The sequence below is a fragment of the Microbacterium marinilacus genome (assembly GCF_019753765.1).
GTDB lineage: Bacteria > Actinomycetota > Actinomycetes > Actinomycetales > Microbacteriaceae > Microbacterium > Microbacterium marinilacus.
In genome coordinates, this window is record NZ_JAIJZW010000008.1 from 1 (window position 1) to 57,671 (window position 57,671).

General features: G+C 72.1%; 47 protein-coding genes, 3 tRNA genes and 2 pseudogenes. 31 read left to right on the forward strand and 21 right to left on the reverse strand.

The genetic code is table 11. The features are described from left to right. From K5S26_RS13205 to K5S26_RS13260, 12 genes are all read left to right on the forward strand, one after another. On the forward strand, positions 1 to 1,415 hold a 1,415-nt coding region (locus tag K5S26_RS13205; protein ID WP_504739584.1), incomplete at its 5' end, for an LAVTG motif-containing sortase-dependent surface protein. Positions 1,416 to 1,512: 97 nt separating this feature from the next. Then, complete coding sequence (locus tag K5S26_RS13210; RefSeq protein ID WP_246604017.1) at positions 1,513 to 2,259, forward strand: DUF5819 family protein; 747 nt, start codon at positions 1,513 to 1,515, stop codon at positions 2,257 to 2,259. After that, positions 2,256 to 3,515 (forward strand): HTTM domain-containing protein, encoded by a 1,260-nt coding sequence (locus tag K5S26_RS13215; RefSeq protein ID WP_221858971.1) that lies wholly within the window; start codon positions 2,256 to 2,258, stop codon positions 3,513 to 3,515. The genes K5S26_RS13210 and K5S26_RS13215 overlap by 4 nt, the downstream gene beginning before the upstream one ends. A gap of 176 nt (positions 3,516 to 3,691) precedes the next feature. Beyond that, complete coding sequence (locus K5S26_RS13220) at positions 3,692 to 5,764, forward strand: acyl-CoA dehydrogenase family protein (RefSeq protein WP_221858972.1); 2,073 nt, start codon at positions 3,692 to 3,694, stop codon at positions 5,762 to 5,764. 114 nt (positions 5,765 to 5,878) lie between these two features. Then, positions 5,879 to 12,049, forward strand: a complete 6,171-nt coding sequence (locus K5S26_RS13225) for an Ig-like domain-containing protein (RefSeq protein ID WP_246604018.1) — start codon at positions 5,879 to 5,881, stop codon at positions 12,047 to 12,049. A gap of 73 nt (positions 12,050 to 12,122) precedes the next feature. After that, positions 12,123 to 13,094, forward strand: coding sequence for an AAA family ATPase (locus K5S26_RS13230; RefSeq protein ID WP_221858976.1), 972 nt, complete (start codon positions 12,123 to 12,125; stop codon positions 13,092 to 13,094). Positions 13,095 to 13,116: 22 nt separating this feature from the next. Continuing rightward, positions 13,117 to 14,403 (forward strand): DUF58 domain-containing protein, encoded by a 1,287-nt coding sequence (locus tag K5S26_RS13235; RefSeq protein ID WP_221858978.1) that lies wholly within the window; start codon positions 13,117 to 13,119, stop codon positions 14,401 to 14,403. After that, a complete protein-coding gene (locus tag K5S26_RS13240) occupies positions 14,400 to 16,814 on the forward strand; it encodes a transglutaminase-like domain-containing protein (protein ID WP_221858980.1) in 2,415 nt (804 codons plus the stop codon). Before K5S26_RS13235 ends, K5S26_RS13240 begins: the two co-directional genes overlap by 4 nt. A gap of 1 nt (position 16,815) precedes the next feature. Continuing rightward, positions 16,816 to 18,258 carry an RDD family protein gene (locus K5S26_RS13245; protein WP_221858982.1) on the forward strand — a complete coding sequence of 481 codons (1,443 nt, stop codon included), beginning with the start codon at positions 16,816 to 16,818 and terminating at the stop codon, positions 18,256 to 18,258. After that, positions 18,258 to 19,088 (forward strand): PP2C family protein-serine/threonine phosphatase, encoded by an 831-nt coding sequence (locus K5S26_RS13250; RefSeq protein ID WP_221858984.1) that lies wholly within the window; start codon positions 18,258 to 18,260, stop codon positions 19,086 to 19,088. The genes K5S26_RS13245 and K5S26_RS13250 overlap by 1 nt, the downstream gene beginning before the upstream one ends. Continuing rightward, positions 19,088 to 20,458 carry an FHA domain-containing protein gene (locus tag K5S26_RS13255; protein WP_221858986.1) on the forward strand — a complete coding sequence of 457 codons (1,371 nt, stop codon included), beginning with the start codon at positions 19,088 to 19,090 and terminating at the stop codon, positions 20,456 to 20,458. Before K5S26_RS13250 ends, K5S26_RS13255 begins: the two co-directional genes overlap by 1 nt. Further along, on the forward strand, positions 20,455 to 22,020 hold the full coding sequence (locus K5S26_RS13260; protein WP_221858987.1) for a serine/threonine-protein kinase: 1,566 nt from the start codon (positions 20,455 to 20,457) through the stop codon (positions 22,018 to 22,020). The genes K5S26_RS13255 and K5S26_RS13260 overlap by 4 nt, the downstream gene beginning before the upstream one ends. Positions 22,021 to 22,049: 29 nt before the next feature. Here K5S26_RS13260 and K5S26_RS13265 read toward each other — a convergent pair whose 3' ends face one another. Further along, positions 22,050 to 22,511: a recombinase family protein gene (locus K5S26_RS13265; protein WP_221858989.1), complete on the reverse strand. Its 462-nt coding sequence runs from the start codon at positions 22,509 to 22,511 to the stop codon at positions 22,050 to 22,052. A gap of 67 nt (positions 22,512 to 22,578) precedes the next feature. Further along, positions 22,579 to 23,826 (reverse strand): DUF2510 domain-containing protein, encoded by a 1,248-nt coding sequence (locus K5S26_RS13270; RefSeq protein ID WP_221858991.1) that lies wholly within the window; start codon positions 23,824 to 23,826, stop codon positions 22,579 to 22,581. Positions 23,827 to 24,017: 191 nt separating this feature from the next. Here K5S26_RS13270 and K5S26_RS13275 point away from each other — a divergent pair, with 191 nt between their 5' ends. The 3 genes from K5S26_RS13275 to K5S26_RS13285 all read left to right on the forward strand — a co-directional run bounded on the left by K5S26_RS13275 (position 24,018) and on the right by K5S26_RS13285 (position 27,377). Further along, entirely contained in the window at positions 24,018 to 25,358 is a 1,341-nt protein-coding gene (locus tag K5S26_RS13275; protein WP_221858993.1) for a S8 family serine peptidase, read from the forward strand. A gap of 105 nt (positions 25,359 to 25,463) precedes the next feature. Further along, positions 25,464 to 25,895: a type VII secretion target gene (locus K5S26_RS13280; protein WP_221858996.1), complete on the forward strand. Its 432-nt coding sequence runs from the start codon at positions 25,464 to 25,466 to the stop codon at positions 25,893 to 25,895. A gap of 45 nt (positions 25,896 to 25,940) precedes the next feature. Then, positions 25,941 to 27,377, forward strand: a complete 1,437-nt coding sequence (locus tag K5S26_RS13285) for a hypothetical protein (protein ID WP_221858997.1) — start codon at positions 25,941 to 25,943, stop codon at positions 27,375 to 27,377. 168 nt (positions 27,378 to 27,545) lie between these two features. On the opposite strand, the gene K5S26_RS13290 is transcribed toward K5S26_RS13285, so the two are convergent. The 6 genes from K5S26_RS13290 to eccD form a co-directional block, all read right to left on the reverse strand. After that, entirely contained in the window at positions 27,546 to 28,472 is a 927-nt protein-coding gene (locus tag K5S26_RS13290; protein ID WP_221859000.1) for a hypothetical protein, read from the reverse strand. A 23-nt stretch (positions 28,473 to 28,495) separates the two neighbouring features. After that, complete coding sequence (locus tag K5S26_RS13295; RefSeq protein ID WP_221859002.1) at positions 28,496 to 30,076, reverse strand: ICP22 family protein; 1,581 nt, start codon at positions 30,074 to 30,076, stop codon at positions 28,496 to 28,498. 17 nt (positions 30,077 to 30,093) lie between these two features. Beyond that, a complete protein-coding gene (locus tag K5S26_RS13300) occupies positions 30,094 to 30,837 on the reverse strand; it encodes a hypothetical protein (protein WP_221859004.1) in 744 nt (247 codons plus the stop codon). A gap of 144 nt (positions 30,838 to 30,981) precedes the next feature. Further along, the gene (locus K5S26_RS13305; protein WP_221859006.1) at positions 30,982 to 32,253 is read right to left on the reverse strand and encodes a S8 family serine peptidase; all 1,272 of its coding nucleotides are present in this window, start codon (positions 32,251 to 32,253) and stop codon (positions 30,982 to 30,984) included. Further along, positions 32,250 to 33,587, reverse strand: coding sequence for a type VII secretion protein EccB (locus tag K5S26_RS13310; RefSeq protein WP_221859008.1), 1,338 nt, complete (start codon positions 33,585 to 33,587; stop codon positions 32,250 to 32,252). Before K5S26_RS13310 ends, K5S26_RS13305 begins: the two co-directional genes overlap by 4 nt. A gap of 4 nt (positions 33,588 to 33,591) precedes the next feature. Further along, on the reverse strand, positions 33,592 to 34,950 hold the full coding sequence (eccD, locus tag K5S26_RS13315) for a type VII secretion integral membrane protein EccD (RefSeq protein WP_221859010.1): 1,359 nt from the start codon (positions 34,948 to 34,950) through the stop codon (positions 33,592 to 33,594). A 253-nt stretch (positions 34,951 to 35,203) separates the two neighbouring features. Between eccD and K5S26_RS13320 the strand changes: the two genes are divergently transcribed. Together K5S26_RS13320 and K5S26_RS13325 are read left to right on the forward strand one after the other, a co-directional pair. After that, complete coding sequence (locus tag K5S26_RS13320) at positions 35,204 to 35,524, forward strand: WXG100 family type VII secretion target (RefSeq protein ID WP_308122974.1); 321 nt, start codon at positions 35,204 to 35,206, stop codon at positions 35,522 to 35,524. A 14-nt stretch (positions 35,525 to 35,538) separates the two neighbouring features. Beyond that, positions 35,539 to 35,823: a WXG100 family type VII secretion target gene (locus tag K5S26_RS13325; protein WP_246604019.1), complete on the forward strand. Its 285-nt coding sequence runs from the start codon at positions 35,539 to 35,541 to the stop codon at positions 35,821 to 35,823. Positions 35,824 to 35,885: 62 nt separating this feature from the next. On the opposite strand, the gene K5S26_RS19315 is transcribed toward K5S26_RS13325, so the two are convergent. Further along, on the reverse strand, positions 35,886 to 36,152 hold the full coding sequence (locus K5S26_RS19315; protein ID WP_372454410.1) for an EamA family transporter: 267 nt from the start codon (positions 36,150 to 36,152) through the stop codon (positions 35,886 to 35,888). A 247-nt stretch (positions 36,153 to 36,399) separates the two neighbouring features. Continuing rightward, positions 36,400 to 36,867, reverse strand: a pseudogene (locus K5S26_RS19320) (EamA family transporter); the annotation flags it as partial. Here K5S26_RS19320 and K5S26_RS13335 point away from each other — a divergent pair. Then, positions 36,866 to 37,447, forward strand: coding sequence for a TetR/AcrR family transcriptional regulator (locus K5S26_RS13335; RefSeq protein WP_221859014.1), 582 nt, complete (start codon positions 36,866 to 36,868; stop codon positions 37,445 to 37,447). The pseudogene K5S26_RS19320 and the gene K5S26_RS13335 overlap by 2 nt on opposite strands. Positions 37,448 to 37,457: 10 nt before the next feature. Here K5S26_RS13335 and K5S26_RS13340 read toward each other — a convergent pair whose 3' ends face one another. Beyond that, the gene (locus K5S26_RS13340; protein ID WP_221859015.1) at positions 37,458 to 38,537 is read right to left on the reverse strand and encodes an FHA domain-containing protein; all 1,080 of its coding nucleotides are present in this window, start codon (positions 38,535 to 38,537) and stop codon (positions 37,458 to 37,460) included. After that, positions 38,534 to 39,871, reverse strand: coding sequence for a hypothetical protein (locus K5S26_RS13345; protein ID WP_221859017.1), 1,338 nt, complete (start codon positions 39,869 to 39,871; stop codon positions 38,534 to 38,536). The genes K5S26_RS13340 and K5S26_RS13345 overlap by 4 nt, the downstream gene beginning before the upstream one ends. Before the next feature lie 130 nt (positions 39,872 to 40,001). Here K5S26_RS13345 and eccCa point away from each other — a divergent pair, with 130 nt between their 5' ends. The 7 genes from eccCa (at position 40,002) to ypfJ (ending at position 47,837) form a co-directional block, all read left to right on the forward strand. After that, positions 40,002 to 43,994 (forward strand): type VII secretion protein EccCa, encoded by a 3,993-nt coding sequence (gene eccCa / locus K5S26_RS13350; protein ID WP_221859019.1) that lies wholly within the window; start codon positions 40,002 to 40,004, stop codon positions 43,992 to 43,994. A gap of 150 nt (positions 43,995 to 44,144) precedes the next feature. After that, positions 44,145 to 44,522 carry a hypothetical protein gene (locus tag K5S26_RS13355; RefSeq protein WP_221859021.1) on the forward strand — a complete coding sequence of 126 codons (378 nt, stop codon included), beginning with the start codon at positions 44,145 to 44,147 and terminating at the stop codon, positions 44,520 to 44,522. Then, positions 44,519 to 44,884, forward strand: a complete 366-nt coding sequence (locus K5S26_RS13360) for a type VII secretion target (RefSeq protein WP_221859023.1) — start codon at positions 44,519 to 44,521, stop codon at positions 44,882 to 44,884. Before K5S26_RS13355 ends, K5S26_RS13360 begins: the two co-directional genes overlap by 4 nt. Further along, positions 44,877 to 45,707, forward strand: coding sequence for a WXG100 family type VII secretion target (locus tag K5S26_RS13365; RefSeq protein WP_221859025.1), 831 nt, complete (start codon positions 44,877 to 44,879; stop codon positions 45,705 to 45,707). Before K5S26_RS13360 ends, K5S26_RS13365 begins: the two co-directional genes overlap by 8 nt. After that, the gene (locus tag K5S26_RS13370; protein WP_221859027.1) at positions 45,704 to 46,168 is read left to right on the forward strand and encodes a YbaB/EbfC family nucleoid-associated protein; all 465 of its coding nucleotides are present in this window, start codon (positions 45,704 to 45,706) and stop codon (positions 46,166 to 46,168) included. The genes K5S26_RS13365 and K5S26_RS13370 overlap by 4 nt, the downstream gene beginning before the upstream one ends. An 8-nt stretch (positions 46,169 to 46,176) precedes the next feature. Then, positions 46,177 to 46,953 carry a hypothetical protein gene (locus tag K5S26_RS13375; RefSeq protein WP_221859029.1) on the forward strand — a complete coding sequence of 259 codons (777 nt, stop codon included), beginning with the start codon at positions 46,177 to 46,179 and terminating at the stop codon, positions 46,951 to 46,953. Then, positions 46,950 to 47,837, forward strand: coding sequence for a KPN_02809 family neutral zinc metallopeptidase (ypfJ, locus tag K5S26_RS13380; RefSeq protein WP_221859031.1), 888 nt, complete (start codon positions 46,950 to 46,952; stop codon positions 47,835 to 47,837). The genes K5S26_RS13375 and ypfJ overlap by 4 nt, the downstream gene beginning before the upstream one ends. Positions 47,838 to 47,874: 37 nt before the next feature. On the opposite strand, the gene K5S26_RS13385 is transcribed toward ypfJ, so the two are convergent. Continuing rightward, positions 47,875 to 48,138 (reverse strand): glutaredoxin family protein, encoded by a 264-nt coding sequence (locus tag K5S26_RS13385; protein ID WP_221859033.1) that lies wholly within the window; start codon positions 48,136 to 48,138, stop codon positions 47,875 to 47,877. Between the two features lie 100 nt (positions 48,139 to 48,238). Between K5S26_RS13385 and K5S26_RS13390 the strand changes: the two genes are divergently transcribed. Further along, positions 48,239 to 49,396, forward strand: coding sequence for a glycosyltransferase (locus K5S26_RS13390; RefSeq protein WP_308122976.1), 1,158 nt, complete (start codon positions 48,239 to 48,241; stop codon positions 49,394 to 49,396). Between the two features lie 27 nt (positions 49,397 to 49,423). Here K5S26_RS13390 and K5S26_RS13395 read toward each other — a convergent pair whose 3' ends face one another. From K5S26_RS13395 to K5S26_RS13405, 3 genes are all read right to left on the reverse strand, one after another. Further along, the gene (locus K5S26_RS13395) at positions 49,424 to 49,612 is read right to left on the reverse strand and encodes a hypothetical protein (protein WP_221859037.1); all 189 of its coding nucleotides are present in this window, start codon (positions 49,610 to 49,612) and stop codon (positions 49,424 to 49,426) included. 305 nt (positions 49,613 to 49,917) lie between these two features. Then, on the reverse strand, positions 49,918 to 50,658 hold the full coding sequence (locus K5S26_RS13400; protein WP_221859039.1) for a hypothetical protein: 741 nt from the start codon (positions 50,656 to 50,658) through the stop codon (positions 49,918 to 49,920). Next, a complete protein-coding gene (locus tag K5S26_RS13405) occupies positions 50,655 to 51,332 on the reverse strand; it encodes a hypothetical protein (RefSeq protein WP_221859041.1) in 678 nt (225 codons plus the stop codon). Before K5S26_RS13405 ends, K5S26_RS13400 begins: the two co-directional genes overlap by 4 nt. A gap of 376 nt (positions 51,333 to 51,708) precedes the next feature. On the opposite strand from K5S26_RS13405, the gene K5S26_RS13410 reads away from it, so the two are divergent. Continuing rightward, a complete protein-coding gene (locus tag K5S26_RS13410; RefSeq protein WP_221859043.1) occupies positions 51,709 to 52,149 on the forward strand; it encodes a hypothetical protein in 441 nt (146 codons plus the stop codon). Between the two features lie 30 nt (positions 52,150 to 52,179). Here the strand turns inward: K5S26_RS13410 and K5S26_RS13415 are convergent, their stop codons facing one another. Next, on the reverse strand, positions 52,180 to 53,259 hold the full coding sequence (locus tag K5S26_RS13415; RefSeq protein WP_246604020.1) for a YihY/virulence factor BrkB family protein: 1,080 nt from the start codon (positions 53,257 to 53,259) through the stop codon (positions 52,180 to 52,182). Between the two features lie 238 nt (positions 53,260 to 53,497). On the opposite strand from K5S26_RS13415, the gene K5S26_RS13420 reads away from it, so the two are divergent. Together K5S26_RS13420 and K5S26_RS13425 are read left to right on the forward strand one after the other, a co-directional pair. Next, a complete protein-coding gene (locus K5S26_RS13420) occupies positions 53,498 to 53,692 on the forward strand; it encodes a hypothetical protein (RefSeq protein WP_221859045.1) in 195 nt (64 codons plus the stop codon). 236 nt (positions 53,693 to 53,928) lie between these two features. Next, positions 53,929 to 54,603, forward strand: coding sequence for a GntR family transcriptional regulator (locus K5S26_RS13425; RefSeq protein WP_221859046.1), 675 nt, complete (start codon positions 53,929 to 53,931; stop codon positions 54,601 to 54,603). Between the two features lie 21 nt (positions 54,604 to 54,624). Here the strand turns inward: K5S26_RS13425 and K5S26_RS13430 are convergent, their stop codons facing one another. After that, positions 54,625 to 55,338 (reverse strand): tyrosine-protein phosphatase, encoded by a 714-nt coding sequence (locus K5S26_RS13430; protein WP_221859049.1) that lies wholly within the window; start codon positions 55,336 to 55,338, stop codon positions 54,625 to 54,627. A 202-nt stretch (positions 55,339 to 55,540) separates the two neighbouring features. Between K5S26_RS13430 and K5S26_RS13435 the strand changes: the two genes are divergently transcribed. Together K5S26_RS13435 and K5S26_RS19325 are read left to right on the forward strand one after the other, a co-directional pair. Beyond that, a complete protein-coding gene (locus tag K5S26_RS13435; protein WP_221859051.1) occupies positions 55,541 to 56,350 on the forward strand; it encodes a DUF2268 domain-containing putative Zn-dependent protease in 810 nt (269 codons plus the stop codon). A gap of 35 nt (positions 56,351 to 56,385) precedes the next feature. Beyond that, positions 56,386 to 57,024, forward strand: a pseudogene (locus K5S26_RS19325) (MerR family transcriptional regulator); the annotation flags it as partial. Positions 57,025 to 57,229: 205 nt separating this feature from the next. Here the strand turns inward: K5S26_RS19325 and K5S26_RS13445 are convergent. The 3 genes from K5S26_RS13445 to K5S26_RS13455 form a co-directional block, all read right to left on the reverse strand. Further along, positions 57,230 to 57,305 (reverse strand) — tRNA-Phe (locus K5S26_RS13445). A gap of 67 nt (positions 57,306 to 57,372) precedes the next feature. Continuing rightward, positions 57,373 to 57,446, reverse strand: a tRNA-Asp gene (locus K5S26_RS13450). A 26-nt stretch (positions 57,447 to 57,472) separates the two neighbouring features. Beyond that, positions 57,473 to 57,545 (reverse strand) — tRNA-Glu (locus K5S26_RS13455). Positions 57,546 to 57,671 lie beyond the last annotated feature (126 nt).

The window sequence follows — 57,671 nt, forward strand, 5'->3', positions numbered from 1 at the left end:
CGGATGCCGATGGCAACGTGAACGCGGCGGCTTCGGCGTCGGCGTCGGCGAACGCCGATGACGACTCGAACGCCTCGGCTCAGGCGGCTGCTCAGGCGGCGGCGGACGCGGATGCGAATACGGCGGCCTCGGCTGCTGCGGACGCGGATGCGACGTCGGCTGCTGCGGCGGCGGCGAACGCCGATGCGTCCAGCGACGCGTCGACGGACGTCTCGAGCGAGGCGAACGCGTCGGCTCAGGCGGCTGCGGCCGCTGCGGGCAACGCGGACGCGTCGTCGACGTCGGCGGCTGACGCCTCGGCGGCGGCCAACGGCAACGCGTCGGCGGCCTCGGCCGCGGCGGCGAACGCGGATGCGTCCAGCGACGCCTCCTCGAACGCGGCAGCGGACGCGGACGGCAACGAGGACAGCGAGACCGACTCGGCCGCGGCGGCGGATGCCGATGGCAACGTGAACGCGGCGGCTTCGGCGTCGGCGTCGGCGAACGCCGATGACGACTCGAACGCCTCGGCTCAGGCGGCTGCTCAGGCGGCGGCGGACGCGGATGCGAATACGGCGGCCTCGGCTGCTGCGGACGCGGATGCGACGTCGGCTGCTGCGGCGGCGGCGAACGCCGATGCGTCCAGCGACGCGTCGACGGACGTCTCGAGCGAGGCGAACGCGTCGGCTCAGGCGGCTGCGGCCGCTGCGGGCAACGCGGACGCGTCGTCGACGTCGGCGGCTGACGCCTCGGCGGCGGCCAACGGCAACGCGTCGGCGGCCTCGGCCGCGGCGGCGAACGCGGATGCGTCCAGCGACGCCTCCTCGAACGCGGCAGCGGACGCGGACGGCAACGAGGACAGCGAGACCGACAGCACCAGCTCGTCGGACAGCTCGGCTTCGTCCGACAGCTCGGCGTCTTCCGACAGCTCGGCGACTTCGGACAGCTCGGCGTCTTCGGACAGCTCGGCGTCTTCGGACAGCTCGGCTTCGTCCGACAGCTCGGCCTCGTCCGACAGTTCGACGTCGTCTGACGGCGACGCCGACGGCTCGGGCATCCTCGCCACGCTCGACCACCCGGTGCGCTACCACGGCGACTCGCAGACGGCCCGAGGCTTCGGCTTCGAGCCCGGCGAGACGGTCGAGGCGACCGTGTACTCGACGCCGACGGCGCTGGGCTCGCAGGTTGCGAACGAGGACGGCGAGGTGGTCTTCACCTGGACGATCCCTGCGGACGAGGAGGTCGGCCAGCACGAGGTCGAGCTCGTCGGCGAGACCTCCGGCGCCGAGTCGGAGACCTTCCGGGTGCTCGCGCGGTCGTCGCTCGCGGCGACGGGCGGTGACCTCGCGCTGCCGATCGGCGGGCTCGCGGTCCTGCTCATCCTCGCCGGCACCGCGATCTGGGCCACCCAGCGTCGCCGCAACGCGGATGTCTGATCCGACGATCCGCTAGACGGGTCGGGTGTGCCCCGGTGACGACCTCACCGGGGCACACCCGACTCCCAGCCCGTGGAGGGGGGGGGAGACGGATGCGTTGACCGAGAAGCTCGTCCGGCGGAGGCCTGTCACGCGTGTCGTGATGCTCGTCGCCGTCGCCTTCACCGCATGGCACGTGCTCGCCACGTTCCTCTGGATCGCCCCCGTCTCGCCTTTGCGAGAGGTGGTGGGCCAGAAGGTGCTCGCCGCCTACATGCTGCCCGTGCTCGGGCAGTCGTGGAGCGTCTTCGCCCCCGAGCCGATCAACGGCGACTACCGCTTCGAGGTGCGCGCGCTCGTCGACGGCCAGGAGACCGAGTGGGTCAGCGCCACCGACGTGGAGGTCTCGATGATCCGGTACAACCTCTTCACCCCCCGCGCGGGGATCCAGGCGATGGACGTCTCCAGTCAGTTCAAGGGCGCCTGGGGCAAGCTCGACGACGCCGGCAAGGAGATCGTCGAGCTCAACTACTTCAAGCCCGAGTGGGAGGAGCGGATGGCCGGGTCTCTCGCGGAGACATCGTCCGAGGGCACCGTCGACAGCTACCTCGAACAGGAGCACCGGGCCACCGCGTATGCGACCCAGGTGGCGCTCGCGGTGTGGGGCGACGACGTCGAGCGGGTGCAGTTCCGGGCGACCCGGCAGAACGTCATCCCGTTCGCCGAGCGACACGATCCGGAGGCCGAGCGTCCCGCCGTGCAGTACTCGCCGACCGGCTGGCGCGGCCTCGTGGTGGAGGACGGACAGTCGTCGGAGCGCTTCGCCGACGTCTTCCGTGAGCAGTACGAGCGGATGAGCCGATGAGCCCGCGCGGCGAGACGGCCGGTGACGCCGGGGCGGCCCGCGCCCTCTCCATCCTGCTGCGGGCGCCCCGCGCTGCGGCACGGCTGATCGGCGCGGGGTGGCGCGCGCTGCTGGCGACCGCGTCGCACGTCTTCCTCTGGACCGAGTCGTGGCTGCTCGACTCGAAGAAGTCGCTGTACGGGCTCGCCGTCACCCGGATCGTGCTCGGCCTGACCGGTGCGGGCCTGCTGCTGACGAACTTCTCGACCCGGTTCTACACCTTCGGCTCGGGATCGGCGTGGAACGGGGAGGCCGCGCAGCCCCAGAGCGACTTCACCGGCATCTGGCTGTTCAGCCTGTTCCACAACGTGCGGCTGGACGACGGAGTGCTCACCGCTCTGTATGTGGTGCTGCTGGTGCTGGCGGTCGTCTTCGCACTCGGCTGGCGCTTCAAGGTCGTGCTGCCGGTCTACTTCGTCCTGTGGGTCAGCTTCATCGAGATGAACGACGCCGTCGGCGACCAGGGCGACAACATGTACCGCATCGTGCTGCTGGTGCTGTTCTTCGCGGACCCGGCCGCGCGCTGGTCGCTCGACGCGCGGCGGCGTGCACGCGCCGGAGACCGCACGATCCTGCCGCGCGAGATCAGCAGCCTCCTGCACAACCTCGCGCTGGTCGCGCTCACCGCCCAGGTCTGCTTCGTCTACGCCTCCGGCGGCCTGTACAAGGCGGGCGGAGAGCCCTGGTCCGGCGGATACGCCGTGTATGCGCCGCTCATGACCGAGCGGTTCGGCACCTGGCCCGTCCTCAGCGACCTCGTGACCGCGTGGGGTCCCGCCGTCGCCGCGATCAGCTGGGGGTCGGTGATCCTGCAGGTCGCCTTCCCGCTCATGCTGCTGACGCGACCGACGCGCATCGTCGCCCTCATCGGCATCATGTCGTTCCACATCGGCATCGGCGTGCTCATGGGGCTGCCGTGGTTCTCCTTGGCGATGATCGGCATCGACTTCATCTTCATCCGCGATCGCACGTGGCTGCGGCTGTCCCGCGCCGTGCGCGAGAGCTTCGAGCGGGACGACGCACGCGCGGCGGACGGAGGTCGCAACGACGACGGCCTGCGAGACGGGGACACGGCCCGGGTGGAGGACGACAAGCGCTCGCCGGACGTCGCGCCACGCCGCCCCGGCGGCGAGAGGCCCGAGCCGGTGGAGGAGCCCGAGCCGGTCGAGGAGGAGGGGCGCGAGCCGGTCCGTGCCGAGGCCGGCGCGCGCGGCTGAGCCGGGCTGCCGCGACGGTGCGGGCGAGGGGGACGCCCGCGCCGCTGTGGCGCCCGCACAAGCCACCCACGTCCCGGGACGAGCGCTGACTGTCGCTCGCCCACAACGTCCGTGCCCCAGCGCTGTGCGCGACCTACCGTGGGATCCGTACCCCACGTCCCCTTCGAGAGGCAGTCATGGCAGACACCGCCGTTCGCCCACAGACGTCCCGCGACGCGCGCGCCGCCGAGAGCGCGCCGCCGGAAGCGGCGAGGATCGACGTCCCGCTCGTCACCGACCTGCTGCTCGGCACCTGGGCAGACGTGCGCCGGACCGCGCGCGAGATGATCAAGGATCCCGCCTTCTGGCGAGAGGACGGGCTCACGCACCACCAGCACCGCGAGCGGGTGTTCCAGCAGCTGAAGAAGCTCGTCGCGCACAACTCGATCGCGCGGGCGATGCCCGCCGAGTACGGCGGCGAGAACAACAACGGCGGCAACCTCGCCAGCTTCGAGGAGCTCGTCTTCGCCGACCCGAGCCTGCAGATCAAGGCCGGTGTGCAGTGGGGCCTGTTCACGTCGGCCATCTACCAGCTCGGCACCAAGCCGCATCACGACAAGTGGCTGCCCGCGTCGCTGTCGCTCGACCTGCCCGGCGCCTTCGCCATGACCGAGACGGGCCACGGATCCGACGTGGCGGCGATCGGCACGACGGCGACGTACGACGCCGAGGCGGAGGAGTTCCTCATCCACACGCCGTTCCGCGGCGCGTGGAAGGACTACCTCGGCAACGCGGCCGTGCACGGCAAGGCGGCGACGGTTTTCGCCCAGCTCATCACCGGTGGGGTGAACTACGGCGTGCACTGCTTCTTCGTCCCGCTGCGCGACGACGACGGCGCGTTCCTGCCCGGAGTCGGCGGCGAGGACGACGGCGTCAAGGGCGGCCTCAACGGCATCGACAACGGGCGCCTGCACTTCGACCACGTGCGCGTCCCGCGTGAGAACCTCCTCAACCGCTACGGCGACGTCGCTGCCGACGGCACGTACTCGAGCGCGATCGCCAGCCCGGGCCGGCGCTTCTTCACGATGCTCGGCGCCCTGGTGCAGGGCCGGGTCTCGCTGGACGGCTCGGCGACCAACGCCTCGGCGCTCGCACTGAAGATCGCCGTCACCTACGGCAACCAGCGCCGCCAGTTCGCGGGCGCGGCCGGCGCGGAGACCGTGCTGATGGACTACGGCAAGCACCAGCGCCGCCTGCTGCCGCGTATCGCGACCACCTACGCGCAGGCGTTCGCGCACGACGAGCTGCTGCAGAAGTTCCACGGCGTCTTCGGCGGCGAGACCGACACCGAGCAGAACCGCGAGGACCTCGAGACGCTCGCGGCGGCGCTCAAGCCGCTCTCCACGTGGCACGCGCTCGACACGCTCCAGGAAGCGCGCGAGGCGTGCGGCGGGGCCGGCTACCTCGGCGAGAACCGACTCGTCAACCTCCGCCAGGATCTCGACGTCTACGCCACCTTCGAGGGCGACAACAACGTGCTGCTGCAGCTCGTCGGCAAGCGCCTGCTCGGCGACTACGCCAAGCAGTTCAAGGGCAAGGACCCGAAGGAGATCGCTGCGTTCGTCGTCGGCCAGACGGCGGGCAAGGTGTTCCACGGAGCCGGTCTGCGTCAGCTCGGCCAGGCGGTCGCCGACCTCGGACAGGTCGCGCGCTCGGTCGAGCTCGGCCTGCGGGCGAAGGACCAGCACGAGCTGCTCGCCGGTCGCGTGCAGCAGATGGTCGCGGACGTCGCCGGCAGGCTGCGTCCCGCCGCCAAGCTGGGGCCGGAGGCGGCGGCCGCGCTGTTCAACGAGAACCAGGTCGAGCTGCTGGAGGCCGCCCGCGCGCACGGCGAGCTGCTGCAGTGGGAGGCGTTCACCGACGCCGTCGCCTCGATCGAGGACGAGGGCACGCGTCAGATCCTCGGCTGGCTGCGTGACCTGTTCGGGCTGGGCCTGATCGAGAAGCACCTGGCGTGGTATCTCCTGCACGGGCGGCTCTCGAACCAGCGGGCGATCGCGCTCTCGCGCTACATCGATCGCCTCTGCCTCAGGCTGCGCCCGCACGCGCAGGACCTGGTCGACGCCTTCGGCCTGGAGCCCGAGCACGTGCGTGCCCCCATCGCCTCCGGCGCCGAGCAGGAGCGCCAGGACGAGGCCGCGGCCCACTACGCCGACCTCGCCGCCAGCGGCGAGGCTCCCGTCAAGGAGAAGAAGCCCCAGCGCGGCTGAGCGGGACCCCCGGCCCCGGCGGGGCAGAGGTCCCCGGCAGCGGGCTCTCGGGCCCGAGCGGCGGCCGATTAGGATAACGCCAGGACTCGGGCGAGGGGGTGCACGATGACGGCCATGTCATGGCTTCACGTGCGCCCTCGCACGCTCGCCGGCGCCGCCATCGTGAGTGTCGCGGCGATCGGCATCACGACGATGGCCGTCGCCTACGAGGGCAACCCGACCACCGAGCTCGAGCTCAACGACGGCGCCGTCTGGATCACCAAGACCGATCAGCAGCTCGTCGGCCACTTCAACGCCGAGTCGGAGGTGCTCGACGGACGCTTCGCCGCGCCGACGGCCGACTACGACGTGCTGCAGGACGGCGATCGCGCCCTGGTGCACGACCTCGGCGACGACACCCTCGGAGCGATCGACACCGCCGCGGTCGCGCTCGGCGAGAGCGTGCAGCTGCCGGCCGACGCCCTCGTCGACTACGCGGCGAGCACGATCGCGGTGCTCGACGTCGCGAAGGGCGCGCTGCACGTGGTGCCGTACGGGGGCCTGGGGGAGTTCTCCGTCGCCGCCGCGAAGCCCGTGCTCGACAAGCTCGGCGAGAACGCGGTCGTGACCGTGGGTCGCGACGGCACCGTCTATGCGGTGTCGCCGGAGAGGTCGACGCTGTACACGCTGCCCGTCACCCCGGAGGGGGACGTCGACAAGGACACGATCCGCGAGCAGGAGCTCGAAGGGGTCGGCGAGGGCGCCGTGCTCTCGATCACCTCTGTGGGCGAGGTGCCGGTGCTGCTCGACGAGGACGCCGGTGCCGTCATCGTGCCGGACGGTCCGACGCTGCCGCTGGACGAGCCGGACGACGCACGGCTGGCGCTCGACGCCGCCGACGGTGATGCGGTGGTCGTCGCCACCCGCACGCAGCTGCTGCGCCTGCCGCTGGACGGCTCCGACCCGACCGCGACGCCCGCGGGGGCCACGTCGGGCACACCCGCCGAGCCGGTGTGGCTGAACGGCTGCGCGTACGGGGCGTGGATGGAGTCGGGCCGTTTCCTGCGCGACTGCGTCGGCGAGGCGGACGACCTGTCCTCGGCCATCCGCGACTACAAGGCCGGAGGCGAGCTGCGCTTCCGCGTCAACCGCGACGTCGTGATGCTCAACGACGTGATGAGCGGCGCCGCATGGCTCGCGAGCGATGTGCTGCAGAAGGTCGACAACTGGGACGATCTCACGCCGCCCAAGGGCGACGGCGTGGAGAACCCCGATCCGACCACCGTGCAGGTGCCCGACCCCTCGCCGCCCGACCGCGGCGAGGACAACACGCCGCCCATCGCGAACCCGGATCGCTTCGGGGTGCGCGCCGGCGCGTCGACGATCCTGCCGGTGCTCGACAACGACAGCGATCCCGACGGCGACGTGCTCGTGATCAGCCTGCCGGACGGCTCACCGCCCGGCGTCGAGGTGCAGCTGATCAACGACGGCACGTCCCTGCAGATCGCCGTGCCCGCCGGCGTGACGAGCGTGGACTCCTTCCGCTACGAGATCAGCGACGGACGCCCCGGGGGCACGGCCGAGACCACCGTCGGCATCGACGTGCACCCGGACGCCGAGAACGCGGCGCCGAAGCAGCTGCGCGAGATCGCGGTACCCGTCGAGACCGGCAGCTCGGTGACCTACAACGTCCTGCCCGACTGGATCGACCCGGACGGCGACAACATCTACCTCGAGTCGGTCACGCCCGCCGAGGGCGACGAGGCCGAGTTCACGGCCGACGGGCGCATCACCTATCGCGCGATCTCCGGCAATCAGGGCCCGACGGACGTGAACATCACGGTCTCCGACGGGGACGCCAGCATGACCGGCGTGTTCAAGCTCGACGTCCGCGCGAGCGGATCGACCCCGCCGCTCGCCACGGCCGACCACATGGTCGTCCGGGCCGGGCAGCAGGGCACGGTGGCGCCCCTCGCGAACGACCTCAGCGCGAGCGACGAGCCGCTGGAGCTGACGCAGGTGAGCGAGGTGCAGGGCGCCTCGATCGTCACGGACTACGCGTCGGACACGTTCACGTTCGAGTCGGGCACGGTCGGGACGTACTACGTCGACTACCTCGTCACGACGTCGGGCACCGCGCCGGTGCCGGGCATCGTGCGCGTCGACGTGATCGAGCCCGTCGAGAGCGACGACCCGCCGGTCGCGGTCCGCGACGTCGCCCTGCTGCCCGTCGGCGGCGACGCGCTCGTGAACGTGCTCGCCAACGACTCGGATCCCGCGGGCGGCGTCCTCGTCGTGCAGTCCGTCGAGGCCGCGGAGGACAGCGGCGTCTCGGTCTCGGTGCTCGGCCACGAGTCGCTGCGGGTGACGGACCGCGGGATGACGACCGAGGGCGGCGAGGTCACCATCCGGTACACGATCTCGAACGGTGCGGCGTCGGCCGAGGGCGAGGTGGTCGTCATCGCGCTGCCGTCGCCGTCGAAGCTGCGCGCCCCGGTCGTGAACCCGGACTCGGCGGTGGTGCGCGTCGGCGACGTCGTCACGATCCCGGTGCTGGAGAACGACTACCACCCCAACGACGACGAGTTCCACGTCGATCCCGAGCTGGTCGAGGTGCCCGATCCCGCTGCCGGCGAGGCGTTCGTCTCGCAAGACGGCGTGCGCTTCCGTGCGGGCGACCAGCCGGGCACGGTCTACGTGACCTACGCAGCCGTCGACAGCACCGGGCAGCGGGCGGCCACGCAGGTGGCGATCCAGGTGATGCCGCTCGACGACGAGAACAACAACACCCCGAGGCCGGAGGACATCGAGGCCCGGGCCCTCGCCGGCACGCAGACGACGATCGCGATCCCGCTCGACCGCATCGACGGCGACGGCGACTCGGTCGAGCTCATCGGCCTCGCCTCCGGACCCAAGAAGGGCACGATCGTCGAGACGGGCGCCGACCGCCTCGTGTACGAGGCCTTCCGAGACGCATCCGGGCTCGACACGTTCGCCTATCGCGTGCGCGATCCGTTCGGCGCCGAGGCGACGGCGACCATCCGCGTCGGCATCGCGCCCGCCGCCGCGCAGAACCAGCAGCCGTACGCGGTGCGCGACAGCCTCGCGATGCGTCCGGGCCGAGTGGTGGCCGCTCCCGTGCTCGAGAACGACTCCGACCCCGACGGCGACCGCTTCGGCCTGATCCAGGGGGCGGAGGGGCTCATCCTCGGCGAGGACCCCGCCGTGGAGGCCGAGGCGGTGGGCAACCGCGTCATCGTCACGGCGCCGGACCGGGAGCTCGAGACGTCGCTGCAGTACACGATCGAGGACGCGCGCGGCGCACGGGCGCAGGGCGTGCTGCAGATCACGGTCGACGAGGACGTGCCGCTGCAGTCTCCCATCGCGCGCGACGACCGCGTGCTGATCGGCGACATCGATCCGGAGAGCCAGACGGCGGAGATCCCGCTGCTCGAGAACGACGAGGACCCCGACGGCACCGCGGAGGCCCTCGAGATCGCGCTGGAGACCGACGACGGCGCCGAGCTCATCGGCGACGGCAGCGCGCGGGTGAGCGTGCAGGAGACGCGTCGCCTGATCGGCTACACCGTCACCGACGAGGACGGGCAGTCCTCGAAGGCGTTCATCCACGTGCCGGGCCAGGAGGATCTGCGGCCCACCCTCCTCGACACCGAGCCCGCGCAGGTGCAGAGCGGCAAGTCGATCACGCTGCCCCTCGCGGACTACGTCAAGGCCGCCAGCGGCAACTCCGTCCGGCTGACGGAGGCGGAGAAGGTGACGTCCGGGCACGGCGACGGATCGTCGCTGGTGGTCGACGCGCAGACCCTCACCTACACCTCGGCCTATCGCTACTCGGGCAGCGATGCGGTGACGTTCGAGGTGACCGACGGGTCGGGGCCGGACGACCCGAAAGGGCGTGTCTCGACGCTCTCGATCCCGATCACGGTCACGGCGCCCGTCAACGAGCCGCCGGAGATGGTCGGCGCGTCCGTGCGAGTGGGGGCGGGCGACACCGAGCCCGGCGTGGTCGAGCTGTCGGGGCTGGCGACCGACATCGACAACGATCCGCTCACGTTCGAGCTGGTGGAGGTGCCGGACGGCATCGAGGCCGCCATCGAGGGGTCGACGCTGAGCGTCACGGCCGAAGCCGATCAGAAGGGCACGGTCGGTACCATCACGGTCGGGGTCGACGACGGCGAGGAGAACCCCGAGAGCCCCGAGCCCGTCACCGCTCCGATCGAGGTGACGGTGACCGCGTCCACGCGGGAGCTGCCCGTCGCGACCGACGACACGTTCGCGGAGTGGAACCAGGGCGAGACGCTCACGGTGCCCGTCCTGGACAACGACGTCAACCCGTTCGCGGGCGAGGCGCCGCTCACCGTCACGAACGCGCAGCTCGAGGTGGGCTCGTCGCAGGACGCGAGCGTCGAGTTCGACGACGACAGCGTCTCGATCACGCCCGCCGAGGACTTCCACGGCCGGCTCGTCGTGCGGTACCAGGTCGAGGATCAGACCGGAGACCCCGACCGGACGGCCGAGGCCCGCGTCAACGTGACCGTGCAGGGCCGCCCCGACGCGCCGCCGAAGGCGTCGGTGAGCAACGTGCAGAGCCGCCAGCTGACCCTCACCTGGCGTCCGCCCGCCGACAACGGCGCGTCGATCACCGAGTATCGCGTGACGGCCGTCAAGGGTGGCGAGTACGAGACCGTCTGCCCCGAGACGACGTGCACCCTGACGGGCCTGACGAACAACGTCACGTACGCGTTCGCGGTGACCGCCGTGAACAAGGTGGGCGAGTCCGACGCGTCGCCGGCGAGCCAGGAGGGCCGTCCCGACGTGCGCCCGCACGTGCCCGCGGCGCCGCAGCTGCCGCAGTTCCGGGACGGGGGCCTGCAGGTGACCTGGAAGGCGCCCGGCAACGAGGGCTCGCCGATCACCAAGTACGAGCTCGAGATCACCCCGGCCCCGCCGAACGGCGTGAACACCAAGACCGTGCCCGCGGGGGCGACCCAGCTGTGGTGGGACGGGCTGGCGAACGGCACCGCCTACACGGTGCGCGTGCGCGCCCACAACAGCGCGCCGGACCCGTCGGACTGGAGCCCGCAGTCGGGCACGAACATCCCCGCCAAGCCTCCCGCAGCGCCGGGCGCGGCGTCGGTCAAGCGACAGTCGTCCATCGGCAGCACTGCCGGCGGCGTCGAGGTGACGTGGCCCGCGGTTCAGGGCGCCGACGCCGGCGGGGACGCGGTCGACACCTATCAGGTGCAGGCGTACCGCGGCGGCAACGCATACGGCGACGTGCACTCGACGTCGGGCACCCGCTACGTGGTGACGCTGCCGGCCAGCACCGCCGACTACACCTTCCAGGTGCGGGCGAAGAACAAGGCCGGCTGGGGCGCCTGGAGCAAGGCGAGCACGCCGCTTCGGCAGTTCACCTCTCCCACCGCGCCGGGCACGCCGAACGTGAAGGCGGGCGACGGCTGGGTGGAGGCGTCGTGGTCGGCGGCGACCGCCGAGGGCGCGAGCTCCGGCGAGATCCAGTACTCGTACAGCGTCAACGGCGGCGCGTGGACGCCGGTCGGCACCGCGACGTCGGCGACGATCGGCGGCCTGCAGAACGGCACCTCGTACCGGGTCGCGGTGCGCGCCCACGCGGTCGCCGGCGGCGTGCAGTCCGAGTCCGGCCCCGCGTCCGCGCAGTCGTCGGCGGCCGTGCCCTTCGGGCCTCCCGCCGCGCCCGCCGCGCAGGCGGTGCCGTCAGGCGCAGAGAACCGGGCCATCACGTACTCGTGGAGCAGCCCCGCCAACTCGAACGGTCGCGACATCACGGCGCTCGAGATCAGCGTCGACGGCGGCGCCTGGCAGAGCAGGCCGCTCAGCGACAGCGAGCAGGTGCAGTACGACTACGAGCAGACGCACACCATCGCCGTGCGCGTGCAGAACTCCGAGGGTCAGTGGAGCGCCGAGACGTCGGCGAGCGGCCGCACCGCCGACCGGCCGAAGCCCGCGGCCACCGTCAGCGCGTCGGAGCGCAACCGTGGGGTCGGGGACGGGTGCAACGGCCGGTGCCACTACCTGCAGCTGAACTACGAGAACTTCCCCGCCGGCGACTACTCCATCGTGTGCCGCGACTACAACGACGGCGGTTCGGGGTTCGCGACCGTGAAGAGGACGCTCTCCGGAGCGGGCAGCTCCGAGCTGGGGTGCTTCTACGGCTTCGAGGGGAAGGAAGTATGGCTCGATGTCACCGGGCCCAACGGCTTCAGCCTCTCCACGCCGAGATGGATCTACCAGCACCCGTCATGACCTCCGCCCCCTCTCCGCAGCCTCACCGTCGACCACTCCTGCAGCACCCGTCCTTCCAGAGAAAGAGCGCGCGATGACGATGACCCCCGAACAGGCGACCTGGTTCCAGGGCACCTTCGGCCGACTGGTCGACAACGTCGACCGCGCGCTGATGGGCAAGAGCGAGATCGTGGGCCTCGTGCTCGCGGCGATGCTCGCCGAGGGGCACGTGCTGCTCGAGGATGCGCCGGGCACGGGCAAGACCAGCCTGGCGAAGGCACTGGCGGCGACCGTGCAGGGCACGTCCAACCGCATCCAGTTCACGCCCGACCTGCTGCCGAGCGACGTGACCGGTGTGACGATCTACGACCAGCAGACGCACACGTTCGAGTTCCACCGCGGCCCGGTGTTCGCCTCCATCGTGCTGGCGGACGAGATCAACCGCGCGTCGCCCAAGACGCAGTCGGCGCTGCTCGAGGTCATGGAGGAGTCGCGCGTCACCGTCGACGGCACCCCGCACGAGGTGGGTCGCCCGTTCCTCGTCATCGCCACGCAGAACCCCATCGAGCAGGCCGGCACCTACAAGCTGCCCGAGGCGCAGCTCGACCGCTTCCTCATCAAGACGTCGATCGGCTACCCGACGCTCGAGGTCACGGAGCGCATCCTGGCCGGCTCGGCCGACCGCAACCCGTCGGCCGGTCTGACCGCCATCATCACCACGAGCGCGGTCGCCGACATGGCCGACCTCGCCGCGACCGTCCATGTCGAGCCCGCCGTCCTGCGCTACGTCGCCGAGCTGGCGGAGACCACCCGCACGGACAAGGACGCCCGGCTGGGGGTCTCGGTGCGCGGTGCGATCGCGATCGTGCGCCTCGCGAAGGTCTGGGCGGCCGCGCAGGGACGCCACTACGTGATCCCCGACGACATCAAGGCGCTGTCGCAGCCCGTGTGGGCCCACCGCCTCGTCATGGACCCCGAGGCCGAGTTCGTCGGCACGACCCCCGAGACCGTGATCGCGCGCGTGCTCGACAAGGTCGCCGCCCCGCAGACCCGCGCCGCCGTCTGATCAGGACGATCCGAGCCCGCCGATGACGACCCCCACGAGCGCAGAGACCGCGGACGCCCCCGCGGCGGCCCCCGCCCGCGACGACCGCCCCGCCCAGGCGAGCTGGCGGGAGGTCGCGCTGTACGCGGCCGGGCGCGCCGCCGTGGCGGGTCGCCGTGCCGCGGGGGTGGTGCGTCCGATCGGATGGGTGGCGATCGGCGCGGGAGCACTGCTGTGGGTCGTCGGGCTGTGGCTCGGGTGGCGGGAGGTCACGACCGCCGCGGTCGTCGTGACCTCGGTGGTGGCGCTGTGCCTGCTGTTCCTGATCGGGCGCACGACCTACGACGTGGGCCTCGACCTCACCCGCACGCGCGTCGTCGTGGGCGAGCGGGCGGTGGGCGCGCTCTCGCTCGCCAACTCCGGGCAGCGGCCGATCCTGCCCTCCCGCGTCGTGCTGCCGGTGGGCGCGGGGCGCGGGGTGTTCGGCATCAGGCACCTCGCCCCGGGCGAGCAGATCGAGGAGCTGTTCGCGATCCCGACCCCGCGGCGCACCGTGCTGCCGGTCGGCCCCGTGAGCATCGTCCGCGGCGATCCGCTGGGCCTGTTCGAGCGCGTCGACAGCCGCGACGAGCCCGTCGACCTGTTCGTGCATCCGAAGACCGTGCGCTTCGACGGCCAGTCGCTCGGCTTCGTGCGCGACCTCGAGGGAATGATCTCGCGCGAGCTCGCGCGGGACGACATCTCGTTCCACGCCCTGTCCGAGTATCAGCCGGGCGACGACCTGCGCCACGTGCACTGGCGGTCGACGGCGCGCACCGGCACGCTCATGGTGCGGACGTACGAGCAGACCCGCCGCTCGCACTTCGTGATCGGCCTGTCGAGCCATCCCGGCGAGTACGCCGACCCGGACGAGTTCGAGCTGGCCGTCTCGGCCGCGGGCTCCCTGGGGCTTCGCGCGCTGCGGGACTCCTACCGGGTGGATGTGCGCACCCAGGCCGGCACACTGCGCACGGACAGCCCCAGGCACCTGCTCGACTCCCTGTCGGGGGTCGAGAGCACGCGGCCGCGCAGCGGCGGCACCGCCGCACTCGCGGGGGCGATCGCCGCGGCCGCCCCCGCCGCCAGCGTCGTGGTGCTGGCCTGCGGCAGCCGTGTGCCGGCGTCCCAGCTGCAGGCGGCGATCTCGCGGCTGCCCGCCGACTCGCGTGTGCTCGCCGTGGTCGCGGCACTCGGCGAGGAGCCGGGCCGTCGACGCATCGGCGACGCCGACGTGGTCACCATCGGCGCGCTCGACCAGCTGCCGCCGTCGCTTCGGAGGGTGCTCGGATGACCTCGACGCTGGAGGCCTCTGGCGGCGGTGCGCCCGCCGACGAGGCCGCGCCGCCGCAGCCACCCGCCGCGCCGCGCCGCGCTGTCGCGAAGCCCGCCCCCGCGCCCCTCGAAGCACGTCGCTGGGTGCTCGACCTGGGAGCGTCGGCGCTGCTGATGCTCGTCGCCGTGATCGGGTTCTGGCCGACGTTCGAGAGCCCCGTGGTGCTGCTCGCGGGCCTGGGCGGACTGATCCTCGGGCTCGGCATCGCGGCCCTCGGAGCCCTGCGCCGGTGGGGCATCCTGCTGGTAGCCGCCGGCGTCGTCGTGGCGTACTTCCTGCTGGGAGGTCCGCTCGCCCTGCCGCACACCACGATCGTCGGCGTGCTGCCCAGCCTCGAGACCCTCCAGAAGCTGGCGCTCGGGGTCGTCACGTCGTGGAAGTCGCTGCTGACCACCGTGCCGCCCGTCGCACCGCAGGACGGCCACCTCATCGTGCCGTTCCTCCTGCTGCTGGTGTTCTCCACCCTCACGGCCAGCCTCGCGCTGCGGGTGAGACCCGCGGCCTGGGCGCTGCTGCCAGCGGGCGCGACCATCGCGCTGCAGATCGCCCTCGGCACGTCCGAGGTGGCGGCTCCCGTCCTGCAGGGCATCCTGCTCGGCGTCGTCGCGATCGCCTGGGTCGCCGTGAGGGAGGCCTGGGCGCCGACGCGCAGCGCCGTGGCCGTCGCCTCCGAGGACCAGCCCCACGAGGACAGGCGACACGTGATCCGGCGCGTCGCGACCGCCGCCGGCGTGCTCGGCGTGGCCGCCGCCGTCGGCGGGGTCTCGACGCTGTTCGCCCCGCCGAACGAGATCCGCTATGTGATCCGCGACGTCATCATCCCGCCGTTCGACATCCGCCAGTTCCCGAGCCCGCTGCAGGACTTCCGGATCTACGTCGACGACTTCGCCGACGAGCCCCTGTTCACCGCGACCGGTCTTCCGGACGGCGCGCGGGTGAGGCTCGGCACGATGGACGCGTATTCGGGTGTCGTCTACAACGTCTCCGACTCCTCCAGCGCGTTCACGCCGCTGCGCTCGAACATGGCGGCCGGAGTGGACGGCGAGACCGCCGAGGTGCGCGTGGAGATCGGCGCGTACCGCGACGTCTGGCTGCCCGATGTCGGTCAGGTGGACGCCGTCGAGTTCGAGGGAGGGCGTGCGGAGGAGCTGCGCCGCGCGACCTACTACAACCCCTCGACGGGGACGGGCGTCGTGACCGCGGGCCTGGCCGAGGGAGACGCGTACACCTTCACCACCGTCGTGCCGTCCGTGCCCGACGAGGCGACGCTCGCCGAGGATGCGTTCGCGCAGGTGGAGGTGCCGCAGCCCGTCGCCGTTCCGGAGCGGCTGGGCGAGCTCGCGGCCGACGCCATCTCGGAGGCGGCGGCGAAGACGCCGTTCGAGAAGGTCAAGGCGCTGCAGACCTTCCTCGTCGAGGGCGGCTTCTTCAGCCACGGTCTCGACGAGGCCGAGTTCTCGCCGTCCGGACACGGCTCCGCGCGGCTGGCCACCATGACCAGCGCCGACCAGATGGTCGGCGACGACGAGCAGTACGCGGCGGTCATGGCGCTGATGGCGCACGAGGTAGGCATCCCGGCGCGCGTGGTGATGGGCTTCCACGCCGAGGAGTCCGACGGTGGGCAGCTGGTCGCGAACGGCGACAACCTGCATGCGTGGGTCGAAGTGGCGTTCGCCGACTCCGGCTGGGTCGCCTTCGACGCGACGCCGGACGAGGACAAGGAGCCGAAGGACCAGACGACGCAGCCGAAGACCGATCCCCAGCCCATGCCGCTGCAGCCGCCCCCGCCCCCGAAGGAGGACGCGGACGAGCCGCCGCTCGTGCCCGACGACCGCGAGGCGGAGGACGACGACGAGCCGCTGCCCGGATACCTGGGGCTCGCGCTGGCGATCGGCGGCATCAGCCTGGGCACCATCGCGCTGCTGCTCGCGCCTTTCGTCATCATCGGTGCGATCAAGGCGGCGCGCCGCCGCAAGCGCCGCCAGGCGCAGGCGCCGGCCGACCGGATGAGCGGCGGCTGGGACGAGCTCATGGACCGCGCCGTCGACTTCGGTCGGGGAGTCCCCGCCGGCGGAACCCGCTACGAGCAGTCGGCGCAGCTGGTGGCGACGCTCGAGGAGCCGCGCGTGGCGACGCTCGCGGTCCGCGCCGACGCCGGGGTGTTCGGCCCCGGGGAGCCGACCGACGGGGAGATCGAGGCGTTCTGGACCGAGGTCGACGAGGTCGTCGGCGGCATGAGCAGCAGGGCCTCGCTGTGGAAGAGACTACGAGCACGGCTGAACCTCCGCTCGCTGACCCAGGGCTCGTCGGTGGCGACGCGCGTGCGGTCGTTGCGCGAGCAGGTCTCGGCGAGAAGGAAGGAACGCTGACATGACGACGCCGCATCCCTCCGGCGGGCAGGCTCCGGGCGCACGGCCCGGCCCCGCGCCGGCGCCCGGCCAGTACCCCGGGCAGCCGATCCCTCCGCAGCCGTGGCAGCAGGCTCCGGCCGCGCCGCAGGCGCCCGTCCCGGCCCCCGCGCCGCCTGCTCCGATGCCGGGCCTCCCGGCTCGGCTCGGCCGTCGTGCCGCGGCCTATGCGATCGACCTCGGCATCGTCGCGGCCGCGTACGCCGTGCTCTTCGGGCTCGCGATGCTGCTCGGGCTTGCGCTCGGTCCGGTCGTGCTGATCGTGATGAGCGGCGTCATCGGGCTGCTCGCGATCGCCTGGATCGTCGTCTACAGCCTCATGCAGGGCGGCCAGGGGTCGATCGGGATGCGGCTGATGCGGCTGCGCCTGGTCCGCCTCGAGGACGGCGCGCCGCTCGGGATGGGCGGTGCGCTCATCCGCAACGTTATCTGGGGGCTCGCCGGCGCGATCGTGGTCGGCCTCTTCTCGGTGCTCTTCGACCGGAGCGGCCGCAACCAGGGCTGGCACGACAAGGTGTCGCACGCGTTCATGGCCGACGCCCGAGGCGGACACGCGAACGCCGGCCATGCCGCGCCGGCGGACGTCTCGCGGCCCGCCGCGCCGCGTTCCCCCGTGCCGAGCCGCGTCCCGCCGGTCTCGCCCGTCGCCCCCGCCTACTCGGCCGTGCCCGCGATGCCGGCGGCCCCCTCGGCGACGGCGGCTCCCTCGGCCGCGCCCGGCGGATCCGCGCTGGCCCCGGCGCCCGCCTTCGACGGCGCCATCCCGCCGCGTCCGCCCCTGCCGCCGCGTCCGCCGGCGCCCGCCGCTTCGCCGGCCCCCGCGGCTCCCCCCGCGGCATCGCCTGTGCCGCCCGCCCCGCCCGCGGCCGACGACGACCTCATCGCGTTCGTGCCGGGCATCACCCAAGACCCGCCTGCGGTCTCCGCCCCTGCCGCGATCCCCGAGAGCCGTCCTGCCGCGGCGCCCGCGCCTGCTGAACCCGCCGAGCCGGTCGCGCCCGGTGTGGACGGCGACACCGTCCACGTGCCGCGCGAGGCCGAGGACGTCGAGGCGACGCGGCTCGTCGTCCGCACCCCGTCGGCGATCCTGGAATGGGACGACGGCAACCTCCACACGGTCACGGGACGGGCGGTGTTCGGCCGTAATCCCGCGGTCGAGGCCGAGGTGACCGCCTATTCGGTGCGCGACGAGACGCTGTCGTTGTCGAAGACGCACTTCGAGGTGGAGGTCACGACGGACGGTGCCTTCGTGATCGACCGGCACTCGACGAACGGCGTGACGATCGTGCGCGCCGGCCGGCGAATCGATGCTGCGCCCGGTGAACACGTGGCGCTCGAGCCGGGCGACTCGCTCGAGATCGGCGACCGCATCGTGTCGTTCAAGGCGCTGGGACGGGCGACCTGATGACGGCGCCGATCACCGCCCTGAGCGGCGCCGCGACGGACACCGGGCTCCGGCGCGCCCTCAACGAGGACGCGTTCCTGTCGGTGTCGCCCGTCTTCCTCGTGGCCGACGGCATGGGAGGGCATGACCGCGGCGAGGTCGCGTCCGCGGCCGCCATCGCCGAGTTCGCGGGCTTCGCCGGACGCGCATCGCTCACCGTCGACGAGGTCCGCGACGCGCTCGACCGGGCGAGGGACCGCATCGACGGCCTGTCCGTCGACACCGACGCCGGCGCGGGCACGACCCTGAGCGGCGTCGTCGTCGCCGACGTGGGCGGCGAGGGCTACTGGCTCGCACTGAACCTCGGCGACTCTCGCACTTACCGGCTCGCGGAGGGACGGCTCGAGCAGATCAGCGTGGACCACTCCGTCGTCCAGGAACTGCTCGATCGCGGCGAGCTCACGGCGGAGGACGCCGCGCACGACCGGCGCCGCAACGTCATCACGCGTGCCCTCGGCGCCGGCAGCGCCGGAGAGGCCGACTACTGGATGCTGCCCGCCTCGGAGGGAGACCGGGTGCTGGTCTGCTCCGACGGGCTGCCCGGCGAGCTCTCGACCGAGCGGATCCGCGAGATCCTCGCCGCGGAGCCGCACCCGCAGGCCGCCGCCACGCGCCTGGTCCACGAGGCCGTGCTGCACGGCGGTCGCGACAACGTCACGGCCGTCGTCGTCGACGCGGTGGCCGTCGCGCGACGGGGAGCGCCCGCCCGTGCGCGGACCGATGAGCCGGGCGACGACATCGACATCGACTCGGACACGCTGCCGCGTGAGCCGGTGGGGGGCGCGTTCTGATGAGGATCACGTACGAGCCGGGAGGCATGCTCGTCATCGTCTCCGGCGAGGGTGTCGTGGTGCTGCCGGAAGGCGTGCCCCACGACAGCATTGGCGAGGTCTGGGCGGCTCTGCACGAGGACGACGCCCTGACGGCTGTGATCGCGTCGCTGACGGACGCCGCGGGCGAGACCTCCGTCGAGCCGCCTTTCGCGATCGCGCTGGTGCGCGACGGCGCGGTGAGCGCCCACGTGAGCGGGAGCCTGCGGGTGACCGTCGACGCACCCGGCGGGCCCGTCACCGTGAGCGACGAGGGCGGCGAGCCCGTTCCGCCCGTGGACGCCGCGGTCGCGGCGTGGGTGAGTGTCTCGGGCGAGCCTCCGGCGGCCGCATCGGAGCTGCCCATCGCTTCCGGCGTGGTGCTGGCGTCGACGGTGCGCGTCGTGCTGGTCGACGCGGCTCCCCCTGAGCCGGCCCCCGCCGTTCAGCCCGAGGAGACGAGCGTCGAGGCCGACGCCGTCCCGCCGATCGAGCCGGAGCCCTCCGCAGACGCCGCGGCTCCGGTCGAGGCCTCTGCGGCGGTGGATCCTCCGGCCGAGCCGGAGCAGCCGCATCCGTCGATCGACACCGCCGAGCCGGAGGCCCCGTCGGAGACCCTGCTTCCCGAGGAGGCGGACTTCGCCGCACTCGCGCAGACGATCGGGACGACGCCGGGCGACGACGACCTCGCCTCCGCCGACACGATCGTCGTGCCCCGGCGCGAGGCGCCGGTCGAGGAGGCGCCGGTCGAGGATGCGCCGGCGACGCGACGACAGGGAGATCACGACGGGGAGACGATCTCCGTCGACAGGGCTCGGGAGCTCCGGCAGGCACCGGTCGACGACGCGGCAGGCGCGGAACCGGGCGACGCGCCGGCCGACGCGGTGCTCGACCCGGCACCCGTGCCGCGCTTCGACCTCCCCGCCATCCCTCCGGTTCCCCCGCTGCCGCCCCGGCCGCCGCTGCCCACGACACCGCAGTTCGTCCCCGCGCCGCAGCGCGGACGCATCCGCCTGTCCACCGGGGAGTCCGTCGAGCTCGATCGGCCCGTCATCATCGGACGGCGCCCTCGCTCGTCGCGCACCGCCGGCGCGGAGGTGCCACAGCTCGTCGCCGTCGAGAGCCCGCAGAACGACATCTCACGCAACCACGTGGAGATCACCTCCGACGGCGAGACCGTGGTCGTCGCCGACCTGCACACGACGAACGGCACCGTTCTCTATCGCAGCGGGCTGCTGGGGGAGGGCGCCGACCCGGTGAGGCTGCACCCGGGCGAGCAGACCGTCGTCGTGTCCGGCGACATGATCGACCTCGGCGATGGCGTGACGGTCGTGTTCGAGGACCTGCCGTGAAGGCGCGCAGGCCCCCCGCGCCGCCGCCGCAGCTGCCGGGCTTCGCGCACGTCGAGCTGCTCGGGTCGGGTGGCTTCGCCGACGTCTACCTGTACGAGCAGGAGCTGCCGCGCCGTCGTGTGGCCGTGAAGGTGCTGCTGCCCGAGCGGATCTCCGGCTCGGCCGCGCAGTTCACCGCCGAGGCGAACGTCATGGCCATGCTGTCGACGCACCCGGCCATCGTCACGATCCATCAGGCGGGGGTGTCGTCCGATGGACGCCCGTACCTGGTGATGGAGTACTGCCCGCGCCCCAACCTCCAGGTGCGGTACCGGCGCGAGCCGTTCTCGGTCGCCGAGGCGCTGCGCGTCGGCATCCAGGTCGCCGCGGCCGTGGAGACCGCGCACCGCGCCGGCGTGCTGCATCGTGACATCAAGCCCGCGAACATCCTCGTCACCGAGTACAACCGGCCGGCGCTGACCGACTTCGGCATCGCCTCCACGACGCAGGGCAGTGCGGAGACGACCGGGATGTCGATCCCCTGGTCGCCGCCGGAGGCCTTCGACGAGGCCTCTCAGAGCGGGGCGCGCATCGACGTGTACCAGCTCGGCGCCACCATCTACACCCTGCTGGCGGGGCGCTCCCCGTTCGAGCTGCCCGGCCAGCGCAACGGCAGCGCCGAGCTCATCGAGCGCATCGAACGGCTGCCGCTGCCGGCGATCGACCGTGCCGACGTGCCGTCCTCGCTGTTCGCGGTGCTCGCTCGCGCGATGGCCAAGGACCCGGCGGCGCGCTACCCGAGCGCGGTCGCCTTCGCCCGGGCGCTGCAGAAGGTGCAGATCGAGCTGGCGCACTCGGTCACCCCGATCGACATCCTCGACGACCGGCCCCTGGACGACGGCCCGCGCGACGATGACGGCGGGCTCACCCGCGTCCGCGGGGTCACGAGCATCGCCCCCGTGGAGACCGCGACCCGTCCCTCCGCGACGACCGCGAAGGTGGCGCCCCGCTCGGACGGCGGACGTGTCGACGCCGGGGGCGTCGACGACGAGGCGACCGTGCTGCGGGGCCCACGCGTCGTCGCTGCGGCGGACGACCAGCAGACCGTGCTGCGTCCCGCGGCAGCCGAGCCGCCGCCGCAGGCCGCGGCCGCGCCCGCAGCGGCCCCCTCCCGGCGCTGGCCGTGGATCGTGGCGGCGTCGATCCTCGGTGTGGCGGTGATCGGTGTCGCGGCGGCCGCGATGCAGGGACTGGCGAGCCCCGAGCCCGAGTCGAGCAGCGCCCCGCCGGTGGCCGACCCGCAGAACCCGCTCGGCACGGCCGTGCCGCTCGTGACCGACGGGCGCGGCATCGTGCAGGGAGACGTGGCGGTGTTCGACTGGACGAACCCGGAGCCCGAGCAGGGCGACCGCTACCTCTGGTATCGCAACGCGATCGACGGCGCGCAGGGCCCGGAGCGCATCGACGACGAGACCGTCACGGTGCCGCTCGACGGCGAGGAGCGGGTCTGCATCGACGTGTTCCTGGTGCGCGAGAACGGGCGGACGACCGACGAGGGTGCGACCATCTGCGCCCCTGACTGAGCGCGGGCGTCGGCCGGCGGCTCAGCGCCTCAGGCCGTGGGGGCGGCGTCGAGGTGACGCGCGCCGTGAGAGAGCACCTTCACGACCACGCCGCGGCGTGTGAGGGCGGTGATCGTGCGCGTTCCCTCGTCGACGTTGCGGCCCAGCGCCTGCACGTTCGTCACGACCAGCACGTCGCCGGGCTTGAACGTGTCGAACAGCCGGGCGAGCCGCTGCTCCCACGATTCGAGGATCTCCGGCGCCGGGTGGCGGAAGCCCTCGATCGGGACGCCGAAGCGCGTGAGGTCGTCGCGCTGCTGGACGACCGACGGCATGTCGTCGCGGGAGACGACCACGCCCACGAGTCGGGAGCCGGCGGGCCGCGCCAGCCACCAGTCGCGGTCGCGCTGCAGCTCGGTGAAGCACTTCGGGCACTCGACCGCGGCGTGCGGCAGGTGCAGCGGGGCCGTGTCTGCGGCCGCGACGTCCGCTCCGTATGTCGTATCGGTCACGGCGACCCCTTTCGTCCCTCCTATTGTGCCGCGTGAAGGGGCTCAGGCACAGCCTGACGGGCCGGGGTCATTGACACACGGTGTCGTCGTGGATCAGCTGCGCCACGCGATCCGTCTCCGCGGTCGTGCGATAGGCCGCGTACTCGCCGTTCGCACGCGCGTCGAACTCGGCGCGGTCGGCGCCGAGGAAGAGCACCGCATACGAGTTGGTGACCGCCTCGAGCTGTGCGCCGGCCACAGGCGGCGCGACCGTGCCGCACACCTCGGCGATCTGATCGTGGGCGATCTCGTGGCGGATCGAGTTCACGAACGCCGGGCTGGACACGTAGGCGTCGTAGTCGGAGTAGTCCGGATTGACGTAGACGAGCTCGGGAGTCGCCGAGCAGTACGTGGCGATGATCGTCTCGAGCGGCACGTCCGAGTGCCCGCAGCTCTCGTACATGGACGCGTAGTCGAACGTGAGGGACATGCCGAAGTACGACGCCAGCTCCTCGGCCGAGTCGACGTACGTGCCGTCCGGCCCGGGCGAGGCCGTGTAGTCGCGCGCGAGCTCCGCGGCGTCGGCGCGCGGGGCGGCGCCGTCGCTCTCGAACACCGAGCCGTCCGATCGCACGACGCGCACCGACACCCCGAGATCCTCGCCGGCGAGGAAACGGCGCTCGTACTCGGCGACCCTGTCGCGGGTCGCCTGGATGATCGCGTCGAGCTCGTCGGGGTTGGTGCCGGACGGCGCCCAGCGCAGGGCGCCCCGCTCGTCCGAGAGCAGCAGGAGGAAGGCGTTGATGTAGTCGTCGGCGTCGTCCGTATCGGGCACGAGGTCTCGGATCGACCCGTCCTCGCGAGCCGCGAGGTACTTCTCGTAGGTCCCGGTGACGAAGGACTCCATGTCGGCGTAGCCGGGTCGCTCCGAGAGCGCGTACACGGTCGCGGGGGTCGGCGTCGCGCTCGGCGAGGACTCGGCGCCCTCCGTCGGAGCCGGCGCGGAGGCGGCGTCCGGGCGCGAGAAGAGAGGGACGACCACCGCGACGACGAGGACGATGACGGCGACGAGCGCGACCCCTCCGAGGATGAGGGCGAGCAGCCAGCCGCGACCGCGACGCTCGGGCGCCGCCGCGGGCGAGGTCGCCGCGGGCGAGGCATGCTGCCCGTCCCACAGGGGCTGCGCCTGCGGGGCGGCGTAGGGGGCCTGAGACGGGCTCGCTGCGCCGCCCTCGGCGGGCGGCAGAGGGCTGGTGTGCTCTGTCCAGGCGCGCCCGTCCCACCATCGCAGGAACGGGCCTCCCTGCGGATCCCGCCACCATCCAGGGTTCGACATCCTCGCCACGCCTCCGACCATCATCCGGGCGCCTCTCGGGCCGCGCCGTATCCACCGTGCCTCGAATATAGGCGGCTGCCCGCGGTCGGAGCGCACGCCTGGGGAGAACCACCCGTCGTCGGGAAGGCTCCGTAGGATGAAGCGGAATCGTCACACGAGGGAGCGCGGATGAGCCACGGGGGCATGCAGGGATGAGCACGACCGGCAGCGGGAGGCGGGGCGTTCGCACCCTGCTGGCACTGGCGATGGCGGCGTCCTTGGTCGCGATGCCGGCCGCGGCCGTGGGAGCGACCGAGGTCGGCTCCGACGACGACGAGCTCTGGTACTTCGAGGACACGGGCATCCCCGAGCTGCAGCAGACGGCGACCGGTGAGGGCGTCACCATCGCGCTGCTCGACTCGGGCGTCAACCCCGACGCGCCGACCCTGCGCGGCGCCGACATCGTCGGCAGCGAGTTCTCCTGCCCCGACGGGGAGGGAACCGTGAACGGCCTGCATGACGACGTCAGCGCGGAGCACGGAACGTACCTCGCCTCCATCCTCGTCGGCAACGGCGAGCAGGTCGGTGACCAGCCGGGCGTGCCCGGCATCGCCCCGGATGCCGCTCTGATCTCGTACGACGTCGTCACCGAGGATCCGACCGGGATCGGCACGGACGAGGAGTACACGTGCGAGGACAGCACGGAGCTCCTGCGAGACACGATCCTCGACGCGATCGACAAGGACGTCGACATGATCGTCACAGCGACGGGGTTCTCGTTGCGAGGAGAAGCCGCGACCGCGTTGATCCAGGCGATCGACGCGGGCATCGTGGTGGTGGCGGCGAACAGCAACGTCAGTGAGCTCTCGTTCGAGTCCACCTCCAATAGCGTGCACGTCGAACAGTTCAACGGCGTCGTCTCCGTCGAGAACGCCACGCAGTCGGGTGAGCGAGCAGACCCCGTGACGGGGCCGTGGGTCACGATCCTCGCCCCCGGCACGGGGTACATAAACTACGGCCGTGGTGACGGCACCTGGGACGAGCGGAAGTACTCCGCCGCAGCGAACTCGCCGGCGTCGACCTACGTCGGGGGAGTGCTCGCGCTGGCGAAGTCGGCGTACCCGGACGCGACGGGTGATCAGCTGATCCAGGCGCTCGTGCGGGGAGCGGACGGTGGCAATCCCGACCTCGTCCGCACCGACGAGAACGGCTACGGCTTCATCAGCCCGCGCACAATGATCGCCACCGACCCGGCGACTCTCCCCGACGAGAACCCGCTGCTGCGGGACGCGCCGCAGACCTGGCCGCTGCTGGAGGACTTCGAGGACGGTGTCTTCACCGACGACACGTGGGACTACCCGCTCGAGGGAGACGCGGCGTCCGCCGACGGCACGACGGCGCCTTCCGCTGACGACCCGGGCTCGGCCGAAGGCGGCGACGGATCGCCCCTCGGGCCCGTCCTGATCGTCGCGGTGGTCCTGGGCGGGATCGTGGTGGTGGGGGGCATCGTGCTCGCGGCCGTGCTCGTCGCGCGTTCGCGCCGCCGATCGTAGCGAGCCGAAGGGGAGAACTCCCCGCGGCCCGCACTTGGCGACACGCCCGGGATCGGCCAGCATGGAGCAGCAGGGCTTTGAGGGCAGCTGAGGGGGACCGTGCTCATGGCTGGAGACAGCACCACGATCGACTACGACGAGGTCGAGACGCAGATCGAACTGATCGGCAGGATCGCCGACGACATCGCGACCGCGAAGTCGAGCCTCACCTCGGCGCTCGACGCGCAGGACTCCGCCGCGTGGACGGAGGAGGGAGCGCCAGCCCAGTTGCACTGGACGCTCGTCAATGAGGCCGGTCACTATCGGCGGTATGCGCTCGACACCCTGCAGGGAGCGCTCCGAGACGCCGCGGAGAACCTGCAGCGGACCATCGAGGAGTTCCAGGAGCAGGACTCCGAGCGCGCGCAGCGCTACCTGGCGGCGATCAACGGCGTGCTGGCGGATCTGCCGGAGTCGAGTTCGCCGTCGTCGCCGGCCACTACGCCGGCCACCACGCCGGCCTCGTCCGGCACCACGGGGGACTCGCCGTGGGTGTGAGCGGAGCGACCGCGGATCGCGGTCGGCAGCAGGGAAGGAACTGAGATGGGCCAGTACATGGACCGCCTCGCGAGGGTCGTGCAGGCGGCTCACGAGGGAGCGCAGACCCGTGCGTACATCGGCGACAACGCGCGCACCGTCTCGGAGGACATGAGGGCGTCGGCCGACCAGGTCCACAGCGCGCGCAACGTCGAGGGCATCAGCGGCGAGATCGGCAACGTCTCTCGCGAGCGTCTGCTCGAGATCGCCAGCGAGGTCGAGAGCGAAGCGAACAAGATCCGCACGATGCAGGAGGCCGCGGGTGCGGCGAACGTCGCGTTCAACGAGGCGGCGTCGGCAGCACAGGAGCTGCCCGGTCTCGACCTGAGCCCGGGACAGCAGCAGACCATCGAGATCGCGGCGAAGACTGGCGCGACCGTGCTGGCTGGACCGCTCGGCTACGTCGCCGCCGATATCGCGGCCGACTGGTTCTTCGGGGAGAACGAGAAGGCGCGTGAGGAGACCGCGCGTCAGATCCTCGAGGAGATGGACGAAAAGATGCAGGCGGCGAACGACAGCGTCGATTCGCGTCCGATCAGAGACTTCCCCGGCTCGACTCCCCCGCCCCCGCCTGACTACGACTCGAAGCCGCTTGCCGTGCCGACGGGTGGCCAGACCACCGGTTCCGACACGGGCGCATCCCCCGGCGGCCCGACCATGCCGACCGGACCCAACACTCCCGGAGGCGTGAACCCGGGCGGCAACCCGCCGGTGTTCCTGCCTCCGCCGCCCCCGCCGGAGACAGGCGGCGACATCCCCACCCCGAATCTGCCTGGCGGCGGAGGCGGTGGTGGCGGTGGTGGCGGCGGCACGACGCCGACCTGGCCGGGCGGCCCCGGCACCGGCCCCGGAGGCGGCGGTTCCGGCCCCGGAGACACGGGCATCTACACCCCGTCCCCGTACGTGCCCGGAGGCCCGGGCGGCGTCGGCGACGTCGACGCCCCGAACATCGACGGCGGGATCGGCGGCCCCGGCGGCCCCGGCAGCGGTTACGCGCCGGGATCGAGCGGCGCGTTCGGCCCCGGCGGATCGCTCGGCACGGGCGGATCCGGCGGCAGCGGCCTTGCGGGCGGAGTCGCCGGCGGCATCGGCGGTGCCGCGGCGCTGGGCCTCGGCGGCATCGGCGCGGCGAAGCTCGGAGGTGCGGGCGCACTGGGCGGTGCGGGCGGTCTCGGCGCCGGTCTCCGCGGAGCGGGCGCCGGGGGAGCAGGCACGGCGGGCGCCGGCAGCGCTGCCGGCGCGGGCTCCCGCGGTGGTGTCGGCGGCATGATGGGTGGCGGTATGGCCGGCGGTGCCGGCGGCGGCGACAAGAAGAAGCGTCGCCGCGGCAGCGAGCTGTTCGCCTTCGAGGTCGACGACGAGGAGCAGATCGGCGACCTCGGCGCCGCGGGACGCGCGGGCGTCCGCGACGGCGGCGAGAAGGACGACCTCGGCTGGAACTGATCCGTCGAGAAGCCGTCGGGGGCCGGAGCGAGCGATCGCCCGGCCCCCGACGCATGCCACGGCGTCTCCCTTGCGGACGCCGCGCATCCGTCCGCACAGGTCGCACACACGCGAGAGAGGGCCGGGAGACGACATCGTCCCCCGGCCCTCATGCCGTGCGGCAGTACGTCAGGCCGTGGGACCGGGCCAGCTCCCCCCGGGGAAAGCCCGGTTGTTCCTGATGGCGCTCGTGACGGTCGTCATCATGTCTGCGGCGGCGTTCTGCGCCTCGGTGATGACCATCACCAGCGCGGCCACGTCAGCGATGTACGCCGTGACGAATGCGGTCGCGGTGAGGATGCCGGCGGGGATCGTGACCACACCGGCGCACTCGGCGATACCTGTGATCACGCCGGCGATCAGCACGACACAACCCAGCGCGAAGCCGATCCAGAAGGCGACGATCGCGTCGGCGAACTTGTTCAGCTCTTCGTCGATCATCACGCACCGGCTGTAGACCTCGTCGACTGCCGGTCCCTGCAGCTCCACCCGAGCCGCGTACGCCGTGTACGCGGGACCCGTCCAGAGTCCGTTCGTCGGCAGCGCCGCCGCGGGGCAGACAGTCGACGTCTGCGTGGTCGCCGGGTCGCCGACTGTCGTGACCCAGCTGAGTCCGACTTCGCGCAGCCGTGACGGGTCGCCGACCCAGCGGAAGATCTCCGCGACCTTCTCGGCGATCTCCATCACACCGTCGAACAGCTTCTTGACCAGCGCGAGTGCCTTCTCGATCGCTTTCTTCAGCGGGTCGATCACGTCGGAGGGATCGGGACAGTACGGGATGTCAGGCCCCGTGATGAGCGAGTTCACATAGCTGATCGCGTTGTCGATGATCGACGAGATCGAGTCGACCTTCTCGAAGACGTCCTCGAGATCGCGGCGCGACTGGGACACCTCGCCGGCATTGTCTCCGCCCGAGCTCGGTCCGCGTCCCGTGTGAGGGGCTTCGCCGCCACGGGACGGCGGCGTGTAGGTGCGCGGCGGTGCGGGCGTGTCGGGCGCGCGCCGGAACGTCGCCGGGATCTGAGAGACGCCTCTCACGACGGTGCTGATGACCATGAGTGCTCCTGACTGATCGTGACTCAGACCGGCTCGGAGCCGGTCCGCGAGTTGTGGATGTGGATGTCCCGGTCGTCCGCGCCGTCGGCAGCGTCGCCGCCCTGGACGGGGATGTCGTCCGCCGTCTCCGGACCGGCGACGGTCGCCGCCGAGTCCGCGCCTGTCCCTGTGCCCGTGACGGGCTCGGTGGGGACCGGCTGCGGCTGACCGTCGGCGACGGGCGCGTCACCGGGAACCGGACCGGGGTTCGTGTCGTCTGCGGTGCTGCCGTCCGCAGAGCCCCCGGCGGCGGTGTCGTCCTCCGCCGTGACGCCGCCGGTCGTGCCCTCCGGCGAGGTGCCGTCGTCCGAGCCGGTCTCGGTCTCGGTCCCAGTGTCGGTTCCCGCGGGCTCGTCCGTGCCGGCGTCGTCGCCGCCGGTCGCGTCGTCCGTCCCCGCAGCCCCGGCACCGTCCTCGTCTGCCCCGGTCTCGCCCGTCTCGGAGCCGTCGGCGCCGGGCTCGGTGTCGTCGGAGCCGGGCTCGGTGTCGTCAGACCCCGTCTGCTCGACGCCCTCGTCCGTGCGCGCCCCGGCGCCCGCCGGGTCGGTCGCCTGGTCCTGGAGCTCCGACGCCTGCTTGCGCAGCTCTGCAGCCTCGTCGCGCAGTTCTGCAGCCTCCTCGCGCAGGTCGCGGGCGTCGTCGCGCGCGGCCTCGGCGTCCGTCCGCGTCTCCGCCGCCTGCGCGCGCAGCGCCTGCGCCTGCTGGCGCAGCTCGGTCGCCTCCGCGCGGTGCTCGACCGCCTGAGCCCGCAGCGTGGTCGCCTCCGCCCGTGTCGCCTCCGCGCCCTCCGTGTCGCCGCTCTCCTCGAGCTGCGCGGCGCGCTTGTCGGCCTCGGCCGCCTTCTGCTCGTCGGCGATCGCCGCGTCCTCGAGGGACTGGGCTCGGGTGTCGAGCTTCTCGGCCGCGTTCTCTATGTCGGCGGCCTGCCGCTCGAGCTCGTACGCCTCGTCGTCCGAACGATCGGCCTCGCGGTCGACCACGTCCGCGCGCTTGTCGATGGTGTCGGCGCGGTCGTGCAGCTCCTCGACCTGCTTGAGCACGGGCCCCGACGCGCTTCCGTCGACATCGCCGTCGACGCCGACGTTCTCGTCCGGCAGGTCCGGTTCGGCCAACGGCGCGCCTCCGCCTCCGCCGCCGCCCATCTGCTGGCCCGTGTTCGCGCCGGTCATGCCCCCGCCGACCGAGCCGCCGCCCCCGCCGCCGCCCCCGCCGCCGGTCTGACCGGCGTCGGTGCCCTGGCTCTCCGGGTCGCCGATCTGCCCCTCAGCGTTGCGGTGCTGGCCTGCCGACGCCTGATCGGCGCGGTCGTAGTCTTCAGCCGTCGCGCGCAACTCTGCCGCAAAGGACTCGTGTGCAGGCGGCACGCTCGCGAGGAGCTCCGTCATCGCGCTGTAGAAGTCCTGGTACGCCGCGGCCGCCTTGCCACCCACGAACGAGAAGGCGGAGGCATCGATCGTCAGCCCCTGCGCCGCGCTCGCGATCTGCGAGTATCCCTCGCCCGCCGTCTCCCAGAGATCGGCGTCCTTCCGGATCGCATCGGTATCGACATCGAACTCGTCGCTCACGTTTGCTCCCTCGTGCCTTAGAGGATGACGCCCATGCGGCGCATCAGCGCACGCGGGTCACCGGTGAGATTCCGCGCCTCTTGCAGGCCAGGGAACCGTTCGTCGTCGAAGCCGTTCTCCGCCGGGTCATCGCTCCCAGACGACCGGAGGGCGTCGACGAGTGCACGCTCGATGGCACCGTCGGTGGCCCGCTGCAGCCAACGTGGGTCGAGGACGATGCGCGAGATCGATGATCCGGTGCGCACGACGGTCACGGTAGCGTCCGGAGAGCGCGTCGCCGACTCTCGCTTGCCGCGCGCTGACATCTCCGCGTCGAACGCGTCGACCTCCGCGTGCGCTCGCCGGGCAAGGTCGCGCAACTCGTCCATGGCCGCGTGGGCCCGCGGCGTCGTCGGATCGCCGAGGGTGACGGGCGGAGCTGCTGCCGCGGCGGGGGAAGGCGAGCCAGGGTCCTCAGCCGGCAGAGCGGTGGCCCACTGCTCCATCTGTCGCGTGGTGGCGAGCACATAGGTGAACCGAACCGCGTCTCCCAGCAGATCCTCGCCCAGCGCGTCGCGCCACCCCTCATCGAGCTCGATCCCTTCGACAGCTCCTGCGGCATCGAGGGTCACAGTGACGGACTGGCTCGCGTCCGAGACCGTCACTGGCGTGCGCTGAGCGGCTGCCGACTGCAGCTCGCCGGCGAGCGCGGTCAGCTCGTGCAGCGTCGACTGCAGGTCGTTCACCAGATCACCGAGCGACGGTTCGCTACGCGTGTTCATGTGCACCTCTTCCCTGGCCGCGGCACCTGTTCGGCCACCGCGGGGCTTCCCCGATCGTATGAGCGTCCGCCCCCGCGTGCGTAGGGGAGCGGTGCCCACGCGCGGATGCGGGTGGTTCTGACCGGGCAGTGCGATGGGCAGGCGTCAGCGGGAGCGCGAGGCGCGCCGACGCACGTCGCCGAGGCGGCCGACGAGCAGGGCGATGAGCGAGGCGGCGCCGCCGATGAGAAGCGCCCAGCCGACCGCCGCACGGGCGGGATCCGCGGGGTCCGCCGGGATGTCGAGCCCGATCGGGTCGGGAGCGGTGCTCGTCTCCGGCGCCGGGCCGTGCAACGGGGAGGCGGGTCCGGCGAGGGTGCCGTCGTCCACGAGGTTCAGCGCCTCGAACGGCCGCACCTCTCCCCAACCGGTCGTGTCGGCGCGACTGCGCGGATCGGAGCGCTGCGCCGACGCCATGATGCGGAAGGCCCATTCGTCTGGGCCCTCCTCGGGATGCGCTGCGGCGACGAGCGCCGCGACTCCGGACACCAGGGCGGTGGCGTAGCTCGACGAGGGGGATTCGGTGTTGACCACGCAGTCGCCGCCGGAGATGAACGCCGACAGCATCGACTGCCCGGGAGCGACGACGTCGACATGCTCGCCCCGGAACGAGGAGGACGCGTCCCACTCGCCGTCCGACGTCACCCCGCTGACGGCGAGTACTCCGGGCAGCTGCGCAGGGTAGAACTCCGTGGGCGGGTTCTCGGCGTCGGCGGTCTTGCGGTTGCCGGCGCTGGCGACGACCAGCGCTCCCTGCGACCGGGCGTGCTCGACCGCGCTCACCAGCGCGGGGTCGGCATCGCCCATCGACAGCGAGACGTTGATGATGTCGGCGCCGTGGTCGGCGGCCCAGCGGATGCCGGAGGCGATGCCGTCGGCGCTCGGCGCGGCCAGCCCCTCGCGTTCGGCGGTGTCGGCGTCCGCCTCGTAGACGCGCACGGGCATGATCTGCGCCTCGGGCGCGACCCCCACCGCGCCGGAGCCCTCGACCCGGCGGGCGGCGATGAGGCCGGCGACGAGCGTGCCGTGACCGTAGACGTCCGCTCCCGCGTCGCCGCCGGAGAACGTCGTGGTGCCCTCCGTCAGAGCGGAGGCGAAGTGCGCGTTTCGCGCCTGCACACCGGAGTCGACGACGGCGACGACGACTCCGTCGCCGCGGGTCACCTCCCACGCGCTCTCGAGGCCGAGCCGGTCGACCACGTACGACTCCTCGGGCACGAGCACCCGCTGGCCGACGTCGCAGCCCTGGCTCGCCTGCGCCGGGCGCGGCGCGGCGCTCGCCGCGTGGGCGGGCGCCGGCTGGAGGGCCGTTCCGCCGATCGTGAGCGTCGCGAGGACGAGCGCACCCGCCAGCCGCGTGCCGGCGCGCCGAGTCATGACTCCGGCACGATCGCGCCGAGCGCGAGTCCCCGGTTGAGCTCCGGCCCCGTCTCGAACAGCGTCACCCAGGCCGGCGGCACCGCGGTGAGCGTCTCCTCCGCATACCCGAGCAGGGCGAGGTCTTCGGCCGTCGTGACGGGGAAGAACAGGCCGTTCTCCGAGATGAAGCCGTACGTGCGACCGCCGCCGGTGCCCTCCGCGGCGACGGCGACGCCCGCGCCCGGATCGACCTGGGCGCCGGGGCCGAGGCTGTCCGGTGTGCGGCTGACGGTGACGACCGGGCCGTCCTCGGTCGGCTCCATCCGCACGCAGGACGCGTCCGTCCCGGCCGACGGTGCCAACGCGGTGGGCCAGTCGGACGGGATCAGGGCGGAATCGGTGTCGATCAGCGGGCTCGCCTCGGCCGCCGTGATGCTCGTCGGCTCGGCGACGAGAGCCGAGTCGACGAACGCGTCGAGCAGTGCCCGGGAGAAGTCGTCGACCGGCACGAGGCGGCCGCGCGTCGAGACCACGTACTGTCCCGTGGCCTCTCCTCCCGCGGTCGTCTGCACGAGCTGACCGATCTGGAGGCCTGCGGAGCCCGCGGCGCCGGGCGCGGCGTCGCCCGCGCCCTCGAGGGCCAGTGGCCGCAGCGCCGAGCCCTCGTCCACGAGGTTCAGCCAGGCCGCCGGCGCGACGGGAGCGGCCGCCGGGTCGTCGACCTGCAGCAGGACGTTCGCGATCGGTCCGATGTCCTCGGGAACGACCTCATATCGCGTGTCGCCGGTCACGTAGAAGTACCGGTCGTCCCCTGCGCGGACGAGGGTCGCCAGGGCCTCCCGAGGCGGCACGGCCTGCGTGCTGACGCGAGTGGCCGTCGCGCCCTCGGTCTCGGGTGCGACGCAGGACGTCCACGCGCCACCGATCAGTCGATCGGGCGCGGGCAGGGCGTCCGGCGCGCCGTCGATGCCGCGCGGGGTCGCGTCGCGCGGCATGCCCTCGAGACGCGCAGCGGGTGCCTCCAGCACCTCCGTCGTCGCCGTGATCAGTCGCGCGCTTGCCAGGTTCTTGACCGGATAGAGCGTGCTGCCGACCACCGCGTAGCGCGTTCCCTCGCCCTGGACGACGACGATGGACGCCTTCTCCCAGCCCGCGGGCAGCGTGCCCGAGAACGTGCCGATGAGCATCGCGACCACTGCGGTGACGATCGCGAGCCCGATGCTCAGCAGGACGCCGCGCAGCGGCTTGGCGGGTGCCAGCTCCCGACCGCCGGGCGCGCCGCTCGTGAACGCGGTCAGCAGCCTCCGGCGGCTGAACACCTGGGCCTGGATCAGCTCCTGCTTCGACGCCATCGGGTCAGAACCACTCTCCGACGACGAGGGCCAGGGGCAGCAGCAGCGCGATGGTGAGCCACTCTGCCGGGTCGGCGGCGCGGGCGAGCCCCAAGCGGTGGCGCGGCTCGAGCAGCGTGACGACGATCACGACGGCCGCGATGATCGCGAGCGCCGCGATCATCCACGTGCTCCACCCCGGATGGACGGTCACCGCGGTGATCACCGTGAGCACGATGCCGCCGAGCGTCGCGCTCGCGACCGCCAGGATGTCGGCGCGCGAGAAGACATGGCGTGTGCCGAGCAGCATGCCGACGTAGGTGGCGGCGGTGAGGGCGAGGCCGAACGGCCCCGATGCGACGACGGGGATCGTGGCGACCAGCACGACGACGCAGATCGCGATGCGCAGGGACACCTGATACCGGTGGCCCCGGGCGAAGTGGGCGGCGACGTCGGCCGGCGAGATGTGCTCGGGCGCCGCATAGACCTCCGAGTCGTCGCGCGCCGACGCGACCCGCAACGGAAGCGCGGCCAGGGCCAGCCACGGCACCCCCAGGCCCGCGATGCCCGCGAGCGCCATCGCAAGCGCGAGGGCCGCGTGGACGGGCACGCCGAGCATGCCGATCAGCACCCCGACCACTGCGAACAGCAGGCCCGCCGAGAGCGGGATCAGACCGTACTCCCGGGATCGGGTCGCGGTGAGCATCCCCGCGGCGCCGACGAGGGCCGCCGCGGCGCCCGCGAACGCGACGGGAAGACCCCAGCCGGGCAGCTCGCCGAGCGCGGTGAAGCCGGCCGCCGCGGCGTGCAGCGCCGCGACCTGCACGAGAGCGACGGGCGCCTGCACCGGGGCGGAGCGCCGGTCGAGCACCATCGCGCACGCGAACATCACGATCGCCGACAGCGCGGCCGCCACCGGGACGACGAGGGTCGGGGCGGCGGCGTAGGCGAGCAGCGCGGGCGCGAGGGCGATCGACAGCAGGATCGCGCTCGCGGCCGTGGCGGTCGTCGCCGTGTCCTGCGACGACCACGGCTTCGCGCGCTTCTCGACGACGTCCGCCACGGCCTCGACGAGGTCGTCATAGACCTTCGGCGGTGCGTCTTCCGCCCCCGACTCGAGCGAGAGCACGTCGCCGTCGTCGATTCCCTGTGCGACCAGGGAGCGCTCGCCGTCCAGCACGTGACCGTCGGGGCGCACGAGACGGTATCCGCCCGGAGCCTGCAGCGGATCGAGCACGTTCAGCCGCCGGGTGAGGGCGGGCAGCAGCTCGACGAGCGGCACTCCGCCGGGCAGCCCGACGTCCGCGCGCCTTTCGCCCCACTGCACCGACAGTCGCACCAGCTGCATCGCCGACGCGGACGTCGTCGTCGCCTGACGCGCCATCTGCTCCCCCTTCGCGCCGCCCCTGCGCCCTCAGTATATTTACGCGGCGGGCAGCGGCCGGCGCCCGATCGTCGGATGGTTCCCCGCCGGTCTGCGGGTGGGGACCTCTCACCCGGGCACCTCTTGCCGGGGGAGCGGTGCCCATAGGAATCGCGGGCACCTCGCTCATAGAGTGTGAGACGTCGCCGGAACCACCGGCGGGACGATCCGCGAGATGGATCGATCACTTGGGGGAACCCATTGACATCGGGAGGTGACCGTGGCTACCGAAGAAGTCAGCGCCGCGGATGGAGCGATCGAGCGTGGAGCGAAGATCGTCTCGGACAGCAAGATCGCTCTGAACACGGAGATCCAGTCGATCGAGTCGAAGCTCGCCACGATCGGGGCTCAGTGGCAGGGCCAGTCGGCGGCGGCTTTCCAGTCGCTCATCGCCGCCTGGCGTGACAAGGCTCGCAAGATCACCGGCAACCTCGACGCGTTCGAGGAGAACCTGCGTGCGTCGCAGACCAATTACTCCACTTCTGACGACACGTCGAAGTCGAGCTTGACCCGGCTCCAGGGCCGCCTGGGCTGAATCGAGGACTGATCATGGGATTCAAGGTCAATTTCGCCGGGCTCGCCGCCGCGGCCGACGACATGAAGAACGGCGCGGTCAGGATCGCGACCCGGCTCGATGACATGGACCAGGCGCTCGCCCCGCTGCGCTCCGACTGGACCGGTTCGGCTTCGGAGGCGTACGACATCGCCAAGAAGAACTGGACCGAGGCGCTCACGGACATGAAGCTGCTGCTCCAGGACATCAGCGACCAGGTTCGTCGCGACGGTGAGGACTTCCAGGGCACCGAGAACCGCAACAAGCAGCGCTGGGAGTGACGCTCCCCGGCTGACGCGCGAAGCGGGCTCCTCCTTCCGGAGGGGCCCGCTTCGTCGTGTGATCAAGTGGCGTGGCGCGGGCGCGGCTCACCGCCGCCCGCCGCCGGCGTCGGGGCCCGCGTGGCGAGCCAGGTGGCGGCAAGCGCGACGACGATGCCCGTGATCGTGGCGACGCCGAGCGGCTCGCCGAACATGGCGGCACCCCAGAGCGCCGTCGCCGGGGGGACCAGGAACATCAGGGAGTTGACGCGCGTCACCCCGATGCGGCGCAGCAGATACCAGTACAGGCCGTACCCGCCGAACGTGGACAGGACGATCAGCCAGCTCAGCGCGACCCAGAACGACCCCGTCGAGGGGGGGAACGGCGGTGCCGGTCGCGAGCGCGAGGGCGGTGAAGACGACCGCGGAGGTCGTGCAGTGGATGGCGAGCGCCCGCAGAGGCGGGAGCGCCGTCTTCGATCGCCGCTCGAGGAGGGTGGCGAGGACGAGGCTCAGCATGCCGAGGAACGGGACCGCGTAGGCCCACAGCGGGGCGCTCGTCGCCGGCGACGCGGCATCCGCCCAGGTGACGACGATCACGCCGACGAGCCCGAGCATCAGCCCGATCCACTGCCTGCCGCTGACGGCGACGCCGAGCAGCGGGCCGACGAGCGCGGCCATGACGAGGGGCTGGATGCCGTCGATGAGGGCCGTGGTGCCGGTGCTCACGCCCAGCCCGATCGCCCAGTAGACGGTCAGCAGATAGCCCGACTGGGACAGCGCGCCGATGACGAGCTGACGTCCGAGCTCGGCGCGGGACAGCGAGGCGCGCGTTCCGCGCGACAGCAGGATCGGCGCGAGCGCGAGGGCGAGGGGCAGGAACCGCCACATCAGCACGGTCGTCACCGCGGCGTCGGAGGCGCCCAGCTTCGCTCCGATGAAGCCGGAGGACCAGCACAGGACGAACAGTGCGCCGAGGCCGGAGGACAGGAGGGCGCGGCGGGTCGATAAACCGATCGGTTTACTCATGCACCCGACTATACCCATCGGTATAGTCGGGTGCATGAACGACGTCGTGATCGACTGGACGCCGAAGGCCAGGGCGGTCCTGGCGGCGGCGGACGAGCTGTTCTACGCCCGCGGCATCCACGCTGTCGGCGTGGATGCGATCGCCGAACGGGCGGGCGTCACGAAGAAGACGCTGTACGACCGCTTCGGGTCGAAGGAGCGCCTCGTGGTGGAGTACCTCGCCGCGCGGGATCGAGAATGGCGGGACTTCCTCGCTGCACGTCTCGGCCCCGCCGGGGACGATCCGCGGGCGCGGCTCGTGGCCGTCTTCGACGCGTCGGCGGCGTGGGCGGCCGATCGGAGCGGCAAGGGCTGCTCGATGATCAACGCCCATGCCGAGATCAGCGATCCCGCCCATCCCGCCTACGCGGTGATCGTGGGGCAGAAGCGCTGGATGCGGGAGCTCTTCGCCGGCATCGTCGCCGACACGTCCCTTCGCGGCGTCCCACGGGCGCAGGAGGTCACGGACGCCGTCCTGCTGCTGCACGAGGGGGCGCTGGTCGCCGACGGCATGGGGATCGTCGAGCGTCCGTTCGAGCGGGCCCGCGAGACGGCGCTCGGACTGCTGGCCGGCTGAGGCGCCGCGCTCAGTCCGCGTTCGTCACGACCTCGACGGTGCGATCGCCGAGGAAGATGCGCATGCCGGGCTGCACCGTGATGCGCTGATGCGGTGTCAGGGGCCCGCTGCGTCCGTCGGCCAGCCGCAGCATCGAGCCGTTGCCCGAGCCCAGGTCCTCGAACCACAGGGTGCCCGCGGACACCCCGAAGCGGGCATGGGTGCGGGACATCGATCGATCCGGATCGGGCACGGTCACGAGCAACGAGTCTCTGGGCGCGCCCTCGGGGGCCCGGGGCGACCGGCCGATGTAGCCCGCGCGGTCGATCGGCACGATCTGCCCGTCCTCGAGGCGGAACGCCAGCAGAGCCGCCGCCGGCTGCACGAGAGGCGGTGCCACGGTGGCGGCCTCGACGCCGCGATCCGCAGATGCGCTCGGTGCCTCGGGCTGAGGGGACGGAGCCCGGGGCGGGGTCGGCTCCGGGGTCGCCTGCGGGATCGGCTGGGCGACGGCAGCGGGCGCCGCCGGAGGCGCGAGCGGCGTCTGCTGCGCGGCTGCGCGGCGAGACATCACGTCCCCCACGGCGGGCGAGGCGGCAGCGGGCGCAGCCGCCGTCACCGGCGGGATGTACGCGCTCAGATCGGCGACACGGCCGGGAGCCCCGGACGACTCTGCGCGCCGGATCGCGCGCACGTCGATCACCTGCGCGTCGCTGATCAGGTCGTGCCAGGCCTGCTGACGGCCGCGCATGTCGCCGGCCGCCGTCCCGAGCAGCAAGAACTGCCCGAGGCCCAGCAGGTGCGAGGCGCCGAACATGAGCTGCCGCGGCAGCAGCCGGATGACGCCCACCGTGACCGGTGTCCCGGCACGCACGGTGCGGATGCCGAGCGCGAGCAGCCCTGGCGTCGCGCCGGCATGTCCCTCCCAGATCACGAAGGCGACGACGACCTCGAACGCGACGACGGCGGTGAGGACGACCGAGCGGGTGAGAGCGAACACCGCCGCGGCCACGACGAGCACGATCGCGAGGTCGATCACGTAGGCGAGCATCCGCTTGCCCATCCCGGCCGGCGGGTAGCCGGCGGCGGGCGGCGGGGGCACCGTCGTCATCCGAGACCTCTCATCAGGGCTTCCACGACGCCCGAGCCGTACAGCAGCGCAGCCGGGGCCAGCGCGATGAGCGTCCCCTCGACGATATCGCCGGTGCGCGACCAGCCCAGCGAGCGCCAGCCCTTCGCCGTCGGCAGGATCGTCGCGGCCACCCCGGCGCCCAGCACGAGCAGCGCGAGGGCCGACAGCAGCGGTGTGAACGGGAGCGTCGCGCTGAGGTGCACCGCGACGGCCACGAGAGCCGTGACCCCGCCGAGTCGCGCGGCGCTCTTGGTCACACCGGCGCGCAGGCCGCGGGCCGCCAGCACGAGGAACGCGCCGACCCCTCCCGTGCCGCCGACGAGGCACCAGCCGGCCACGGTGCCCGAGGGCGCGAGCAGCATCAGCACCACCGCGCTGACCGCCACCGTCGCCGACAGCAGCGTCGCGGCCGCGTCGCAGCGTCGCCACGACTCCGCGAACGACCTCTCCACCGCTCGGCGCCGCACCGGACGCGGCGACCGCGACGGCGCCGTGCGCACGCCGGGGGCATCCCGGATCAGGTACGGCATGTCCAGCAGATCCTCGTCCTCGACCGTCGTCGCGATCGACGTCAGCGCCCGGAACAGCGGAGCGGCGGTGCCGAGCAGGAGCGCGGGAGCGACCACGGCGGGCATCTCGGTGACGAACGACAGGGAGAGCACCAGCGCCACGAACACCCACAGTGCCGCGGAGATCCCCGTGACGGGCTGCACCCGCTGGCCCCTGAGGCGGGCGACGCCGTGCCGCACGCACGCGGCGGTCGCGGCGGACACCGCGCCCACGGCGACGACGGCCCCCGGGAAGCCGGTGGAGGCGGCGGCCGCGGCGCCGGCGGCGAACGCGACGACGGGGGCCAGCATGGCCGGAAGATCGGCCTCGGCGGTCGACGGGTGCAGCAGGAGGGCCAGGGCGCCGAGTCCGAGCACGCCGGCGGCGACGATCGCGCCCAGGCCAGACGGGTCGATCAGCGCCGCCGCGGTGACGGCCGCCGCGACGGCTGCGAGGCCCGCCGCCTGCACGCCGACGTGCGGGCTCGCCGCGCGCCGCGCGTCCCGCTGTGCCGCGGCGGCCGCCCGCGCCGACGCCGCGGCGGCGTCGCCGTCGAACAGCCACAGCAGGGAGCCGTCGCGCATCCGCTCGCCGACCGCCTCGTCGAGGTCCAGCAGATCGCCGCCGGCGCTCATCACTCCCATACGGCTCGGGTCGACGCCCGACGAGGTGAGCACCTCGCGGACGGTGGCGTCCACGGGCACCGAGAGGTCCCGGCGGCGGCCGGAGCCGGCCAGCACGAGCCGGACGCTCGATGTCGGCATGTCCCGTCCCCTCGGCTGCGTGATCCGCTCGGCGGCGACTTCTCATGTGCGATCGTAGGTGTCGATCGCAGGGCGCGGGGCGCGGGCCTCATAATATTGCACGGTCGTCGAATCGGGGGAGAACAGGCGCATGAGCGAACTGCAGGCCACGCGCCGCCCGCCGCAGCCGCCGCCCGGCGGACAGCTCGTGCTGCAGCCCCCGCCCGAGCTGCCGAAGCCCGAGGGCACGTCGAACACCCTGATGATGGCGCTGCCGATGCTCGGCAGCATGGGATCGATCGCCTTCATCTCCTTCTCGCAGGGCGGCGACCCGACACGCACCTACCTCATGGGCGGTCTCTTCCTGTTCATGGCGCTGTCGATGGTGGGCGCGAACATCTGGCGGCAGAAGTCGCAGCACTCGCAGAACGTGCTCGACACCCGACGCGAGTACCTCACGTACCTGGCCGAGACACGCGACGCGGTCAGAGAGGTCGCCCGCCGCCAGCGCGCGTACTCCGACTGGATGCTGCCCGAGCCGTCGTCCTTGCCGTTCATCGCCGAGGACGGCTCACGCGTGTGGGAGCGGCTGCCCGACCAGACCGACCTGCTGATGGTCCGGATCGGCACCTCGACCCAGGCGCTCGCCCTCGACCTGGAGGAGGCCCCGGTCCCCGCGCTCGCGCAGCTCGACCCGGTCAGCGCGTCCGCCGCGCACCGCCTCGTCCTGACGCACGAGTACCAGCCGGCACTGCCGCACGCCATCGACATCGCCGCCCACGCGCGCATCGAGATCGCCGGGGCCGAGGGGCCGTCGCGCGGTCTGGCGCGAGCGATGATCGCGCACCTCGCCACGTTCGTCGCCCCCGAGCAGCTGCAGATCGGCGTGCTCGCGTCGCCCGACAACCTGCCTTACTGGGAGTGGGCCAAGTGGCTGCCCCACGTGCAGTCGCAGCGCGAGCGCGACGCCGTGGGGCCGGCGCGCAGGATCGGCGAGACGTGGGCCGACATCGAGGGGCTCGTCGGAGACGTGCTCGACCGGGGGCGCTTCGAGCCCGGGGTGAACCCCACCCGGCCGCACATGCTGCTCGTCACCGACGGCGTCCGGCTGCCCCTCGGGCACCCGCTCGGACCGGACGAGGGTCTGCTCGGCGTGACCGTGCTCGACCTGCCGAGCGCCTGGGACGAGCTGACCGATCCCCACACCTTCCGCCTCCTGCTCGACGGGCGGCCGACAGGTGATGACGAGGACGATGCGCGGGGCACCGTGCGACTGGTGCGGCGCGGAGCCGCCGTCACGACGGTCGTGCCCGACCGCATCGGCATCGCCACCGCCGAGGCGACCGCGCGGCGTCTGGCACCGCTGCTCGACGCCCCGGAGGAGGAGGGCGCATCGACGCAGCGCATGGTCTCGGCGGAGATCACCGACCTGCTCGGGCTGCCCGACGTGCGCGACTTCGACCCCGCCGTTGCGTGGCGGCCGCGCTCGCCCCGGGACCGCCTGCGCGTGCCGATCGGCCTCACCTCGACCGGCCAGCCGATGATCCTCGACATCAAGGAGTCGGCCCAGCAGGGCATGGGACCGCACGGCATGCTCATCGGGGCCACCGGCTCGGGCAAGTCGGAGGTGCTGCGCACGCTGGTGCTGTCGCTGGCGTTGACGCACTCCTCCGAGGCGCTGAACTTCGTGCTCATCGACTTCAAGGGCGGCGCGACCTTCGCGGGCATGGCGGACATGCCGCACGTGTCCGCGGTCATCACGAACCTCGGCGACGACCTCACCCTCGTCGACCGCATGCAGGACGCCATCCAGGGCGAGATGGTGCGCCGGCAGGAGCTGCTGCGCGACGCCGGCAACTTCGCCAATGTCGCCGACTACGAGAAGGCGCGCCTCGGCGGTCGCACCGACCTCGCGCCGCTGCCGGCGCTGCTGATCGTCGCGGACGAGTTCTCGGAGCTGCTGGCCGCCAAACCCGAGTTCACGGAGCTGTTCGTCGCCATCGGCCGACTGGGCCGCTCGCTGCAGGTGCACCTCCTGCTGTCCACCCAGCGGCTGGAGGAGGGCAAGCTGCGCGGGCTCGACTCGCACCTGTCGTACCGCATCGGCCTCAAGACGTTCTCCGGGGCCGACTCGCGCACGGTGATCGGCGTTCCCGACGCCTTCGAGCTGCCCGGCGGCGGCGGTCACGGCATCCTGAAGTCGGATGCCAGCACCCTGACCCAGTTCCGTGCCGCGTACGTGTCCGCGCCGCCGAAGGCGCGACGACGAGCGGCGCGGACCGGCGGCGAGGAGCGCGTGCGCGACATCTCGGTGCAGTCGTTCACGGCCGCGCCCGTGCTGGCCGCGACCGCTCCGGTCGCCGAGGAACCCGAGAGCACGGCCGCCGAGCCCGTCGAGAAGCGCGTGACGTTCGACATCGCCGTGGAGCGGATGAAGGGGCAGGGCCCGCCCGCCCATCAGGTGTGGCTGCCTCCGCTCGAGGTGCCGGCGACGTTCGACCAGCTCTTCGGCGACCTCGTCGCCGACCCCGAGCTCGGCCTGGTCTCGCCGTCCTGGCGCGGCTCGGGCACCCTGCGGTTCCCGCTCGGCATCGTCGACCGCCCGCTCGAACAGCGCCGCGACACGCTGGTCATGGATCTCAGCGGGGCGGGCGGGCACCTGGCGATCGTCGGCGGCGCCCGCAGCGGCAAGAGCACGCTGGCGCGCTCGGTGCTGACGGGGCTGGCGCTCACCCACACGCCGGCCGAGGTGCAGTTCTACGTGATGGACTTCGGCGGCGGCACGTTCACCCCCTTCGCCGGGCTGGCGCACGTCTCCGGCGTCGCGGGCCGGAACGAGCCCGATGTGCTGCGGCGGATGTACTCAGAGGTTCTCGGCATCGTCAACGCCCGCGAGAAGTACTTCACGGCGAACGGCATCGACTCGATCGAGACCTATCGTCGGCTGCGCGCGCAGGGGCGCGCGGACGACGGCTACGGCGACGTGTTCCTCTTCATCGACGGGTGGCCGACGCTGCGCGCCGAGTTCGACGAGATGGAGTACGACGTCCAGGCGCTCGCCGGGCGTGGTCTCACGTTCGGCCTGCACATCATCGCGACCACGAGCCGGTGGATGGACTTCCGCACCGCCATCCGCGACACGTTCGGATCGAAGCTCGAGCTGCGCCTGGGCGAGCCGTCCGACTCGGAGATCAATCGCAACGTCGCGAAGAACGTGCCGAACGCGCGTCCCGGGCGAGGTCTCGCCCCCACCGCCCACCACATGCTGGGCGCGCTGCCGCGTGTCGACGGCAACGGCGATCCGGGCACGCTCGGGGAGGGCGTCGAGGACCTCGTCGCCCAGGTGAACCACGCCTGGCGGGGCCCGGAGGGCCCCAAGCTGCGCCTGCTGCCCGAACTGGTCGAGCTGGACGAGCTGCGTTCCCGCGCCGAGGGTACTCGCCTGTCGGGCCAGCTCCTGCTCGGCGTCGACGAGGCCGCGCTGGCGCCGGTCGCGCTCGACCAGCGCCGCAACCCGCACGTGTACCTCTTCGGCGACAGCGGCTCGGGCAAGTCGTCGTTCCTTCGCGGCATCGCACGCGAGGTGCAGCGCATCGCCACGCCGAAGCAGGCCCAGCTCTTCGTGGTCGACTACCGTCGGGCGCTCCTGTCGGAGATCCCGGAGGAGTATCTCGCGGGCTACTTCACGACGGCGGACCAGGCGACGAGCGAGCTCGCGGGCGTCGCGGAGTACCTGCGCGGGCGGCTCCCCGGGCCGGACGTCACGCCGCAGCAGCTGCGCGACCGCTCGTGGTGGACCGGAGCCGAGGTGTACGTGCTGGTGGACGACTACGACCTCGTCGCCACGCAGTCGGGCAACCCCATCGCGGCACTCCAGCCGCTGCTGGCACAGGCGGGCGACGTGGGCCTGCACGTCGTGATCGCGCGCCGCTCCGGAGGCGCCTCCCGCGCGCTGTACGAGCCCGTCATGCAGACGCTGCGCGACCTGGCGAGCCCCGGCATCATGCTCGCCGGCAGCCCGGAGGAGGGGCCGCTGATCGGCAACCTGAAGCCTGCGGCGGCGGTGGCGGGACGCGCCAAGTTCGTCAGCCGCGACAAGGGGCTGCAGGTGCTGCAGCTCGCCTACGCCCCGCCGACCGTCTAGGGGCCTCGGCGGCACCGGGCAGTTCTGCCCCGGGGCCGCGTGCCCATGGTGGATCGGCGAGGGCGCGTGGAATCGTGAGAGTCGACCCTACGGCCCCGCGCCGGACGGGCAGAGGACGGCGTGCCGACGTACGCCGGTGAGGGAGTGACGATGACCGACGACGCAGCCGCGGCGTATGCCGCGGCGAGGGGCGAGATGATCGCGCGACTCATGGCGGCCGCGGCGCAGTCGGCCCCACGGGTGCCGAGGCGCGGCGAGGGACGCTCGGCGGACGGCGATGCCACCGTGGGTGTGGACGAGCGTGGCTTCGTCGAGCACGTGTCGTTCGGACGCGACATCGCCCGGCTCGACGCGACGGAGCTCGCGGCGGCGACGCTCGAGGCGATCCGCGCGGCGCAGGACGACGCCCGCGGCGACGCGCCGGCGGCCTCCCCGGCCGCGGGCGGCGCCGTGCGCCGGCTGCACGACGACTCGTTCGCCCGCACGGCGGACGAGCTGCTGCGAGGAGCGAAGGGAGAGGGGCGATGAGCACCGACGAGTTCGAGGTCGACTGCGGAGCCCTGAATCAGGGGGCGGCGCTGCAGGAGGACGTCGCGTCGCGGGTCGGCGAGATCCAGTCGGCGGCACTCGCCAGCACCCAGATGTCGCCCGTGGCGTTCGGGATGCTCTGCTCGTTCTTCACTCCCGGCGCGATGGCGCTGCAGGGCATCGCGCTCACGGCGATCGCTGCGGTAGGCGGGGCGGTGTCGGCCGCCTCGGGCGCTCTGCAGGCGTGCGCGACCGACTACCAGACGAGCGACGACACCGCAGAGGCGGGCTACCGTCGGCTGATCACCCGGGCGGAGTCGCCGGTGGGCTTCTCCCTCCCGGGCGGAGGCTCTGGTGTCTGACCTCATCGCGTTCGGGCCAGAGGACGCCTTCCACACCTGGGAGGACTTCTCGACGGTCGAGAGCGGCACCATGACGGTGCTGGGCGCTTTGCCCTTCGGCTGGGGCGACATGACCACTGCGGTCTATAGCTTCGGCAACGGCGACTGGGCCGGCGGGCTGCTGAGCGGCGCGGCTGCGGTGGCCGGCCTCGCCTCGACGGTGGTCGACCCGTTCGGGACCCTGCTGTCGTCTGTCGCGGCGTTCCTGATCGACTACGTGCCGCCCCTGCCGCAGTGCCTGGACCTGCTCGCGGGCAACCCCGCGCTCGTGCAGGGCATCGGCGAGACCTGGCAGAACATCCGCGGCGCGCTCGTCGAGCAGGTCGAGGCGCTGCGTGCGGCGATGGACAGCGCGCTGGCCGGCTGGCAGGGCCCGGCGGCCGACGCGTACGAGCGCAAGATGACGCTGCTCGCCGACATCCTGCAGGGCATCTCCTTCGCCGCAGCCGGCATCGGCGCCGGCTTCGCGATCGCGAGCGTCGTCGTCGAGGTCGTGCGTTCGATCACCCGCGATCTGATCGCCGACCTGATCGGGCGCCTGATCGCGTACGTGATCGAGACCGGAGCGACGCTGGGAGCCGCCCTGCCCATCGTCATCGGGCAGGCGGTCGCGGCGATCACCGACACGGTCATGAACGTGACCAAGCACATGGACGACCTCGTGAAGGTCGTGACCCAGGGAGCCGAACTGACGAAGCAGCTGGGCGAGGCGATGGGATACATCCAGACGGCGATCACCGGGATCCGCGACGGTCTCGGCCAGGCGCAGGCGGTGGCACCGTGAGTCTGCTGCAGGATCCCGAGGAGGCTCGCCGCGTCATCGCGGAGATGCGCGAGAGCGCCCAGAACCGTGCGGAGTCCGCGCGACGCGCGGTCTCGCGGATGTCCCAGCTGACGGCGGAGGCGTGGTCGCCCCGCCGCGAGGTGCGGGTGCAGGTGGATGCGGCCGGGCTGGTGACCGACGTGGAGTTCGCCGAGTGGGCGCCCGGAGAGTCCGCCCTGTCGCTGGCGCGCGCCGTGCAGCAGGCGCACGACCGCGCGCTGCGTCGGTGGGAGGTCGCGATGACGGCGATCGCCGACGACGAGTACGCCGACGACCCCGCGCTGCGCGAGTCGACCATCAGGGCGGCCCGGGAGGCGCTCCCGGAGCGGATCCTCGGAGTCGGCGACGACGAGGAGGACGACGTCCCGCCCACGGACGCGCCCGGCGACGACGGGGGACGTGCGCCGGGCCCCGCGTGGTGACGCTGACGATGGCTCAGTACGGCCTCGCGCCGGTGCTCGTGCCCATCGTGTCCGTGGTGGCGGTGGTCATCGCCGTCGGCGCGGTGCTCTGGGCTCGAGCGGCGCAACGCCGCGCGCGCCGAGACGCGGAGCAGACGGGGACGGCGGGTGCGCCCCCGCTCGCGGCCGCGCCCGGCGACGCCACGCGCGGGATGTGGGCGCCGCAGGACCCGGAGCTGCACGGATGGACGTGGTCTGCGGGGCGCACCCAGCCGCCCGATCTGCTGAGCGGGCCCCACGCCGTGTACGAGACCGTCGTCGCGCGCGAGATCTGCGGCGACTTCCGTGCCCGTGACGCCTTCGCACAGGTGCGGTCCCTGCAACGCCTGCCGGTGGTGCCGCGGAGCGCCCCGCACACGCACTGGAGCAAGGTCGCCGGGCTGCGCTCGCGGGTCGCGCTCCCGCCCTTCTTCCTGCTCACGGAGCAGGTGCCGCTCGTCGCCGCGACGCGCGTGCTCGAGGTCGCCGACGGGCTCGCCAAGGTCGCCGGTCCTCACGGCACGCGCACGGTGCTGTGGGCCGATCCGCGATGGGTCGACGCGCTGCTCGCGGCGCTGCGCCCCCTGATCGCGCAGCGCACCGAGCGGGAGTACTTCGTCGCGTCCGACGGCGACCTGCTGTTCGTCTGCGAGTCAGCGGGCGAGGACGAAGAGGCCGTGCTGCGTCGGCTGCGCTACGGCGACGATCTGCTGCGCGCCCTCGAGGCGCTGATCGCCCCGGGCCACGGCGGTAGCGTGTCGTCATGACGTTCAACGAGAACGCGAAGGTGGGCGGCAACAAGGCCCGCCGCCGGGGGCGCACGACCGCCATCGCCACCGGGGGCGGGATCGGCGTGCTCGGCATCGCGGTGCTGCTGATCAGCGCGTTCACCGGCCAGGATCTGGGCGGCCTGCTCGGCGTCCTGGGTGGCGGCGAGAGCAGCCAGCAGCAGCCCGCCGAGGGCGGCACCGCGATCTCCGACTGCGAGACCGGACAGGACGCCAACGAGAACGACGACTGCCGCCTCGCCGCGGGGTCGCTCGCGATCGACCAGTTCTGGGCGGAGAGCGTCGACGGCTACCGCGAGCCGCAGCTGATCATCGTCGAGGAGTCGACCTCGAGCCGATGCGGCACGGCGTCGAACGCGACGGGGCCGTTCTACTGCCCGCCGGAGGAGACCGTCTACGTCGCCCCGACCTTCTTCGGGCTGCTGCGCTCCCAGTACGGGGCGACCGCCGGCTCGCTGGCGCAGCTGTACGTGCTGGCGCACGAGTACGGTCATCACGTCCAGAACCTGCTGGGGGTGTTCGAGGACCATCCGACGGGCGACACGGGGCCGGACAGCAACGGCGTGCGCATCGAGCTGCAGGCCGACTGCTTCGCGGGTGCCTGGGTCGCCGGCATGGCGGATCAGGTCGACGAGGACGGAAACCCCTACCTCGAGTCTCCGACGCGCGAGCAGATCGCCGACGCGCTGAACGCGGCCGCGGCGGTCGGCGACGACCACATCCAGGAGCAGGCGACCGGCACCGTCACCCCGGAGAGCTGGACGCACGGATCGAGCGAGCAGCGTCAGCGATGGTTCGAGGCCGGTCGCGAGGGCGGCCCGAACGCCTGCGACACCTTCGCGGTGTCGGCGGGGGACCTGTAGCGCCGCCGACCCCGGTGGAGGCGGTGCGCCGGCCGGGTCAGATCAGGCTGAGCTCGCGCAGCTTCGCCTCGACGTCGGCGTTGCTCGGCTCGACGTGGTGCGACGAGTCGGGGTAGACGACCACCGGGATGTTCGTGCGGCCCGAGATGTCCTTCGCCACCTCGGCCGCGGCGGGCTCCGCCTCGAGGTCCACGTAGGTGTAGGCGACACCGAGGTCGTCGAGCTGGGCCTTGGTGCGGCGGCAGTCGCGGCACCACTCGGCGCCGAACATCGTGATTGCGGTGGGGTCCACGGTCGTCATGCCTCAAGATTACGTCTCGACCGGCTCATCGGCTCCATAGCCGGGCATGGCAACATGGATAGGCCCGCGTCTCGGGCGGTCGATCAGGGAGAGGGGCGGCGTGGACGTCACCGTCATCGTCCCCACCCGCAACGAGCGGGGGAACGTCGCCGAGGTCGTGCGGCAGCTGGGAGAAGCGCTGGACGGCCGTCGCGCCGAGATCCTGTTCGTCGACGACAGCGAGGACGGCACGGTCGCCGAGATCCAGCGCGTCGCGCAGGACGCGCCCCTGCCGGTCCGCTTCATCCACCGGGTGGCCGGCGAGCGGTCCGGCGGGCTGAGCGGCGCCGTGGTCGAGGGAATGAAGGCGGCCTCTGCCGAGGTCTGCGTCGTGATGGACGGCGATCTGCAGCACCCGCCGTCCCTGGTGCCGTCGTTGGTCGACCGGCACGCGCGCGGCGACGTCGACGTCGTGGTGGCGTCGCGCTACATCGGGGGCGGCGACTCCACAGGGCTCGGCACGACCATGCGCTTCGGCGTCTCGCGCGTGGCGACGCTCATCACCAAGTCGATGTTCCCGGTGCGCCTGCACGGCACGAGCGACCCGATGACGGGCTTCTTCCTCGTCGACCGCCGTCGCGTCGACCTCGAGGGGCTGCGGCCCAGCGGGTTCAAGATCCTGCTCGAGCTGCTGGTGCGCAGCGACCTTCGCGCGGCTGAGGTGCCGATGCGCTTCCACGAGCGCGCCGACGGAGAGTCGAAGGCGACGATGCGCCAGGGGGTCACGTTCCTCGTGCACCTCGCTCGGCTGCGGTTCGGCAAGATGTCGGTGTTCGCCCTGATCGGCGCGAGCGGGGCTGTCGCGAACATCGCGATCGTCTGGCTGCTGACCTCGCTCGGGATGGGGTACATCTGGGCCGCGATCATCGCCGCCGAGACGACGATCATCGCCAACTTCCTGCTCGCCGAGCGCTTCGTGTTCGCCGACATGCGCGGCCGCGCCGCCGGGCTCACACGCCGCTTCCTGGCGTCGTTCGCCTTCAACAACGCCGAGGCGGCCATCCGGATCCCGGTGCTGGCCTTCCTGGTCGAGACGTGGGCGATCTCGAGCGTGCTGGCGACGGCGATCACCCTCGCTGTCGCGTTCGTGGGTCGCTTCGTCTTCCACTCGCTCGTCGTCTACGCGCCGCGGCGCTCGCGGGAGCCGGGCACCGAGACCGCCGGTCAGAAGATCATCCGCATCATCGACGAAGAGGCGATGCGCCCCGGCGAGCTCTGATGTGCCCCTGCCGCTCGACGCGCCGTGTCAGCGGTCGATCGACCATTCGGCGCCGTCGCGGCGCCACGGCACGTCCGCCCGCTCGTCCCGGCCGAACTCGCCCCGGAGCCAGAGCGTCGTGTCCGGCCCCCAGCCGGCGATGATCGACGAGGCGTCGTCGTCGACGGGGATCTCCTTGGTCGCCGCAGCCAGGTAGGCCGTCGCCGTCAGATGCACGGCATCCCACTCCCGCGCCACACGCTGCCAATCGGGGATAACCCAGCATCCGGTGCGGCCCGTGGCGTTGTGCCAGTCGTCCCGTCGAGACGCGTGCTGTCCGGGAGCTCGCCGGTCGTGCGCAGCGCACCGGGAGGAAACGACGACCACTCGCCCGTCCACACGGCGTTGGGACCGGCGGCGCGCCTCTCGGTGCTGCGGGCCTCTTCCGCGCGGGTGTTCCTGGGGAAGCGGCACATGCAGCGCATGCCGACGAGCACGGGCGCATGGTGCGCGAGCAGAAGCACCTGCGTTGGAGCGCTCCGTCAGCGGTCGCGCAACAGGAGAGCGATCCGGTCCAGAGCCTGTGCGCCGTTCGGTACATAGGACCAGGTGCTGGGCTTGGCGCGCGCTGCACCGACGGCGGAAGCCGTGAGTCGGCGCTCACGACCATCGAGCGGTTCTTCTCGTCGGTCGGATGGGCGCAGCAGGGAGCCGAGTACGACGAGATCTCCCAGGTGGCGCTCGCGCTTGTCGTCGAGGTCGACCGAGTAGGCCGCGGACTTTCCGATGATCGCGCCGATCAGACTGGGTCGGAGGATGGTGCTGGTCCGCTGGCCGATCTGAACCACGACGCGTTCCGTACGATTGAGGACCTTCTGGGCTCCAGGCGTGGCGATCGTGCGGCCGCCCATCACCCCACGACGGGCCATGGCCCTCGCGCCGAGGTGGCGGGGAATCAGCACGTCGACGAGAGCTTCGCCTCGCACCCAACGATGCTGGATGTTGTCGCCGGTCGTCAGTGGCTCAAAGCCTCGCCGATGGAGGGCTGCGGTCACGTCCCAGAGTGCTTGTGGGCGTGCGCGGACGTCCAGTACTGCGTCGATGTCGTCGGTAGGGCGGGCGATGGTGGATCCGCGCTCTGCGCACCAGAGATGGACGAGCTGGCCGCCGACGAGGGTCCATCCGTCGGGGATGTCGTAGTAGAGGTCCATGAGGGCATGCCAGCCTTGTTCCTGAGCGTCCGTCATCGACGGCATCACGATGGGGGTGGGGGCTGTGGTCATCGGACGCCACCGTTGGCGCGAGCGGTCCACAGCGATGCGGCCTGCTGTCGTTCTCGCGGACCTGCATCGGCGAGGTCGACCACGACGGCCAACCACGACACAGCTTCCCGGGCTCGCCACTCCAGATCGGCCGGGACGACGCGCAGCAGGACGTTCTCGTTTCCGCGCGCCGGGACGAGGAAGTGATCCAGCTCGAGATCGGATAAGTCTTGTTCGTCGGCGTATCCTTCGGCGAAATCCCGAACGTTCATGCCCGAGCGCGGGTCGCTACGGCCGGATGGAGCGAACCTCGGGTCAGAGAGAAGACCGTCGGCCTCTGGGCTGGAAAGACGCAGCGTTCGGCCGCGACGGGCCAGGGCGCTCTGCAAGATCTCGAGAGCGTGACCAGGTTGCTCACCTAGGACCTTTCGCCACCTTCGACGCACGCGGGACAGTTCGTCGGGGGACAGGCGCTGGGGTGGACGATCCTCGGCGAGGGACAGGAGCGCCCACGCGATTCTGGGGCTGTAAGGCTGGCCGGCACGGCGCGACGAAGAAGGAAGGCTCCCCGCCTCGATGAGCCAGCGACCGGCGACCATCTCGGCGTCGAGCTGGCCGGCGTCGATCATGGCCCGAATCCGGGCCGAGGACACGCCCTGCTGCGCGGCGGCCTCCGGAACTGAGATCCTCACCATGACAGTATTGTTGCGTTGCGGCAATGATACTGTCAATAACGCCTGCGCGAGCTCACGCCGCCAGCGCACCGTGTGAGTGCGTCCGGGGGGCCTCGCCGACCAGCGCCAGGTCGTCCGGGTCGCGCCAGTCGATCGCCCACTGAGCGGCCCGCCTGCCCTCGCGCCACCACGCCGTGTCCGCTCTTGCCTCGATCGCCGACGCGATCGGCGCGAGCGCATCGGGGAGTTCTGCCCGCGCGTTCCCTCCCTCTCGGTGGGGCTGGGCTTCCGGACGAGGGTGCGGGTCACGATACGGTCGTGATGAGGGGGCGCTGTGCGCAACGCAGCACACGATGCGACATGGGCCGCCCACGTTCACATACGACAGGAGAATCACATGCCCATTCGCACCACGCGCAACGCCGTCGCCGCGATCGCCGCCATCGCGCTGTTCCCGATCCTGGCCGGCTGTTCGGCCGGCGGGCAGTCGGTCGCCGACGCCTGCGAGATCATGCAGAACGGCACCGAGGAGCTGAACTCGAAGGCCGCCGAGCTGCAGAGTGCGATCACCAGCGACCCCGAGTCGCTCGGTGACCTCGTCGCGGAGGTCGACGCCGAGATCTCGAGCCTGGGCGAGGACATCACGAACGAGGAGGTCAAGCCGGTCTACGACCGCTTCGCCGCCGCGTTCAGCGACCTGACGTCGCAGCTGCAGACGCTCGCCGAGGTCGACGTCACCGACACGGAGGCCGTCACCGAGGCGACCGAGAACATGACCGCCACGAGCACCGAGCTCACCGACGCGCAGACCGAGCTCACCGAGGTCTGCAGCGCCTGATTCTCCGGCCTCTTTCTCGTACGAGGGACTTCAGCGACGCGCGACCGTCGAGTCGGTGTTCCCCCGCGACGCACGCAGCGCACGCGCCTCGGCGAGCTCCTTCCGCTCCCGCTCGGCGGCCTTGTCGATCGTCCGCGTGTCACGCGGGGGCAGCTGGATGCGCTCCTCGGCGGCGATCCCGGCCTGCAGCTGTCGGCCGCGCTCCAGCTCGGCGTCGAACTCGGCTCCGAACAGCAGCGCCAGGTTCGCGATCCACACCCACAGCAGGAACACGATCACGCCGGCGAGCGATCCGTACGTGCGTTCGTAGTTGGAGAAGTTCGCGACGTAGAAGCCGAACCCGAGGGACGCGATCACCAGCGTCACGATCGCGATCACGGCGCCCGTGCTGATCCACCGGAACTTCGGCTGCTTGGCGTTGGGCGTGAAGTAGTAGAGGACGGCGACGAAGAACACGACCACGAAGGCGAGCACGGGCCACTTCGCGATCTGCCAGATCAACACGCCCGTCTCGCCGATGCCGACCGCGTCGCCGAGCGCCTTCGCCACGGGACCGGAGACGATCAGCAGGATTACCGCGATCGCGACGAGGACGATGGCGAGCAGCGTGACGACGAGCTGCGCGGGCTTCAGCTTCCAGAACGGACGCCCCTCGTCGATCTCCCAGATGCGGTTCAGGGCGCGGCTGAACGCGCTGACGTAGCCCGAGGCCGTCCAGATCGCGAGCACGGTTCCGGTGATCAGCGCGAGCCCCGCGGTCTGAGAGCTCGCGAGCTCCTCGATCGGCCCCCGCAGGGCCGACGCCGCGTCGCCCGGCGCCACCTCTTGGACGATGTCGAGCACCGCGTCGGCCGCCTGCTGGCCCTGTCCGATGACCCCCAGCAGGGAGAACACGGCGATCAGCGCCGGGAACAGGGCGAGCACCGAGAAGTAGGTGAGCCCGGCGGCGAGGTCGATGCATCGGTCGTCGACGAACTCGCTGACGGTCTTCTTCAGCACGTACTTCCACGACGGCTTCTTGATGTCACCCAGCGAGTCGGGCTTCGCGGGGTGCTCCGGATCGGGGGCCAGTTTCTGGTCCTGGACGGAGTGGTCCGGCGTTCCGCTCATGCTGCTGCCTTTCGCGATGCGGGCATTCCAAACCACCATGAAACGTCGTCGGCGTGGTCGCTGTACAGCGCTTGACCTCCCGGCCCGAACCTGAGATGAGAGCTCTGCGGGGGAGGGGGCGGGGGACGGCGATCATGCGCGGGGACGTTCGGTGCCGGTCCTCGCTCGGGCCTTTTCCTCGCTCGGCGGTGTCGCTACGGTTGGCGGTGTACCGATCAGTGAGAGAAGGGGGGACCCCATGGGGCTTCTTGATGACGCGGGAAAGAAGATCAAGGACGCGTTCGAGGACGTGAAGGACAAGGCCGAGGACGTCGCCGAGAAGGTGTCCGACAAGGCCGAAGAGCTTCAGGCCGAGGAAGAAGCGCGGATCGCCGAGACGAGGGCCGAGGCGCTCAAGGCCGAGAACGACGCGAAGGACGCCGCCAGGGACTGACGCGCGGCCGCTCGCGAGACGCCCCTCCTGGCTGTGGTCGGGAGGGGCGGCGCTGAGAGCCGGGGCAGGTCGGTCGCCCGAGCGATCGCCGCCCCACCTGAACGACCACGCCGCTGGTCGCCCGAGCCCGGTGACGTCGCACACTGCGACGCGCGCCGCGGCTCCCTGGGCGACCTGCTCCGTGGCGCAATGCGGTCGGTGCGGACGGTCTGCGCCGGCATCGGAGGGGGAGCATCTTGTCGGAACCGGGACGTCCAGCGCGCGCAGGCGGCGCCGCGACACGCGGATCCGGGGGAGCGCGCCGAAAACGCGGGCGATCGCTCAGTGAGGCCGCGTTCCAGCAGCTGGTCCGGGCGATCCAGCACGGCGAGCTGCTGCCGGGCGAGCGGCTGCTCGAGACCGAGCTCGCGGAGCGCCTCCACATGTCGCGGACCCCGGTGCGCGAGGCGCTGCAGCGACTGGAGGGCGCCGGGATGATCGAGGTGCTGCCCAACCGGATCACGACGGTGACAGACATCACGCCGGAGTCGCGACGGACGTCCGCCTGGTACGCCGGCTATCAGGCGGGCGCGGCGGCGCACATGGCCATCCCGCGCCTGACCTCGCAGGAGAGGTACGAGGCCGCGGGACTCGTGGACGAGATGGACAGCGCGGTGGGCACGCCGGACGCATCCGCGAGCCGGCGCCGGCTCTACAGCTACCTCTCCGCGCGGTCAGGCAACAGGCATCATCAGAACCACATGAGCGGCATGGAGGCGATCCTCGAACGCAACCTCCAGGCGATGGTCTACCCCGCCCACCTCCTGGACCGCGCTCACGAGCACCACGCGGCGTTGAAGGCCGCGATCCTCGCCGGCGACGCCGACGCGGCCGAGCAGCTCATCCGCGAGCAGCACGGCATCCCCACCTGAGGCGCGGCGACCGTCCGGGCGCTAAGCGCGGTCGGTGGACCCTCGCCAGGTCGTGACCGCCAGACGCGTCTTCGGGGCGACGTCGGCCAGATCGAACCACTCGTCGAGGTCGAGATCTCTGTAGGCGGCTCGGAACGCCGAGTCGGCCGTGTGCCCGAAACGCGCGAGGACCTCGAGCCGTTCCTCGGCGTCGAACGATCGGTTGTGGACCGCGGTCATCGCCGCGGCGTTCGCGAACGACGCGAGGTAGTCGCTTGCCGCGTCATCCTCGGTCACGTCCAGGGCGCGAAGCAGCACGGCAGCGAGCAGTCCGGTACGGTCCCAGCCGGCCCCGCAGTGGAACAGCACCGCACCTTCGGGAGCGGAGGCGATCGCGTCCAGCACCGCGGCGAGTCGGTCGGGCAGCTCACGAAGATGGGCGAGGTAGTAGAGAGGCGTGCCCCAGCGGCCGTCGGCTTCCAAGGGGCTCCAGAAGGCCTCGTCGTCTCCGTCGAGATCTAGGCAGACCCGTGCGATTCCCGCTGGCACGGCGCCGGTCCGTTCGTGCGGCCGGCGCAGATCGAGCACGGTGCGCACGCCGTGGGCGGAGAGGCGATCCCAACCTGCCGGCGTCAGCCGGTCCAATGCCTCAGCGCGGACGAAGACGCCTCGCGGAGTCACGGATCCATCGGATCGCTTCAGCCCGCCGAGGTCGCGCACGTTGGCGAGCCCCTCGATGAGGAGGTCATGCCGCATGCCCTCAGTCTTGCAGGGAGCAGGTGGCTGACCTGCGAAGAGAAGCCGTCGGTGGCTTGACCTTGACGTCGGGGCAATGTCTAGCGTCGAGCGACATGAGCATCTCTGTGCTCGACAGCGCCTCCGGCATCCGCGACGTCCTGGACGTGGCGCCGCAGACCGTGCGGAAGCCGTGCGACGTCTCTGGGCTCCGATGGCCGGCATGTACCACTTCATCCCCGGCGGGCTCGATCTCGCAGCGGTCCACGCGCAGAGCTTCGGGTTCCCCCTCGATGCACCGGCTGCGGTCGACGACCAGGTCCGCGAAGCGCTCGCAGAGCTCGTCGCCGCCGACGCCTGGGAGCGCGCCCGCGCCGCCCTCGACGCCGGTACCGCCGCCCTCGCCTCCGCAGATCCGGGCCTCGTCATCCCCGACCTGCGGGTGCTGCTGGTGCTCGGCGATCCGACGAATCAGCACTTCATGCGCGAGGTGCAGGGGCTGTCGGGCTTCGGAGGCATCAGCGGCTACATCGCCCTTACCGTCTGGCCCACTCGGCGGGTGCTGGACCGGCTCGAGGCGATCGTCGTCCACGAGCTGCATCACAACCTGCGGTACTCGCCGGGCGGTGTCGTGTGGCACCCCGCGACCGTGACGGTCGGCGAGCACGTGGTGTCCGAGGGCCTCGCCGACACGTTCGCCGCCGAGCTCTACGGGGCGGACGGCTACTCACACTTCGTGGGTGATCAGACCCGATCCGACGACGGTGTTCTCGCGCGGGTGGTCGAGGGGCTCGGCGTCAGCGGCATGGCCGATTTCGCCGCGTGGGTGCTGGGAGACGCGACGGCCGCGCTGTTCGGTGCGCAGCCCGTCGGCCTGCCCACCGGAGCCGGCTATGCGGCCGGTGCTCCACTGGTGCAGGCGTATCTCGACGAGACTGGTACGACCGCAGCGCAGAGCGTCCACACGCCCGCCTCCGAGATCCTCGGCATCGCGCTGCCTCGGCTCGGCCTCTCGTCGAACGCGCAGGGCTGACGCCGTCGGGCACCGGACGACCGGAGGAGGACCCCGTGGAATGGACGGTCAACGACCTGGCCGAACGCGCCGGTATCAGCGGCCGCACCCTGCGTCACTACCACCGGATCGGCCTGCTCGCCCCCGACCGCATCGGCTCCAACGGGTACCGCTACTACGGGCCGGACGCGGTGGCGAGGCTTCAGCGCATCCTGCTGCTGCGCGACACGGGCATGCCGCTGGCGCAGATCGCCGAGGTGGTGGCCGCGTCCGCGTCGCACGAGGCGGAGGTCGACGCGCTCGTGGCGCACCTCGACCGGCTCGTTCAGGACCGCGCGGCGATCGAGCGCCGGATCCGCGCGGTCGAGCACACGCTGCAGATGCGGCGAGAGGGGCGTGAGCCGCAGATGGACGTGATGCTCGACGGTTTCAACGACCGGTACGAGGAGGAGGTCGTGCGGCGCTGGGGGCGCGAGGCCTTCGACGCCTCGAACACGTGGTGGCATTCGAAGACCGCGCGCCAGCAGCGCGAATGGAAGCCCCGATCCGATCGACTGCTCGCACGCTGGGCAGAACTCGAAGCGGCGGGGGAGTCACCCGGTTCCCCCGCCGCCCAGGATCGCGCGGCCGCGCACGTCGCGTGGTTCACCGAGATCCCCGGCACCCCCACCCACGCCGGCGACCGTCCGCGTTCGGCCGCGATGATCCGCGGCTTGGCCGGCCTGTACGAGGCGAACCCCGACTTCCACCGGGCGTTCGGCGGCGGCCCAGGCCGCGAGCTTCGCCGCGGACGCGTTGCGCGTGCATGTGCGGGCGTTGGAGGAGGGCGCGGCTGGATAGCCGGGGCCCGCCGTCTCGGCCCCGGAAAGCGAAAACCCCCGGCGAACCGGGGGCTTCAGGTGGTGGCTCCGACGGGCGTCGATCCCGTGACCTCACGATTTTCAGTCGTGCGCTCTACCAACTGAGCTACAGAGCCTTGCGAAGGGCGAACCTGTCGCGTCCTAGACGAAAGGCCTCCTCGAAAGAAGGCCCGTCGCTCGGAGCGACCCTGACGGGACTTGAACCCGCGACCTCCGCCGTGACAGGGCGGCACGCTAACCAACTGCGCTACAGGGCCAAACTATGAAATTATATCAGCTCGTGTGACCCCAACGGGATTCGAACCCGTGCTACCGCCGTGAAAGGGCGGCGTCCTAGGCCGCTAAACGATGGGGCCGGGGTGAACCGCCGGGGCTCACGCTTGCCGACGATCAAGCATAAGGGGACGGCTTCCGATTTTCCAACTCGGGGCGCGTCCTCCCGGATCCCGGGCGTTTCGCCCGCAGGATGAGGGCGCCCCTCG

Coding starts and splice junctions, on each gene's coding strand:
- K5S26_RS13375 (WP_221859029.1), top strand. CDS start 46,177: ATGGCTCAGTACGGCCTCGCGCCGGTGCTCGTGCCCATCGTGTCCGTG.
- K5S26_RS13325 (WP_246604019.1), top strand. CDS start 35,539: ATGGGATTCAAGGTCAATTTCGCCGGGCTCGCCGCCGCGGCCGACGAC.
- K5S26_RS13420 (WP_221859045.1), top strand. CDS start 53,498: ATGGGGCTTCTTGATGACGCGGGAAAGAAGATCAAGGACGCGTTCGAG.
- K5S26_RS13340 (WP_221859015.1), bottom strand. CDS start 38,537: ATGACGACGGTGCCCCCGCCGCCCGCCGCCGGCTACCCGCCGGCCGGG.
- K5S26_RS13220 (WP_221858972.1), top strand. CDS start 3,692: ATGGCAGACACCGCCGTTCGCCCACAGACGTCCCGCGACGCGCGCGCC.
- K5S26_RS13410 (WP_221859043.1), top strand. CDS start 51,709: ATGCCCATTCGCACCACGCGCAACGCCGTCGCCGCGATCGCCGCCATC.
- K5S26_RS13235 (WP_221858978.1), top strand. CDS start 13,117: ATGACGACCCCCACGAGCGCAGAGACCGCGGACGCCCCCGCGGCGGCC.
- K5S26_RS13240 (WP_221858980.1), top strand. CDS start 14,400: ATGACCTCGACGCTGGAGGCCTCTGGCGGCGGTGCGCCCGCCGACGAG.
- K5S26_RS13435 (WP_221859051.1), top strand. CDS start 55,541: ATGTACCACTTCATCCCCGGCGGGCTCGATCTCGCAGCGGTCCACGCG.
- K5S26_RS13345 (WP_221859017.1), bottom strand. CDS start 39,871: ATGCCGACATCGAGCGTCCGGCTCGTGCTGGCCGGCTCCGGCCGCCGC.
- K5S26_RS13310 (WP_221859008.1), bottom strand. CDS start 33,587: ATGGCGTCGAAGCAGGAGCTGATCCAGGCCCAGGTGTTCAGCCGCCGG.
- K5S26_RS13400 (WP_221859039.1), bottom strand. CDS start 50,658: ATGACCACAGCCCCCACCCCCATCGTGATGCCGTCGATGACGGACGCT.
- K5S26_RS13245 (WP_221858982.1), top strand. CDS start 16,816: ATGACGACGCCGCATCCCTCCGGCGGGCAGGCTCCGGGCGCACGGCCC.
- K5S26_RS13275 (WP_221858993.1), top strand. CDS start 24,018: ATGAGCACGACCGGCAGCGGGAGGCGGGGCGTTCGCACCCTGCTGGCA.
- ypfJ (WP_221859031.1), top strand. CDS start 46,950: ATGACGTTCAACGAGAACGCGAAGGTGGGCGGCAACAAGGCCCGCCGC.
- K5S26_RS13255 (WP_221858986.1), top strand. CDS start 19,088: ATGAGGATCACGTACGAGCCGGGAGGCATGCTCGTCATCGTCTCCGGC.
- K5S26_RS13290 (WP_221859000.1), bottom strand. CDS start 28,472: ATGGTCATCAGCACCGTCGTGAGAGGCGTCTCTCAGATCCCGGCGACG.
- K5S26_RS13285 (WP_221858997.1), top strand. CDS start 25,941: ATGGGCCAGTACATGGACCGCCTCGCGAGGGTCGTGCAGGCGGCTCAC.
- K5S26_RS13360 (WP_221859023.1), top strand. CDS start 44,519: ATGAGCACCGACGAGTTCGAGGTCGACTGCGGAGCCCTGAATCAGGGG.
- K5S26_RS13215 (WP_221858971.1), top strand. CDS start 2,256: ATGAGCCCGCGCGGCGAGACGGCCGGTGACGCCGGGGCGGCCCGCGCC.
- eccCa (WP_221859019.1), top strand. CDS start 40,002: ATGAGCGAACTGCAGGCCACGCGCCGCCCGCCGCAGCCGCCGCCCGGC.
- K5S26_RS13385 (WP_221859033.1), bottom strand. CDS start 48,138: ATGACGACCGTGGACCCCACCGCAATCACGATGTTCGGCGCCGAGTGG.
- K5S26_RS13230 (WP_221858976.1), top strand. CDS start 12,123: ATGACGATGACCCCCGAACAGGCGACCTGGTTCCAGGGCACCTTCGGC.
- K5S26_RS13415 (WP_246604020.1), bottom strand. CDS start 53,259: ATGAGCGGAACGCCGGACCACTCCGTCCAGGACCAGAAACTGGCCCCC.
- K5S26_RS13405 (WP_221859041.1), bottom strand. CDS start 51,332: ATGGTGAGGATCTCAGTTCCGGAGGCCGCCGCGCAGCAGGGCGTGTCC.
- K5S26_RS13300 (WP_221859004.1), bottom strand. CDS start 30,837: ATGAACACGCGTAGCGAACCGTCGCTCGGTGATCTGGTGAACGACCTG.
- K5S26_RS13270 (WP_221858991.1), bottom strand. CDS start 23,826: ATGTCGAACCCTGGATGGTGGCGGGATCCGCAGGGAGGCCCGTTCCTG.
- K5S26_RS13305 (WP_221859006.1), bottom strand. CDS start 32,253: ATGACTCGGCGCGCCGGCACGCGGCTGGCGGGTGCGCTCGTCCTCGCG.
- K5S26_RS13355 (WP_221859021.1), top strand. CDS start 44,145: ATGACCGACGACGCAGCCGCGGCGTATGCCGCGGCGAGGGGCGAGATG.
- K5S26_RS13430 (WP_221859049.1), bottom strand. CDS start 55,338: ATGCGGCATGACCTCCTCATCGAGGGGCTCGCCAACGTGCGCGACCTC.
- K5S26_RS13335 (WP_221859014.1), top strand. CDS start 36,866: ATGAACGACGTCGTGATCGACTGGACGCCGAAGGCCAGGGCGGTCCTG.
- eccD (WP_221859010.1), bottom strand. CDS start 34,950: ATGGCGCGTCAGGCGACGACGACGTCCGCGTCGGCGATGCAGCTGGTG.
- K5S26_RS13225 (WP_246604018.1), top strand. CDS start 5,879: ATGTCATGGCTTCACGTGCGCCCTCGCACGCTCGCCGGCGCCGCCATC.
- K5S26_RS13280 (WP_221858996.1), top strand. CDS start 25,464: ATGGCTGGAGACAGCACCACGATCGACTACGACGAGGTCGAGACGCAG.
- K5S26_RS13250 (WP_221858984.1), top strand. CDS start 18,258: ATGACGGCGCCGATCACCGCCCTGAGCGGCGCCGCGACGGACACCGGG.